Source organism: Thalassovita aquimarina (genome assembly GCF_018219815.1).
GTDB classification, from domain to species: Bacteria; Pseudomonadota; Alphaproteobacteria; order Rhodobacterales; family Rhodobacteraceae; genus Thalassobius; species Thalassobius aquimarinus.
This window is the reverse complement of the sequence record NZ_JADMKU010000024.1, coordinates 1-55,593: the sequence shown is the minus strand read 5'-3', so window position 1 is coordinate 55,593 and position 55,593 is coordinate 1. Positions and strand designations below refer to the sequence as shown.

Here is a 55,593-nt window from a genome sequence, read left to right as displayed (position 1 = left end):
ACGGTGAGTGCCCTGACGCTGGTCGGGGCGTTTTTCTTTGATGCGGTTTCCCTTTTGGGGCGCGTCAATGCTGACCGTACTTTCGAGGAGGAAATTCTTTCTCATGTCACCTCGGTTTACATTTCAAACAACGAAATCAGGCGGTTGGAAATCCGAATGTTGGCGGGCCGGCTCAACGCAGAACCGGCCGACATGGAATCGGACCGGCAAGAAATCGATGCATTGTTCAAGGATTCCGAGGAAGAACTGAAGCACGCGGTTGCCGAGATTGACAGCGATGAGCGACGGTCGGCAATCGCGGAAGGGCTGAGGCAGATCGGCCTGTACAAGAGAATCATCGATATCCAACTGCAAAAGGTCAGCCGGCTGGGGCTGGGCGGGTCGCAGGGCCTTTACGTCGAAATCGGCGCCGCTCGCGCAGCGATTTCCGAGCGATTGAAAGCCGCGTCGCTGACGGCCTACCTGTCGATGCTCGAACGCTGGCCGGGCCCGGAGGATGTGTATACGGGCAATCGCGACGGCTTGAGGGCCGTCGATGCGTCTGAATTCTGGCCCCCGGTCAAGGCGGAGTTGCAGAAATCGGGGCTTGCCGCCAGTCAGATTGCCGAAATCGAGCGCCTGTCGCGCCTTTACTTCTCCCAGCTCGAGGCGTTGGGCGCGGTCAATGCTTCGCTGATGACGTTGCGCCGCAGCTCAGCGAATGTTTATCAGGGTCTTGGAAATCTGTTGGAAGATCTGCGCGGGGATGCCATCATCCGGGTGCAGATTGCCCGCGATGAATATGACCGGATCAGCCGTCGGATGGTGGTGATCATGGCGGTCGCCGTGCTGATGGTGGCGGTCGGATCGATCCTGTCCGGAGTCTTGTTGGGCAAGCGGTTGTCGCGGCAAATCAGGAATATTTCCGATACATCGCGCAAGATGGCCGAAGGAGAGACCGGGATTTCCATTCCCCATCTCGATATGCAGAACGAAATCGGGGATATGGCCCAGGCGTTGAAGGCGTTCAGTGAAACGGCGGAAGAGTTGCGCCGTCTCAATCTGCAGCTAGAGGAAAAGATCGCCGAAAGAACCCGGGAACTTGAAATTCAGACGCGGAGGGCAGAAGAAAGCAGCAAGGCCAAGAGTTCCTTTCTTGCCCACATGAGCCACGAAATCCGGACCCCGATGAACGGCGTGGTCGGCATGGTGGAAATCCTGGCGTCGACAGATCTGGACGATGGTCAGCGCCGGCTGGTTGATACGATCAATGAATCCGCCGATCATTTGCTACGGGTGATCGACGATGTTCTCGATGTTTCGAAGATCGAGGCGGGAAAGCTCGATCTGGAAGAAATGGAAATCGATCTGCTTCAGTTGATCGAACGGTCCATCGAAACCTTCGCAACGACGGCGCGCGCCGCGAATGTGCGGTTGTTGAATTTCTGCGACCCAAGCGTGCCGCAATTCGTGATCGGCGACCCGGTCAGGCTGCGCCAGATCATCCTGAATCTGGTTGGCAACGCGGTCAAATTTTCGAAACGGGAAGACGAGCACGAAGGCGTCGTGGAGGTCTACTCGGACATGGGCGAAGACGGCGTCATCCGCGTGCACGTGGTCGATAACGGCATCGGCATGTCACAGCAGACGATCGATGGGCTGTTCAAGGCCTTCAAGCAGGCCGATCCATCCACCACCCGCCAGTTCGGCGGCACCGGGCTTGGCCTGAGGATCGCCAATCGACTGGTCGAAATGATAGGCGGCCGTATCGAGGTCGCAAGTGTCCTGGGGGAAGGGTCAGAATTCACGGTCAGCTTGCCGCTCAAGCTGGCCAAGGATGGCGCCGGCGGGATCGATCTGACCGGGGTCAGGCTGCTGTCGTTTTTCGAAGCCGCCGGGAAGCTCGGCTCTTTCGAGCAGTACTTCGCCGCGCATGGCGCGAAAGTCGATCCTTTCGAAGAACGTCGCGTATTCCTGTCGGCGGTGAAGCAGGCCGAAGATGACGCCGTCGCCATTCTCGGCTGCCTCAAGGAAAGCGATAGCGGAGAGCTTCTTGCGGATATCCGGGGGCTGGGGCTGGGAACCAAGGTTGTTGTCCTCGATCCCAGTCGGAGCAAGACTAAGGGGATGGTCGCTCCGGGGACCTACTTGACCCACCGCTTCCCGATCCATTTCAGTGACGTTGTGAGCGGCATACGGGCGTTGCGCCACGAGGCGGAGGGCGCCTCGGAACCGTCGGTGGAAACGGTTGAGGCCGAGACGAAAGAACACGCTGCTAGATTGCCTGTCCTGATGTGCGAAGACAATCGGATCAATCAGGATGTCCTGGCCCGCCAGTTGCAGATTTTGGGGTATTCCTACCAGCTTGCGGGGAATGGCAGGGAAGGGTTGGAAAAATGGCGTGCGGACGATTTCGGCCTGATCCTGACCGATTGCCACATGCCTGAAATGGACGGCTATGCGATGACCGCGGCGATTCGGGAAAAGGAAGCCGAAAACGGATCGCAAAGGATGCCAATTATCGCGGTGACGGCGAACGCGTTGAAGGAAGAAGTGTCCACTTGCACCGCCGCTGGCATGGACAGTGTTCTGACCAAGCCGGTCAAGCTCGACGAACTGAAGGCGATCCTCGACGTCTGGTATCTTGGCAATGCGGCGGGCAGCGGCGACGCTCGGGATCAATCCTGATCCGGCTGGGCAGCATCGGCTCTCGTTGCCGGATCCTGTGGCCGGTGTCGTGGCGCGATCGCGGCTTCAGGGCGTGCGGCTTGTGCTCAGGCCCTGTTGTTTCAGGGATCTGAGGACCACGTTGCTTTGCGCGCTGGCGACCGCGGGTAGGCGGAACAGGAACTCTTCGAGAAACCGGTTGTAGGCACTCAGGTCGCGACAGGCGACGAACAGGTGGTAATCCGATTGCCCGGTCGTGGCATAGCAATCGCGCACTTCGTCCTTGCTGCCGATGGCGGTGATGAATTCCTGCAATTTTTCCGGGTCATGGCGTGTCAGGTGAACATGGACGATGGCCTGAAAGCCCAGCCCGATCTTTTCGTCGTCCAGCACCACGCTGTAATTGCGGATCGCGCCGCTGTCTTCCAGCGACCGCACCCGGCGCCAGCAGGACGATGGCGACAACCCCACCTGTTCGGCGAGGTCGGCATTGGAAATGCGGCTGTCGCGCTTCAGCAGGCGCAGGATTTTCTGATCGGTTTCATTGAGCATGGGTTTGGATTTTCAGTTCATGATGATGGCTTGGGCGGAAAAAGTTACCACAAAACCCGGATATTTCCCAGTATATTGACCAAAATTTCCGGCGCTTCTCAGGTAAATCTTCCGAAAAAGAGGATTCCGCCTTGACCGAAAAGCCCCGCTCCTTCGACACCTATCAGCTTTCCGACCGTTATGACCGCTCCAACGGGCGGGTTTTCCTGACCGGCACGCAGGCCCTTGTCCGGGTGCTGTTCGATCAGGCGCGGCGCGACCGCGAAGCGGGCCGCAACACAGCCGGTTTCGTATCCGGCTATCGCGGATCGCCGCTGGGCGGGTTCGATCTGGAAATGTGGCGCAGCCGGGACAAGCTGAAGCAGGACCGGATCGAATTCCTGCCGGCGGTGAACGAAGACCTGGGCGCCACCGCGGTGCTGGGCGCGCAGCAGGCGACGCTCAACCCGAATTGCGATGTCGATGGCGTGTTTTCCATGTGGTACGGCAAGGGGCCGGGGGTGGACCGGTCGGGCGATGCGCTGAAGCACGGCAATGCCTATGGATCGGCTCCGAACGGCGGTGTTCTGGTGGTTGCGGGCGACGATCATGGCTGCGTGTCCTCATCCATGCCGCATCAGTCCGATGTCGCCTTCATGGCGTGGTTCATGCCGACGCTGGCCCCGGCTTCGGTCGCCGAATATCTCAGCTTCGGCGAATACGGTTACGCGTTGTCGCGGTTTTCCGGTACCTGGGTCGGGTTCAAGGCGATTTCCGAAACCGTCGAAAGCGGGGCGTCGGTAGAATTGCAGCCCGACCGCGCGTTTGTGCAGCCTGAATTCACCGCGCCCCCGGGCGGTTTGCATGTGCGCACCGCCGACCTGCCCAGCCCGGAAATCGAAACCCGCCTGGCCCACAAGCTGGCGGCGGTCGAAGCCTTCGTCGAAGCCAACCCGATCGACAAGCGCATCTATGATATCGAAGGCGCCAAGTTCGGTATCGTCACGGCGGGCAAGGCGCATCTGGACCTGATGGAGGCCTTGCGCTTGCTGGGTCTGGACGAAGACAAATGCCGCGCATTGGGCATCGATATCTACAAGGTCGGCATGGTCTGGCCGCTGGCGCGGCGCGATGCGCTGTCCTTCGTGCGCGGCAAGAGCGAAGTGCTGGTGGTCGAGGAAAAGCGCGGCATCATCGAAAGCCAGTTCAAGGAATATTTCTATGATTGGCCCGGCGACAAGCCGGAGAAGATGGTCGGCAAGCACCGCGCGGCAGGCGATCCACTGATCCCCTGGACCGGCGAATTGAGCCCGCTGAAACTAGTCGGTTTCGTGGCCGAGCGGCTGGACCGGTTGTTCCCCGGTGAAGGCTTCGCCGAAAAGGCCCGCGCGCTGACAAAAACCAAACCGCCGGTGCTGCAGGTGCCGGGCGCCGTCCGCACGCCCTATTTCTGCTCGGGCTGTCCGCACAACACCTCGACCAAGGTGCCCGAGGGCAGCATCGCCGCTTCCGGCATCGGCTGTCACGTGATGGCCAGCTGGATGGACCGCAACACGGTCGGTTACGCCCAGATGGGCGGCGAGGGCGTGCCCTGGGTGGCGGCTTCGAAATTCAACGGCAACGGCCACATCTTCCAGAACCTCGGCGAGGGCACCTGGTACCATTCCGGGTCGCTGGCGATCCGGCAGGCGGTCGCGGCGGGCACCAATATCACCTACAAGATCCTGTTCAACGACGCGGTGGCGATGACCGGCGGGCAGCCGGTCGACGGGCCGGTTTCGGTGCAGGGCATCGCCCAGACCTGCCGCGCCGAGGGGGTAGAGAGGATCGCGCTGGCCTCGGACTATATCGGCAAGTTCGACCAGGCCGATTTCCCGCCCGGCACCACCTTCCATCCGCGCGAAGACATGGACCGGCTGCAGCGCGAACTGCGCGACATCAAGGGCGTCAGCGTCCTGATCTATGAACAGACCTGCGCCACCGAAAAGCGCCGCCGCCGCAAGCGCGGCACGATGGAGGACCCCAAGCGGTTCGCCTTCATCAATGATCTGGTCTGCGAAGGCTGCGGCGATTGTTCGGTGGAAAGCAACTGCCTGAGCGTGGAACCGAAGGAAACCGAGTTTGGCCGCAAGCGCAAAATCAACCTGTCGAGCTGCAACAAGGATTTTTCCTGCCTGAACGGATTCTGTCCCAGCTTCGTCACGCTGGAAGGCGCCGAACGGCGCAAGCGCAAGCCGGTTGACCTGGACATCAAGGGGCACCTGCAATCTCTGCCGGGGCCGGAGCAGCCCGATCTTGCCGCACCGTTTGACCTGTTGGTCGCGGGTGTCGGCGGCACCGGTGTCGTGACGGTGGGCGCTCTGATCACCATGGCCGCACATCTGGAGGGCAAGGGCGCCAGCGTTCTGGACTTCACCGGCTTCGCACAGAAGTTCGGCACCGTGGTCGGCTATGTCCGGCTGGCCGACAAGCCCGAGGCGATCAATCAGGTGCGGATCGAGGAAGGGTCGGCAGACGCCCTGATCGGCTGCGATTCCGTCGTGGCCTCTTCCCCGAAGGCGTCAGTGCATTACCGGCAGGGCACCAAGGTGGTTCTGAACCTTGCCGAAATGCCCACCGGTGATCTGGTGCTGCGCCGCGACGCCGATCTGAAGGTCGATGAACGCGAACAACTGGTACGCGCCACCGTGGGCAATGAAAACGTATTGTCGCTGGATGCCAACCGGCTGTCCGAACAGCTGATGGGCGACAGCGCCTTTGCCAACATCATCTTGTTGGGCGCGGCCTGGCAGCAGGGCATGGTGCCGGTGTCGGAACTAGCGATGAAACAGGCGATCCTGTTGAACGGGGTGGCGGTGGAAAAGAACGCGCTGGCCTTCGATCTGGGCCGGATCTGGGCGGCAGATCCCGAACTCCTGACGCCGATGCTGCAGCCGGAGGAGGCGCCGGCGCAGGATCTGGAGACGGTGATCGAACGGCGCGCCGCCTTCCTGGTGGACTATCAGGATCAGGCCTACGCACAGCGTTACCGTAACCGGATCAAGGCGTTCCGCGCGGCATTGCCCGCAGACGCGCCGGAAGAGCTGACCGTTCAGGCGGCGCAATCGCTGTTCAAGCTGATGGCCTACAAGGACGAATACGAAGTGGCCCGGCTGATGACGGCGCCGGAATTCAGCGCGCAACTGGCCGAGCAGTTCGAAGGCGATTACAAGGTTAATTACCACCTCGCACCGCCGTTCCTGCCGGCGGCCAAGGATGCCCGCGGTCGTCCGGTGAAGCGCAGCTTCGGTTCCTGGATGACGCCGGTGTTGAAAACCATGGCCCGGATGAAGCGCCTGCGCGGCACCTCTTTCGATCCCTTCGGGCGCACCCGCGACCGCAAGCTGGACCGCGAATTGCTGGCTTGGTTCGAGGATGTGTTGGAACGTGCCCCCGCCGCATATGACGACGAAACGCAGGACCGGTTGATGCAGGTTCTCGCCGCCCCGATGGAAATCCGTGGCTACGGCCCGGTAAGGGACAAGGTAGCCGCCGAAATGAAGCAACTGGTGGCGCAAAGCGGGATCGTCTGATGGCGGACGCGGGATTGCCCGCGCCCGAACCCGGTCACGCCGCGCGGCCGACCATGCCGAACAGGTCGCGCGGATCGTCCGGATCGGCCAGCATGTCCAGCTGATCGAAGAATTCCGTGCCTTGGATACGGTCATGGATGAAGCGCAGGGCGCTGAAATCCTCGATCGCGAAGCCGACGCTGTCGAAAAGCGTGATCTGGCGCGGATCGCTCCGTCCCGCCGTTTCCCCGCGCATCACCTGCCACAGTTCGGTCACCGGGTGGTCGGGGTCGAGTTGTTGTATCTCGCCCTCAATCCGGGTCTGGGGCGGGTACTCCACGAAGATGTCCGAGCGCAGCAGGATATCGCGGTGCAGTTCCGTCTTGCCCGGACAATCGCCGCCGATGGCGTTGATATGCACCCCGCTGCCGACCATGTTGTCGGTCAGGATGGTGGCGTATTGCTTGTCGGCGGTGCAGGTGGTGATGATCTGTGCACCCTCGATGGCCTCTTCCCCGGATTTGCAGGCCATCACGGTCAACCCGGTGCCCGCCAGGTTGCGCATGGCCTTTCCCATCGCCGCCGGGTCGATATCATAAAGCCGTACCGTGTCGATGCCGCAGATCGCCTTGAAGGCCAGCGCCTGGAATTCGCACTGCGCCCCGTTGCCGATCATCGCCATCACTCGCGCGCCCTTGGGGGCGAGGTATTTCCCGACGAGTGCCGAGGTCGCGGCGGTGCGCAGCGCGGTCAGCACGGTCATTTCCGTCAGCAGCAGGGGATAACCGTTGGCGACGCTCGACAACACGCCGAAGGCGGTGACGGTCTGAAACCCTTCCTTCATGTTCTTCGGGTGGCCGTTGACGTATTTGAAACCGTAGTTTTCCGCATCCGCCGTCGGCATCAGTTCGATCACCCCGTCGGTGGAATGCGACGCCACCCGCGGAGTCTTGTCGAATTCGGGCCAGCGCTTGAAGTCATCCTCGATATAGCCAGCGAGGTCGCGCAGCATCGTTTCGATGCCGGTCGAATTGACCAGCGCCATCATGTTGGCGACGGAAACGAAAGGGACAAGCGCCTTGTCGGACGGTTGGGTCATGCGAAGCTCCGTGTCATGCGGTCCAGAACGCGGCGGCCGCACAGGCTGGCGGCCAGATCGGTCATCAACAGGGCCGTGCGCCCGCGTTCATCGAGAAAGGGATTGAGTTCTACCAGGTCGAGCGACCCGACCAGCCCGCTGTCATGCAGCATTTCCATGATCAGGTGGGCTTCGCGGAATGTCGCGCCGCCGGGCACGGTTGTACCCACGGCGGGCGCGATTGCGGGGTCGAGGAAATCGACGTCGAGGCTGACATGTAACTGCCCGTTGGCGGCGGCAACGCGGTTCAGGAAGGCGCTGAGCGGCGCGGCGACACCGTTTTCGTCGATGGCGCGCATGTCATGCACGGTGATGCCCAGGTCCTTGATAAGAACCTTTTCGGCAGGATCGACCGAGCGGATGCCCATCATGCAGATATTGAGCGGATCGACCGCAGCCGCCAGCGGCGGAAGCGCGTCGAACCCGGGTTGCCCGGTCAGATAGGCGATCGGCGTGCCGTGCAGGTTGCCGCTTGTCGTGCTGTCGAGTGTGTGCAGGTCGGGATGGGCATCGAGCCACAGAAGGAACAGCGGGCGATCCTTTTCGGCGGCGGCGCGAGCAACGCCGCTGACGGTGCCAGCGGCCATCGAATGATCGCCGCCCATGAAAATCGGCAAATCGCAGCTTGTGGCGGCTTCATAGGCTGCCTGCGACAATACGCTGGTCCAGCCTGCCATTTCTGCCAGGTTGCGGATTGCGCCATTGCCGTGCGGGATGGGCGACGTGTCGGGCAGGGCGGTATCGCCCTTGTCGGTGACAGCCCAGCCCAATTCGCGCAGGGTGCCGGGCAGGCCGGCCGTACGGAACGCCGCCGGGCCCATCAGGCAGCCGGGTTGCGAGGCGCCGGTTTGGACCGGCGCGCCGATGATGTGACAGGTCTTGGGCATTGGAAATCCTGGAAATGTGGTCTTTGCCCAAGCGTGCCGATCCTGACGTCAGAATTGAGCGGCAAAAATGATCAATTTGTCGGTTCAATTGATCAATCTGATCGCGTAACTTGCAGATTGAGAATTCCCCGAGGAAAACCGATGCCTGAACTTTCCACTACCGACCGCCGGCTCGTCGCCGCCCTGAAGGATAATGCGCGCGCCTCTATTACGGAACTGTCTCATGTCGTCGGGGTATCGCGCACCACGGTGAAGAACCGGCTTGATGCCTTGGTGGCCGAGAGACGGATTCTCAAGTTTACCATCGAAACCGATGCCGACTACCGCGACCAGGTCCGCGCGATCACCATGATCGAATTGCAGGGCAGCATGTCGCGCATGGTGATCCGGGCCTTGCGCAAGATTCCCGAGGTTTCCTCGGTCTATTCCACCAACGGAGCCTGGGACCTGGTGGTGGAGATTCGGGCCGAGAACCTGCCGCAATTCGATCGAGTGTTGCGTGAAATCCGCGAGGTCAAGGGCGTGCTGAACAGTGAAACCAGCCTGCTTCTGAACAGCGTGACCGACTGACGGCGCCTTCGGGCACGGTTCTTGCTGCAGGTCCGGGAGGTCGGGTGAAATCGCCCGGTTGTGGCTTCGCTGCACTAGAAAACCCTTAGCGGCTGGTTTACCAAGATCGAACGCTGGGGGCGCCAATCTTGGGATGATCGCATGATCCGTTTCTTCACTGCCGCTGCCCTCGGGTTGCTTTTCCTGACGTCTCAGGCCGATGCGGGCGAGCGCGTGCGCTTGGGCTATGGGCGCCTGATCAACAACGATTTTATCGGCGATACCCAGGATCGCTGGCGGACCGGGTCCATCGCTTCCAGCCGCATCTACGGGTCGGGATGGGATGGCGCCTTGCCCGACCGGTTCGGGGATTTGCTTGAATTCCGGATCAACGGTGAAATCATCGCCCCCGACAACCTGGTTAATCCGGCTGCGGGCGATCGGCCTTTCGCCGGTAGCCTGTCTTTCGGCATGCATACCCATTACCAGCACAGCAAAACCGAGATTTCGATGGGGCTGGATATGGTGATGACCGGCCCGATGACGGGGCTCGGCGATTTTCAGAGCGCGCTGCACGATGGGCTGGGGATCGAAGAGGCTTCGGACACCGCTTTGGCGGGGCAGATCGGTAACGGCGTGTACCCGACCTTCGTGATGGAACTGGGGCGTGAGTATGCGCTCGGGCGGGCGGCGTTCAGGCCCTTCCTCGAAACCCGGATCGGGGTGGAAACCATGCTGCGCGCCGGGGCGGACATTACCATCGGTCAAATCGGTGGCGGTGAACTTCTGGTGCGCGACCCGGCCAGCGGGCAGCGCTATCGCACGATGCAGAAGTCGCCCGCCGGCTACAGTTTCGTGGTCGGCGCCGACATCGCTCATGTAACGGATTCGGCCTATCTGCCCGCCAGCCGGGGATATGCGCTGACCGATAGCCGTCAGCGGGTGCGTGCCGGAATGCATTGGCTGGGCGAAAACAGCAGCGGGTTCTACGGCCTGACTTGGCTCGGCGAAGAATTCGAAGGACAGGGCGAAGGTCAGGTCGTCGGGTCCATTAGGTTGAACCTAAACTTTTGATATGCCCGCCGAGGTTGCTGACCCATGAAAAAAGACGTCTGTGCGGCAATTTTTCCTGATTTTTGAGACCCTTGTGGGCTTTGCATGACTGATGGGCGTTGATATACTTTAGTTTATAAAAAGTAAGAAGGCAGGTATCAGGCATGGGAACGGGCTTTAGCGGCACGTTCGTCATTTCCTGGTCACAAACAAAAGCAGACGGCATAGAAGCCGCCCCGGTGCATGCGCTGACTGTTGGGACGTCCTGGTCCTGGCATGGCGATGCGGTGCGGGTGGACGGGCCGACGGAAATACTACGTTTGGACCAGGCTGACGGAGAGGCCAATCTCCGCCGCAGGGCAGCGCGCATGGTGCGCCGTTTGGTGGGGGCAGCGAAACAGAACACGACCGACCTTGGTGCTGTCGAGGTCGATGATCTGTTGATGGACAGCAATATCGTCGTTACCGACGGTTCCCGGACATTCACATTGACGGTGATCGAAGTGGGCGGTGGGGCACCGCCGCTGTTGATGTTCCTGGGGGAAATCCCGCCGGCGAACCGGGAATTGTGGGTGGTGCATCACACTTTGGACGCGATGCAATCCAATCACATGGGCGCCGGCAGCGGCGGGGTGATCTGTTTCACGCCGGGCACCCGGATCGAAACGCCGGACGGGCCGAGGCTGGTCGAGGACCTGCGCGAAGGCGACCGGGTGCAGACCAAGGACAACGGGGCGGAGGAAATCCTCTGGATCGGCAGCCGCCGGATGACCGGGGCTCGGCTTTTCGCGATGCCGAAGCTGCGCCCGATCCGGATCCGCGCGGGTGCCTTGGGCGTGCAGCGCCCGGACGAGGAATTGCTGGTTTCGCCCAGTCACCGCATGCTGGTGCGTGGTCAGGTGGCGCGGGCCCTGTTCAACACGCCTGAGGTTCTGGTGTCGGCCAGGGATCTGGTCGATGGCGATCGTGTCATTGTCGATACGCAGCTGCGCGAAGTGACCTATATCCATCTGCTTCTGGCTAGCCACCAGGTGTTGTGGGCCAACGGGGTGGAAACCGAAAGCTTCCATCCCTCCAACGCGGCGCTGACGACGCTGAAGGATACCGACCGGATGCGGCTGTTGTCGCGCTACCCGGAACTGGAAATGGATCCGCATTCCTATGGCGGATACGCGCGGCGCAACCTGAGCCAGTCGGAAGCGGCGATCCTGATGTACGAGGCGGCCTGAGGGACGTGGCCCGGAACAAGGCGTTTTGCGCTGCCGGGCCACAAGAGCCCGATATCCTTGTTTCCTCCGCTTGACTCTCCCCCAATCCCTTATATAAGCGCGGCTTCATTGGTGTTGGTGGACCCCGCAAGGGGAAACCTGTCATGGGGAAACCCAAGAGGACAACGCCCTTCATAGCCGCCCATCGGGGCGACGCCCTTAAGAAGGAGATCAGCCGTGACCAAACGCACGTCTGCCAAGTACAAAATCGACCGCCGGATGGGTGAAAACATCTGGGGTCGTCCGAAATCCCCCGTCAACCGTCGTGAATACGGCCCCGGCCAGCACGGTCAGCGCCGCAAGGGCAAGCTGTCCGACTTCGGCACTCAGCTGCGCGCAAAGCAGAAGCTGAAGGGCTACTACGGCGATCTGACCGAAAAGCAGTTCCGTCGCATCTACGGCGAAGCCGAACGTGTCAAAGGCGATACCGGTGAAAACCTGATTGGCCTGCTGGAGCGCCGCCTGGACGCCGTCGTCTACCGCGCCAAGTTCGTGCCGACCGTCTTTGCCGCGCGTCAGTTCGTGAACCACGGCCACGTTCTGGTCAACGGTATGCGCGTCAACATCCCGTCCTACCGCGTCAAGGAAGGCGACGTGATCGAGGTGCGTGAGAAGTCGAAGCAGATGGCCGTCCTGCTGGAAGCCGTTCAGCTGCCCGAACGCGACGTTCCGGATTACATCGAAGCCGACCATTCGAAGATGACCGCCACCTTCGTGCGCACCCCGGGCCTGGGCGACGTTCCCTACCCGGTGATGATGGAACCGAACCTGGTCGTCGAATTCTACGCGAAGAACTAAGGGTTCTTCGCCGGAATACCCAAGTTTCGGAAGACCCGCCGCACGATGCCTCGTGCGGCGGGTTTTTCTTTGTCTGCCGGTTGGGAAAGGGCAGGCATGGCACTTCGGCAACTGCGTCCCAGTGGTCATCGACCCGGGCCAGTTCGCGCTTTCCCTGCCCAAAGCGGCTTTGCTATGGAAAGCCGAAGGAGAAACGAACATGACCAAGATCACGCCCCAACCCGGCATCATGGAAATCGCCCTTTACGTTGGCGGTACGGCCCATGTCGAAGGTGTGTCCGATGTTGTGAAGCTCAGCTCGAACGAAAACCCGTTCGGCCCCAGCCCTGCAGCTTCCGAGGCCGCCCGCCGTGCGACCTACGAGCTGCATCGTTATCCCGCGACGGATCATGCCGGGCTGCGCGCCGCGATCGGCGAGATCCACGATATCGATCCCGATCAGGTGATCTGCGGCGTCGGATCGGACGAGGTGCTGCAATTCATTGCCCAGTCCTATGCCGGGCCGGGCGACGAGGTGATCTATACCGAACACGGGTTTTCCATGTACCCGATCCTGGCCCATGCCTGCGGCGCGACGCCGGTGAAGGTGGCGGAAAAGGACCGGGTGGTGGATGTCGACGCGATCCTGGCCGCCTGCAATGACAAGACCCGGATCGTGTTCATCGCCAACCCGGCCAACCCGACCGGCACGATGATCGATCTGGACGAATGTGCGCGGCTTGCCAACGGGTTGCCCGAGGGCGCGCTGCTGGTGCTCGACGGGGCCTATGCCGAATTCGAGCAGGGCTATGATGGTGGTGCGTCTCTGGTCGCAAGCCGGTGCAACGTGATCATGACGCGCACCTTTTCCAAGATCCACGGGCTTGGCGGTCTGCGGATCGGTTGGGGCTATGCGCCCCGCGACATCATCGACGTGCTGAACCGGGTGCGACAGCCCTTCAACCTGTCCACCGTCCAGTTGGCCGCCGCTGAGGCGGCGGTTCGCGACACCGGCTACACCGAAAAATGCCGGGCGGAAAACGAAAGGCTGCGGGGCTGGCTGGCTGAGGCGCTGGCGCGGCATGGCGTCAAGACGGACGTGTCGCACACCAATTTCATTCTGGCGCGCTTCGCCGACGCGGCCGAAGCGGATGCCTGCGATGCCTATCTGAAATCCCAAGGTCTGATCGTGCGCAAGGTGGGCGGCTACGGATTGCCCAATTGCCTGCGCATCACCGTTGGCGACGAACCGGCCTGTCGCCGCGTTGCCCATGCCGTGGGCCAGTTCAGGGAGGGCGCGGAATGACCAAGGTCTATGACCGCGTGGCGCTGATCGGGCTGGGGCTTATTGCCAGTTCGATGTTCTGGGCGATCAAACGCGCAGGCGTCGCCGGCGAGGTGACGGGCTTCGCCCGTTCGCAGGAAACCCGCGACACCGCGCGCCGTATCGGGCTGTGCGACCGGGTCTGCGACAGCGCCATCGAGGCGGTTGAGGAAGCCGATCTGGTGGTGCTTTGCGTTCCCGTCGGCGCGATGGGCGCGGTGACCGCCGAAATCGCGCCGCATCTGAAACAGGGGGCCACCGTCAGCGACGTCGGTTCGGTCAAGAGATCGGTGATCGAGGCGGTACGCCCACAAATCCCCGAAGGCGTGAATTTCGTCGGTGCCCACCCAATGGCAGGCACCGAACATTCCGGCCCGGAATCGGGCTTTGCCACGCTGTTCGACAACCGTTGGTGCCTGATCGTGCCCGATGGCGCTTCGGAAGAAGCGACTGAACGGCTGGAACGATTCTGGCAGGCCCTGGGGGCCAATTGCGAACGGATGGAGGTCGAACATCACGATCTGGTCTGCGCCGTGGTCAGCCACATCCCGCACCTCATCGCTTACACGATGGTGGGGGTGGCAGACGACCTGAGCCGGGTGTCCGATCAGGAGGTGATCAAGTATTCCGCCGCCGGTTTCCGCGATTTCACCCGGATCGCGGCCTCCGACCCGACCATGTGGCGTGACGTGTTCCTGACCAACAAGGAAGCGACGCTGGAAATCCTCGGCCGTTTCACCGAGGAACTGTTCGCGCTGCAACGGGCGATCCGCACCGGCGACGGCGATGAATTGTTCGATTATTTTACCCGCACCCGCGCGATCCGTCGTGGTATCATCGAGGCGGGGCAAGATACCGAAGCCCCGGATTTCGGCAGGGTGAAGGCGACAGAATGAAGAAGATCATGGCGTTCCTTATCGGCGTGGCATCGGCCCAAGCGGTCCATGCCAACGCGCCGGGAACGTCATTGCGCCCGGTGGCTCGGGGCGATCTGGCGCAGGCGATCATTCAGGATGTTACCCCGCGCGTGCTGGGGGTGCGTTCGCAGGCCGACACGCCGGAGCGCAAGGGCGTGTTGCGATTGCTGCGGCCCAGGACGCGATCCGACAGCGGCTTCAGCGCCGCGATCCAGTCCCGCAAGGATCGCCGTCGCGGCACGGTTTGCAACGACCGCGAACTGGTCGGGGAACCGGTCGGATACGTGCCCGGCAAGATGACCGGCTGCGGCGTGCAGGAAGCGATACGGCTGCGCGCGGTGTCCGGCGTGGCGCTCAGCAGGCCGGCGACGATGGACTGCGGAACGGCCAAGGCCTTGAAAACATGGGTTGAAAAAGGAATGAAGCCCGCCGTCGGTCGGCGCGGCGGCGGCGTGGCGGAAATGCGGATTCTTGCCGGCTATTCCTGCCGCACCCGCAACAGCCGCAACGGCGCGCGGATTTCCGAGCACGGCAAGGGCCGCGCCATCGATATCGGTGGGTTCGTCCTGAAGAACGGCAAGGAAATCTCGGTTCTGAAGAACTGGGGCAAGCGCAGGGAAGGCCGGATTCTGCGCAAGATGCACAAATCCGCCTGCGGCCCGTTCGGTACGGTTCTTGGCCCCGAAAGCGATCGTTACCACCGCGATCATTTTCATTTCGATACCGCACGCTATCGCAGTGGATCGTATTGCCGGTAGGCCAAATGCCGGGCCGAGCGGCATTTGCGCGGCACCCTCGGCCGCGTTGCGGTTTTCGATCCCTGTTGCGTGCCCCTCAGCGCAGGCGCAGCACCGGCGCCTCGCCGATCGGAACCGGTCCGAGGAAGACGAGGTCGCGGCGGAAATCCAACGGAATGTCGAGCGTCTTGGGATTGCCCGCCATGCCGGCGATCAGGTTCAATCCGCCGGCCAGCTGATCGGCGAAGCCCCGCGATATCGCTTCGGACGCCACCGCCATATCCAGCATCTCGCGCCAGTTGCGCGCCTTGACGGTCAGGCGGCCCTTGGGACGGCCCTCTTCGTCGACCTGCAGTTCGCCGGCCAGAGCCAGTTCCAGGTCGCCCCATTTCGCCTCGGCCAGTTTGACGTCGATCCGGCGCGGTTGCGGGCGGCTATCCTCGATGGCGCTCAGATCCCAGGGACGGTCGAACCCGATCTGCACATCGGCGCTGAAGGCCGACAGGGTGTGCGGCAGCCCGCCGCTGCGATCCACCATTTTGCGGAACCGCGACGATGGGGCCAGGTCGTCGGCGGCCAGCGCGATCCGGTAAAGGGCGGTTTCGCCCTCTTGCTTTTGCGCGGCCATGTGCAGCGCGGTCATCGTGGTGGCGTCGTGCCCGCGCCGCGCGATCTGCAGCGTATCGGCGACAAGATTGGCGCGGCTCAGCGTCAGGTTCGAATGAGGTTCGGTGATCAGGCTGGCCTGCATCTTGGCGCTGCTCACGTCGAACTTGTCGCCCGGCGTGGCGATCAGTTGCTGATCGGGCCAGATCGCAATGACATGGTTGGGTTTGTAGCTGAGCCTGAACACCTGGAAAAACGGTGCCTGCCATGCCCAGCCGGTTTCCGGATCGGCCAGCGCCAGGTCGGTAAAGGTGGTGTCGAACCGGTTGGGAAATCCGTGCAGCGCGAGGTCGGAATAGTCGGCGGACCATCCGTCGGCCCGGCGGGCATCGAACCAGTCGGAATATCCCGATTTGACCCCTTGCGCCCCGATCACCCAGTACCCGGCCCAAAGCCCGGCAGCGACCAGGATGGCAATCAACAACCGTTTCACGCGCGCACCCCTTTTCCTTTCGCACCGACTGGTGTTTACAAGGGACAAGGTGAAAGGACCAGCGGCATGACGATGTGGGTTTTCGGATACGGTTCATTGCTTTGGAACCCGGGGTTCGATCCGGTCGAAAGCGTGTTGGCGCAGCTCCCCGGTTATCACCGAAGCTTCTGCATGTGGTCGATCCATCATCGCGGCACCGAGGAAAACCCGGGGCTGGTTCTGGCGCTGGATGAGGTGGAACAGGTGCAATGCAACGGGCTGGCCTTGGCCGTGCATTCGGATCAGGAAAGCCGCGTTCTGGACGCATTGCGAGAACGCGAACTGGTCAGTTCGGCGTATTTGGAAAAGCAACTGCAGGTGACCCTGGCGGATGGCAGGCGGGTCGAAGCCGTGACCTATGTCATCGATCCCTGCCATGTGCAGTATTGCGGCGGCATGGACCTTGAGGATCAGGCGCGGGTGATCGCGGGCGCCCATGGCGGGCGAGGTTCGAATGCCGAATATCTGTACAATACCGCGGCCCATCTGCACGAGCTGGGAATCCGCGATCCGGAATTGGACTGGCTGGCCGAGCGCGTGCGCGGAATTCGCGCATAAGTCCTTGGCTTCAAGGCCTTTCCGAACTAAGGTTCGGGCAACCAAAACAGTGTCAGGATCTGTCCGAATGGTACAGACGGACCGCGAGGCCGAGCCGCAATTTTCACCACCTGTCCGCCAGATTCTGCTGATGCTTCTGGTGCTCGCGTTGAGCGGGTTCGTGGTGGTTTTGGCCCTGCCGCGGATATTGCCGGTTTTCGAAGCCAATCCCTATCTCAACGGGTTCATCCTGTTCGTCTTCGCGATCGGGGTGGTCGCCTGTTTCTGGCAGGTGGTGCAGCTGTTCAGCTCGGTCCGCTGGATCGAGAATTTCGTTTCCGGCGGCACCGAACAGGAATACCTGCGCGCACCGCGCTTGCTGGCGCCGCTGGCCACCCTGTTGCGCAGCCGCAACGTGCAGATGCAGATCAGTTCCTCTTCGACCCAGTCGATCCTGGAATCGGTCGCCACCCGGGTCGACGAGGCCCGTGAAATCACCCGCTATATCGTCAATCTGCTGATTTTCCTCGGCCTTCTGGGGACGTTTTACGGCCTGGCGACCACGGTTCCCGCGCTGGTCGACACGATCCGCGGCCTGGCCCCGGCCGAGGGCGAAAGCGGGGTGGAAACCTTCGCGCGGCTGATGAGCGGGCTCGATGCGCAGCTGAGCGGCATGGGCGTGGCTTTCGGATCGTCCCTGCTGGGGCTTGCCGGGTCGTTGGTGGTGGGGTTGCTGGAACTGTTGGCCGGTCATGGCCAGAACCGGTTCTACCGCGAACTGGAAGAATGGTTGTCCTCGATCACCCGGTTGGCGTTTTCCTCGGGCGAAGGCGAGGGCAGCGGCGAATTTTCCGCCGCGACGCAGATCCTCGATCACATGCTGGAACAGATGAACCGGATGCGGCAGCTGTTCGAACATTCCGAGGCGGGCCGCGCAGAGGTCGATAACAAGCTGAGCAGCCTGGCCGTTTCCATCGAACGGCTGACCGACCGCCTGGCCGGCAACCGGCCGGTGAACGATGCGCTGGAACGGGTCGCCGAGGGGCAGGAGCGGCTGGTCGAGGTTCTCAGCGAACGCGAAGCCGGTGAAGGGGTGGATGCGGAAAGCCGGATGCGGCTGCGCTCGATCGATGTGCAGTTGCTGCGCATCCTCGAAGAAATCAGCGCCGGGCGGCAGGAAACCATGGCCGAACTGCGGATGGATATCGCCGCGCTGTCCCGGCTGGTGGCGCAGGGCCGCATCGCCGACGCCGATCATCCCCACCTGCGCAGCGCCCGGACCAAGGACAAGGAGGGCTGAACATGGCCCTTTCGCGCCGCACGGGGCAGCGTTTCCAGAACTCGATCTGGCCCGGTTTCGTGGATGCGATGACCGGCCTGTTGCTGGTGCTGATGTTCGTGCTGACCATCTTCATGGTGGTGCAGTTCGTGCTGCGCGAAACGATCTCGGGACAGGAAAGCGAACTCGACGCCCTGTCGGCCGAGGTGGCGGCGCTGGCAGATGCCCTTGGTCTGGAAAGGCGGCGCAGCGCGGAGCTGACCGAACGGGTGGGCGAACTGGACGCGACGCTTGCCGCGGCGCGACAAGAAGCGGATGCGCGCGAGGCGCTGATCGCGTCCCTGACCGTGGAACGGGACAAAACGGCAGCGGCGCTGGAGGCGGCCAACCTGAAGATCACCGATTTCGAGGCGCAGGTCGCCGCGCTTCTGTCGCAGCGCGATGAGGCGTTGGGCAACGTCGCGTCGCTGGAACGGGAACGCGCCGACCTGATCGACGAACGCGAGGCGCTGAACCTGGCGCTGGCGCAGGCGCGCGACGAAGTCGATGCCGGGGCCGAAGCCGCCCGTCTGGCCGCTGCGAAACGCGAAGCCCTTGAGGCATTGATCGCTGACCTTCAGGCCCGCAATGCTGAGGCCGAGGCCGCCACTACCGGTCTGGCCGCGCGGGTGGGCGAGCTGGAAAACGCGCTGAGCGAAGAGGAAAAGGCGCGGCTGGCCGAAGCCGCCGCGGCCGCGGCCCTGCGCGAGAAGCTGCAAAACGCCGATGCGGAGCTGACCGCGATGACGCTGGCGCTGGAAGAACAGCGCCGCAAGGCCGAGGAAACGCTGACGCTTCTGGCCGCCGCCGATGTGGCCAGCAAGGATCTGACCGCCAAGCTAGCGGTGGCGTTGGCGCAGGTGGAGGACGGTTCGCAGGTAATCGCCGATCTGCGTACGAAACTGAGCGAGGCCGAGGCGGCGCTGGCCGCGGACAAGACATCCCTGCAAGAACGTCTGGCCAAGGCCCTGGCTGCCAAACTGGCCGCAGAACAGGCGGCGGACGAAAACCTGAGCGAGGCCGAGCGGCAGGCGGCACTGGCGGCGGCAGCAAACAAGGCCCTGTCGCAGGAAAAGGCCATATCGACCGAGGCACAGCGCCAGCAGGCTTTGCTGAACCAGCAGATCGCGGCGCTCAGGACCCAATTGGGCAGCCTTCAGGCCCTGCTGGATGACTACAAGCAGCGCGACGCGGTCGCCAAGGTGCGGATCGAAAACCTCGGGTCGGACCTGAACGCCGCGCTGGCCCGCGCGGCGGCCGAGGAACGCAAGCGGCGGCAGCTGGAAGAGGCCGAAAGGCTGCGGTTGGAAGAGGAAAAACGGCGGCTGGAGGCCGAAAAGAAAGACCTCGAGAATTACCGCAGCGAATTCTTCGGCCGGATGCGGCAATTGCTGAGCGAACGCGAAGGGGTGCGGATCGTCGGTGATCGTTTCGTGTTCTCATCCGAGGTCCTGTTCGCTTCGGGCAGCGCGGACCTGTCCGGGGAAGGGGCGGCGCAGATTGCCAACGTGGCGTCGATCCTGCGCGATATCTCGGGCGATATCCCGAAGGAAATCGATTGGATCATCCGGGTCGACGGGCATACCGACGACCGGCCGATCTGGCCGGGAGCGGAATTCGCCGACAACTGGGAACTCAGCCAGGCGCGGGCGCTGTCGGTGGTGCGGTTCATGGTTGAAAACCTTGGTATCCCGCCTGAACGGTTGAGCGCCAACGGATTCGGCCAGTATCAGCCCGTCAATCCCGCCGACACGGACGAGGCCCGTGCACAGAACCGCCGGATCGAACTGAAGCTGACCGAACGGTAGGTAAGAAGGGGCACCCCTTAACTCGGGCGCGGCGCGCATATCAGATCGCCCGCTCCCTTGTCCGGGAGCCACCCTTCGCGCGTTATGTCCAATGCTTGAAGAAGAATGCCGAGCGGTTGTGCGACGACGTCATTCCACCGTTACATGGGCAAAGCGATGCGCGATCACCTCGCCATCGCGAGTCAGCAGCACCTCGCCCGTATAATCGCCCTTCGGCCAGCCCCCGGCGGGGGCCTTGCGGCCAATGGCGCGCATGATGGCGCGTTGCGGTTCGTCGAGCGGGATTTGCTTGCGGAACACTTCACCCTGCGGCCCTGTCGCCCAGAGCGTCAGGACATCGCCGGGTGCCGCATCGCCCGCCAGCGTGTAGACGACCAGTGGGTTGTCGGGATTGGCACCGTCGAGCCGCACAGCGCCGGAACGCACCGACTGCATCGACGGCACCCCGTCGGCAAAGCCTGCGGTCAGTAACCCGGCGCGATGATATTCCGACGGGTCGGCCCAGAGCGTTGCAGTCGGATCGCCGCAGCTTTCGCCTGCTTCCGCATCGAAGGGGTCGACGATTTGGCCGTCCTTGATGACCTGGAAATGCAGATGCGGATGGTTGGTCTGCCCCGACAGCCCGACCAGACCCAGCGGATCGCCCGGTTGCAGAACGTCGCCCGGCTTGACCGAGCTCGATCCGAGCTTCATGTGGCAATAGAGCGTCTGCCAACCGTCCCCGTGGGTCATCAGCACCGCGTTGCCGCAGGCGTTTTTCGGCGTGACCCCGCGCATGAGACGGTCGTCGGGCATGCTGTCGCGGATGCGCTCGACCCGGCCGAAGGCGGCGGCGCGGACGGTGACGCCGGTGTCGATTTCGTCGAAAGACAGCAGCGCGATATCGGTGCCCTTGTGCGCGTCGCGGGTTTTGATGCCGCAGGCGAAATCGCGGATCTCGCCCTTGTCCGGGTCGTGATCGACGTAATCCTCGATATAGCAAGTCTCGCCCAGGCTGCAGTCGACCGGCCACTGAAAAAGCGGCGCCCCCGCAGCGGATGTCGCTGCGAGGGCGAGAGCCAGAATAATCGGGCCGGTTTGCATCGATCAGTCAGCGGTCAGCAGCGGCGGCTTGTCCCCAGACAGGCGTCGCTGTCCCGGACCTTCGATACGCAGTTCGATCTCGCCGTTCTTGACGCCGACCTTGACCACGCCGCCCTTGGCCAGCTTGCCGAACAGCAATTCCTCGGCCAGCGGCTTCTTGATGTGTTCCTGGATCACGCGGCCCAGCGGGCGCGCGCCCATCTTGTCGTCGTAGCCCTTGTCGGCCAGCCACTCGGCGGCGGGCTTGGTCAGTTCGATATGCACGTTGCGGTCCATCAACTGGGCCTCGAGTTGCAGCACGAACTTTTCGACGATCTGCAGGATCACGTCCTTCGGCAGCGGCGCGAAGCTGATCACCGCGTCCAGGCGGTTGCGGAATTCCGGCGTGAAGGTGCGTTCGATCGCTGCGGTGTCTTCGCCCTCGCGGCGGTCACGGCCGAAACCGATGGCAGCCTTGGCCTGTTCCGCGGCGCCCGCGTTCGAGGTCATGATCAGGATCACGTTGCGGAAATCCACCGTGCGGCCGTTATGGTCGGTCAGCTTGCCGTGGTCCATCACCTGCAACAGGATGTTGTAGACATCCGGGTGCGCCTTTTCGATCTCGTCCAGCAGCAGCACGCAATGCGGGTGCTGGTCGACACCGTCGGTCAGCATGCCGCCCTGGTCGAACCCGACATAGCCCGGGGGCGCACCGATCAGGCGGGAAACGGCATGCTTTTCCATATATTCCGACATGTCGAAGCGCAGCAGTTCCACGCCCAGCTGATCGGCCAGCTGCTTGGCGACCTCGGTCTTGCCGACACCGGTGGGGCCGGCGAACAGGTAGTTGCCGATCGGCTTTTCCGGTTCGCGCAGCCCGGCGCGGGCCAGCTTGATCGCGCTCGACAGCGCTTCGATGGCGGTATCCTGACCAAAGACGACGCGCTTGAGCGATTTTTCCAGATCCTTGAGAACCTCGGCATCGTCTTTCGACACGTTCTTCGGCGGGATGCGGGCGATCTTGGCGACCACCGCTTCGATTTCCTTCACGCCGATGGTCTTGCGGCGCTTGGATTCCACAACGAGGTGCTGCGCGGCGCCGGCTTCGTCGATCACATCGATCGCCTTGTCGGGCAGCTTGCGGTCGTTGATGTAACGCGCCGCGAGTTCCACCGCCGCCTTGATCGCGTCATTGGTGAACTTGATGCCGTGGTGGTCCTCGAAATAGGGCTTCAGGCCCTTCAGGATCTTCACCGAATCTTCCACCGACGGTTCGTTCACGTCGATCTTCTGGAATCGGCGCGACAGTGCGCGGTCCTTTTCGAAATGCTGGCGGAATTCCTTGTAGGTGGTCGATCCCATGCAGCGCAGCTTGCCGCCCTGCAAAGCGGGCTTCAACAGGTTCGACGCGTCCATCGCGCCGCCCGAAGTAGCACCGGCGCCGATTACGGTGTGAATCTCGTCGATGAACAGCACCGCGTCGGGATGTTCTTCCAGTTCGGTCATCACCGCTTTCAGCCGTTCCTCGAAATCGCCGCGATAGCGGGTGCCGGCCAGAAGCGCGCCCATGTCGAGCGAATAGATGGTGGTGTGGGCCAGAACCTCGGGCGTTTCGCCGGCAACGATCTTGCGTGCCAGCCCTTCCGCGATCGCGGTCTTGCCGACGCCCGGGTCGCCCACCAGCAGCGGGTTGTTCTTTCGGCGGCGGCACAGCACTTGGATGCAGCGTTCAACCTCGTGGGTGCGGCCGATCAGCGGATCGATATCACCCTGCTGCGATTTTACGTTCAGGTTGACGCAATACTTGCCGAGCGCCGATTCCTTGGGGTCGATGGTTTCCGCGCTGCTGCCCTGGGTGCTTTCCTCTTCGGCGGAATCCGCGCCGGTAAGCGGCCGGGTTTCGCCATAGGACGGATCCTTGGCCACGCCATGGGCAATGAAGTTCACCGCGTCATAGCGGGTCATGTCCTGTTCCTGTAGGAAATAGGCGGCGTTCGATTCGCGTTCGGCGAAGATCGCCACCAGCACGTTGGCGCCGGTCACCTCGGTACGGCCCGAGCTTTGAACGTGGATCGCGGCGCGCTGGATCACCCGCTGAAACGCGGCGGTGGGCACCGCCTCGGACCCGTCGATTTCGGTGACCAGGTTGGACAGGTCGTCGTCGACGAATTCGATCAAGGTGCCGCGCAACTCCTCGGTGTCCACCGAACAGGCCTTGAGAACGCGCAGCGCATCGGGCTCGTCGATCAGGGCGAGCAGGAGGTGTTCCAGCGTTGCGAATTCGTGTTTGCGGGCATTGGCCAGCGCCAACGCCGCGTGAATTGCCTGTTCCAGCGTATTCGAGAATGAAGGCACGGCAGTGCTCCTTCCTTAGTTGGGCCGAAAACTTCGAAGCCTGTAACCTACAACGTCAGTTCGACCATCACCTGTTAGGTTCAAGGTTCGGTCGATATGGCGGTGGCTTCAAGTGTTTTCTGCCGGTGTAACCTCACAAATCATTCATTTGCCGATCCGCTGGGCGTGCGTTCAGAAGTTATCCTTGCGCTTCCTGATCTCGGCGAAGACTGAAGAAGGTTGTGCATCGATCATGCCAATCGCAGCCTTCACGCCGGGATCATTGCAGCGCAGGAAAGGGTTGGTCGCCAGTTCTTCCGATAACAGGCTGGGTACCGTTGCCTTGCCTTCTGCGCGAGCTTTCTGGACCTGCTCTGTACGAAAGATAAGCGCGGGATTGTCGGGATCAATGGTCAGCGCGAATTTCCCGTTCGATTGGGTGTATTCGTGACCCGAACAGATCAGCGTGTCGGCGGGCAGGGCGGCCAGTTTCGACAGGCTGTCGAACATCTGATCCGGGGTGCCTTCGAACAACCGGCCGCAGCCCAGGGCCATCAGGCTGTCGGCGGTGAAAGCCAGTTTGCTGTCGGGGAAATAGAAGGCGATATGGCCGACCGTGTGGCCCGACACGTCGATCACCTGCATCGCTTCGCCGCCGATCCGCAGAGTGTCACCCTCGGCCACCGCGATATCGAGCGGCGGCAGGCGGTGGGCGTCGGTTTCGGCCCCGATCACTTTCGCGGGATGATCCGTCAGCAGGTTGGCCACCCCGTCGATGTGGTCCCAGTGATGGTGGGTCAGCAGGATGTGGCTGAGCGTCCAGCCCCGTTCCTTCAGCGCGGCGGAAATCGGTCCGGCGTCGGGCACGTCGACCGCTGCGGTTTCGCCGCTTTCATCGTCATGCACCAGATAGGCATAGTTGTCCTTGAGACAGGGAATGGTGACGAGCTCAAGGGGCATGGCGTTTCCTCCTTCGACTGCTATTCTGTCCCCACAGTGGCGGATCGAGGGACCGGCTGCAATGCATCTTGATGTTCAGGACCTGCGCAATTTCTACTATCGCAGCACGTTGGGGCGTGCGGCGCAGAAAGCCGTGCGCGACCAGGCGTTGAAGATATGGCCCGAGGCGCATGGCCAGACCGTCGTGGGATTCGGCTTCGCGGTGCCGTTGCTGCGCCCCTATCTCAGCGAAGCGCGGCGGGTGACGGCGTTGATGCCCGGCCCGCAGGGAGTGATGCCTTGGCCCGCGGGGATGCCGAACCTGTCGGTGCTTTGCGAGGAGGTGTCCTGGCCGATCGAGACCGGGCATGTCGACAAGCTGGTGTTGATGCACGGGCTGGAAACCAGCGAACAGCCTTCGGCCTTGCTCGAGGAATGTTTCCGCGTGCTGGGGCCGGGGGGTAAGGCGCTGTTCATCGTGCCCAACCGCGCCGGGCTCTGGTCGCGCAGCGATGCCACGCCGTTCGGTTACGGCCGCCCCTACACGCTGGGCCAGCTGGAAACCCAGCTCAAGCGGCATCACTTCATGCCCGAACGCAACGAAACCGCGCTTTATCAGCCGCCCTCGCCGCGCCGGTTCTGGCGCAAGACCGGCGAGATGATGGAACGGATGGGGCATTCCTTTTCGATGGTGGTCTCGGGCGGGGTGATCATGGTGGAGGTGTCCAAGCGCGTCCACGCCCCCAACGGGCCGGGGCTGCGCGAGGCGGTGAAGAAGCCGCTGTCGATCCTGTCGCCCAGCCCGGCGACGAAACCGAAACCGGTTTGACCATGCCGCAACCCTGTTTCGGGGCGGTGCAAATCGGGGCACCGGTGGGTTCAAATCACCCCGATTCCGGGCGACTTTGCGTACGATAGCGATAACGGTTCATGCCGGATGTGCCGCCATCGCGGGCAGGGAATCGAAAAAGCTGTGGAAAAGTGGCGGTTTTTTTACACCACAAATCACGTGCAAACCGTCGCACCTTGGTTAAGTGTATGAAAACGCGCTGTATTCTTTTGTATACAAGGTTTTCATAGTATGTTGCTAGGTAGGGAATGCTCTGCTACACCCACGCCGATTTCGATACTTTGACGCAGGTCAATGATCCAAACGCCCCCGGGGCGGGCCAAATGGCCCGAGACGGGGCCATAAAAGTCGGAAGGGTGGACGTGTCCGAACCAGCTTCGATCTCCTCAGGCATTGCCGCGCGCTATGCCACCGCCATCTTCGAGATCGCGAAAGAGACCAACTCTCTCGCGAAAATCGAACCCAATGTCATCGATCTTGCCTCTGCGCTGAACGAAAGCGCAGATCTGCGGGCGCTGATCAGCTCTCCGCTGGTGTCGCGTGATGATCAGGAAAAGGCCATCGCAGCGCTGGCCGTAAAGATGGGCGTCGAACCCGTCTTGAAAGACGGCCTGTCGCTGATGGCGCAGAAACGCCGTCTGTTCGTTCTGCCGCAGCTGCTGGATCAGCTGTCTGCGCTGATCGCCGAAGACAAGGGCGAAGTGACCGCCGAAGTCACCAGCGCCAAGGCGCTGACCAAGACCCAGGCGGACAAACTGGCGAAAACCCTGGCCGCTCGTGTCGGGAAAGATGTTAAAATCAATGCGACCGTTGATGAGGATCTCATCGGCGGTCTTGTCGTTAAAGTGGGCTCGAAGATGATCGACACCTCGATCCGCTCCAAGCTCAACTCCCTCCAGAATGCAATGAAAGAGGTCGGATAAATGGGTATCCAAGCTGCAGAGATTTCTGCGATCCTGAAGGACCAGATCAAGAACTTCGGTCAGGAAGCCGAAGTTGCTGAGGTTGGTCGCGTGCTCTCCGTCGGTGACGGTATTGCCCGCGTCTACGGCCTCGACAACATCCAGGCTGGTGAAATGGTCGAATTCCCCGGTGGTATCCGCGGGATGGCCCTGAACCTGGAAAGCGACAACGTCGGTGTCGTGATCTTCGGGTCCGACCGTGACATCAAGGAAGGCGACACTGTTAAGCGGACCAACGCCATCGTGGACGTCCCCGCCGGCGACGCCCTGCTGGGCCGCGTCGTTGACGGTCTGGGCAACCCGCTGGACGGCAAGGGCCCGATCGCCGCTTCCGAGCGCCGCATCGCCGACCAGAAAGCCCCGGGCATCATCCCGCGTAAATCGGTTCACGAACCGATGGCAACCGGCCTGAAGTCGGTTGACGCAATGATCCCGATCGGCCGCGGCCAGCGCGAACTGATCATTGGTGACCGTCAGACCGGCAAGACCGCCGTTGCTCTGGACGCGATCCTGAACCAGAAATCCTACAACGACGCCGCCGGCGACGATGAGAGCAAGAAGCTGTACTGCATTTACGTCGCAGTCGGTCAGAAACGTTCGACCGTTGCCCAGCTGGTGAAGAAGCTGGAAGAAACCGGCGCGATCGACTACTCGATCGTCGTTGCCGCGACCGCTTCCGACCCCGCGCCGATGCAGTTCCTGGCACCCTACGCCGCAACCGCGATGGCGGAATATTTCCGCGATAACGGCAAGCACGCGCTGATCATCTATGATGACCTGTCGAAGCAGGCTGTGGCCTATCGTCAGATGTCGCTGCTGCTGCGCCGTCCGCCGGGGCGTGAAGCGTATCCGGGCGACGTTTTCTACCTGCACTCGCGTCTGCTGGAACGTTCGGCAAAGCTGAACGAAGATCACGGCGCCGGTTCGCTGACCGCGCTGCCGATCATCGAAACCCAGGGCGGCGACGTTTCGGCGTTTATTCCGACCAACGTGATCTCGATCACCGACGGCCAGATCTTCCTGGAAACCGAACTGTTCTATCAGGGTATCCGGCCTGCTGTGAACACCGGTCTTTCGGTGTCGCGTGTTGGTTCGTCGGCCCAGACCAAGGCGATGTCCTCGGTTGCCGGTCCGGTGAAGCTGTCGCTGGCTCAGTATCGCGAAATGGCGGCCTTCGCCCAGTTCGGTTCCGACCTCGACGCTTCGACCCAGCAGCTGCTGGCCCGTGGCGCGCGTCTGACCGAGCTGATGAAGCAGCCGCAGTATTCGCCGCTGACCAACGCTGAAATCGTCTGCATGATCTTTGCCGGCACCAACGGTTACCTCGACAAGATCGACGTGAGCGACGTTGCACGCTTTGAAGCTGGCCTGCTGGCGCACCTGCGCGGCAAGAACGCCGATCTGCTGGACGACATCACCAACAATGACCGTAAGGTCAAAGGTGAGCTGGCCGACAAAGTTAAAGCCGCGCTGGACGATTTCGCAGCTGACTTCGCATAAGGGAGATTAGGCAATGCCGAGTCTCAAGGACCTAAAAAACAGGATCGAGAGTGTGAAGAACACTCGAAAGATCACCAAGGCCATGCAGATGGTTGCCGCGGCGAAACTTCGCCGCGCGCAGGACGCTGCAGAAGCCTCGCGCCCTTACACAGAACGGTTCAATGCCGTTCTGGCCGGGCTGGCGGCCTCGGTCGGTTCCTCTGACAGCGCGCCCAAGCTGCTGTCGGGTACCGGTTCCGACCAGGTGCAGCTTCTGGTGGTCATGACCGCAGAGCGTGGCCTCTGCGGCGGCTTCAACAGCTCGATCGCAAAACTGGCACGCGCCAAGGCCGAAGAGCTGATCGCTCAAGGCAAGACGGTCAAGATCCTGACCGTCGGCAAAAAAGGCCGTGAACAGCTGAAACGTGACCTGGGCGAACTTTTCATCGGCCATGTCGATCTGTCCGAGGTGAAAAACGTCGGCTACGTCAATGCACAAGACATCGCGCGTGATCTTCTGAACCGCTTCGATGACGGTGAATTCGACGTGGCAACGATCTTCTACAACCGCTTCCAGTCGGTGATCTCACAGATCCCGACCGCTCAGCAGATCATTCCTGCCTCTTTCGAGGCGCAGGAAGATGCAGGGGACACCACCCTGTATGATTATGAGCCCGACGAAGAGGCCATCCTGGCCGACCTGCTGCCGCGTGGCGTGGCAACGCAGATCTTCGCAGCCCTGCTGGAAAACGGTGCGTCCGAACAAGGTGCGCGGATGTCCGCAATGGACAACGCGACCCGGAACGCGGGCGAGATGATCGACAAACTGACGATCGAGTTCAACCGCTCGCGTCAGGCCGTGATCACCAGCGAACTTATCGAAATTATCTCGGGCGCTGAAGCGCTCTAAGAGAACGGAGACGAAACAATGGCTAACGCAAAAGGCAAAATCACCCAGGTGATCGGCGCCGTTGTGGACGTGCAGTTCGAAGACGAACTGCCGGCAATTCTCAACGCACTGACCACCGAAAACAACGGCAAGTCCCTGATCCTGGAAGTTGCCCAGCACCTCGGTGAAAACACCGTCCGTACCATCGCGATGGACGCGACCGAAGGTCTGGTCCGCGGTCAGGAAGTTCTGGACACCGACGGCCCGATCTCGGTGCCGGTCGGTAACGCGACCCTGGGTCGTATCCTGAACGTGGTCGGCGAACCCGTCGACGAAAAAGGCCCGGTCAACGCGACCGAAACCCGTTCCATTCACCAGCCCGCCCCGGAATTCGACGAACAGTCGACCGAGTCGGAAGTCCTGGTCACCGGCATCAAGGTGATCGACCTGCTGGCGCCTTACGCCAAGGGTGGTAAAATCGGTCTGTTCGGCGGTGCCGGCGTGGGTAAGACCGTTCTGATCATGGAACTGATCAACAACATCGCAAAAGTGCACTCGGGTTTCTCGGTGTTCGCGGGTGTTGGTGAACGGACCCGTGAAGGGAACGACCTGTACCACGAAATGATCGAATCCAACGTGATCAAGCCCGACAATCTGGAAGAATCGCAGGTTGCGCTGGTTTATGGTCAGATGAACGAACCTCCGGGGGCGCGTGCACGTGTTGCTCTGACCGGCCTGACGCTGGCAGAACAGTTCCGCGACCAGTCCGGTACCGACGTTCTGTTCTTCGTCGACAACATCTTCCGCTTCACTCAGGCGGGTTCCGAGGTGTCGGCGCTTCTGGGCCGTATTCCTTCGGCTGTGGGTTACCAGCCGACCCTGGCAACCGACATGGGCGCGATGCAGGAACGCATCACCTCGACCAAGAACGGTTCGATCACCTCGATCCAGGCCGTGTACGTGCCTGCGGATGACCTTACCGACCCTGCACCGGCAACTACCTTTGCCCACCTGGATGCAACCACCGTTCTGAACCGTGCGATTTCGGAACTGGGTATCTACCCGGCCGTTGACCCGCTCGACAGCTCGTCGCGTCTGATGGACCCGTCGGTGGTCGGCGAAGAGCACTATCAGGTGGCGCGTGACGTGCAGGGTATCCTGCAGCGTTACAAGTCGCTGCAGGACATCATCGCGATCCTCGGCATGGACGAACTGTCGGAAGAAGATAAACTGACTGTTGCCCGCGCCCGTAAGATCCAGCGTTTCCTGTCGCAGCCCTTCGACGTTGCGAAGGTCTTCACCGGTTCGGACGGCGTCCAGGTTCCGCTGGAAGACACCATCTCGTCGTTCAAGGCGGTTGTGGCCGGCGAATACGACCACCTGCCCGAAGCGGCCTTCTACATGGTTGGCGGCATCGACGAAGTGATCGCAAAAGCCGAAAAAATGGCTGCTGAAGCAGCCTAAGGAGGCCCTTAATGGCTGAGACAGTGCAATTCGATTTGGTCAGCCCCGAACGGAGCCTTGCTTCGTTCGCGGTTGAGCAGGTCCAGATCCCGGGTGCGGATGGCGACATGACGGCGATGGCCGGTCATGCCCCGACCATCACCACCCTGCGCCCCGGCGTGCTGCATGTCAGCGGTCCGGAAGGTGAGGTCGAATATGTCGTGACCGGCGGTTTCGCCGAGATCAGCGCCGATTCGATCTCGGTTCTGGCCGAGCGCGCCATCCCGCGTGCAGACGTCACGCAGGAAGACATCGACGGCATGGTTCAGGCCGCTGCCGATGCGCTGAACAAGGCGAAGGAAGTCTTCCACAACGAACCCGGTCCGGTCGACGATGCCGCCAAACTGCTGGCGGACATGGTTGCGATGGGCACCCATATCGGGCTGAATCCGAACCAGGCCAATCTCTGATCGGTACGGTTCTGACAGGAATGCGAAAAGGCCCCTCTCGAGGGGCCTTTTTCATGTCTAATGGTTGACCACGGCGGATGTCGCGGGGCAGTTTTTCAGCCATGAAGAAATTGAAATCGAATTTGATTGGCATTGATCAGGGCGACGTGGCCCTGTTTTCCGATTTCGAAAACGGCGGCGACATGTGGACCGGCGAAGGCAACCGCGAGCGCCGCACCAAGGTCGTATTCAGTGAAAAATTCAAATCCGCCCCTGCGGTAACCTGTTCTGTGTCGCTGTGGGATGTGGATTATTCCACCAACGTCCGCGCCGACCTGACCGCGCAGAACATCACGACAAGCGATTTCGAAATCGTTTTCAGCACCTGGGACAACACAAGGATCGCGCGTATCCGGGTGTCATGGATGGCCATTGGCGAGCTCAGCGACGAAGACGAATGGGATATCCCATGAAAAAGGGCGCCCTCGGGGCGCCCTTTGCCGCTCTAGACGGTCGCGATCAGCTCTTGAACTGACCTTCGTAGATCGGATCCAGAGTTTCGGTTTCGAACAGCGACGATACGCTGGTGCCGTTCCAGATGTTCAGGATCGCCTGTGCGAACATCGGCGCGGTCGGCAGGATGCGGATATTCGGCGTGTTCAGAACCGCCTGGGTCGGCTGGATCGAATCGGTGATCACGAGCGACTTCATCACCGAATTGGTGATCCGTTCGACCGCCGGGCCGGATAGAACGCCGTGCGAGATATAGGCGTGTACTTCGCTGGCGCCGTGCTCCATCAGGATCTCGGCCCCCTTGCACAGCGTTCCGGCGGTGTCGCACATGTCATCGACGATGATGCACTTCTTGCCTTCGACATTGCCGATCACGGTCATTTCGGCAACTTCGCCGGGCTTTTCGCGGCGCTTGTCGACGATCGACAGCGGTGCGTTGATCCGCTTGGCCAGTTCGCGGGCGCGGGCCACGCCGCCGACATCGGGCGATACGACCATCACGTCTTCCAGAGACCCGGCGAACTGCTGCTTGATGTCCAGCGCGAAGATCGGCGAGGCATAGAGGTTGTCTACCGGGATATCGAAGAAACCCTGGATCTGGGTTGCGTGCAGGTCCAGCGTCAGGACCCGTTCGATCCCCGCCTCGACCAGCATGTTGGCGACCAGCTTGGCGCTGATCGGCGTGCGCGCCTTGGTGCGGCGGTCCTGGCGGGCATATCCGAAATAGGGGATCACGGCGGTGATCCGCGACGCCGAGGAGCGGCGCAGCGCATCGGACATGATCAACAGTTCCATCAGGTTGTCATTCGCTGGGTTGGACGTCGGCTGAATGATGAACATGTCCTCGCCGCGGACGTTTTCGTACACTTCGACGAAGATTTCCTGATCGTTGAACCGTTCGACACGGGCATCGACAAGACCGATCGATTTTCCCCGATGCATCGACATCCGGCGCGCGATGTTTTGCGCCAGCGGCTTGTTCGCATTGCCGGCGATGAGTTTAGGTTCTTTAAGGTTGGGCATGTCGACGGTTCCCCAGGTTGGTCGAGATGACAGAATCGTGTCGTTGACACCGCTTACCATCTCACTACGTTCAGGCAAACCTATGCCGAGGGAGAGAAGGACGAAGATGGCACATATTGACTATTATTTTTCGATGCTGTCGCCATATGCTTATCTGGTAGGTGACCGGTTGGATCAAAGCGCCAAGCGTCACGGCGCCACCGTGACCTACAAACCCTTCGATATCATCGCCGCCTTTCCCCGCACCGGCGGGGCGCCTTTGCCCGAACGGCACCCTTCCCGGATCGCATACCGGGCGCAGGAACTGCCGCGGCAGGCGCGCAAGCTGGGGATGGAACTGAACATGAAACCGGCCTTCTGGCCGACCAACGCCGCGCCGTCCTCCTACGCGATCATCGCGGCGCAGAAGGCGGGCGGCGGCGATGTGGCGGCGCTGGTGCATGCGTTGCTGAAAGCCTGTTGGGTCGAGGAAAAGGACATCGCCGACGACGCGGTGATCAAGGCCTGCCTGGAAAACGCCGGTTTCGATCCGTCGCTCGCTGACAGCGGCTTGCTCAGCGGGGCGGAAACCTATGCCGCCAACCTCGAACAGGCCGTGTCCGAGGGCGTGTTCGGTTCGCCCTTCTTCGTTGTCGATAGCGGTCAGAAATTCTGGGGTCAGGATCGGCTCGACGATCTCGAACTGCATCTCGCTGGCAAGCTCTGAGCGATGCCGCAGGGAGTGAAGGGCGGGTTCCCGACCTATTGGACAGAATTCGGCTCCGGCCCGCGCGAGGCGCTGCTGATCCATTGCAGCCTGGGCCATTCGGGGGCCTGGGCGGGGATGGCGGCGCATCTAGGCGATATCCTGCACATGACCGCCTTCGACATTCCCGGCCACGGCAGAAGCGGTCAATGGGACCAGCGCGCGCCCCTGCAGCGGGTCGCCACCGACATGGCGGCGGATTTCATCGATCGGCCAATAGACCTGATCGGGCAATCCTTCGGGGCGACCGTGGCGCTGCGGCTTGCAACGGAAAACTCCGGACTGGTGCGATCCCTGGTTCTGATCGAACCGGTGTTCCTGGCGGTTGCTTTTGCCGATGACCCGGACAGCCGGCAACGGCATGACCGCGATCTGGCGGACTATGACCGGGCGATCAAGGCCGGCGACATGATGGCTGCGGCCAAGGGGTATTCCGATGTCTGGGGGGATGGCCGCCCCTGGGACAGCCTGCCGGCGTCCCTGCGCCTGTCGATGGCGGAACGGATTGGCGTGGTCGAACAGGTCGCGCCGGAGGTGGTCGAGGATTCGGCCGGGCTGCTGCGACGCGGCGCGATCGAGGCGCTGGAAATGCCGACGCTCTTGATCGAGGGCGAAAACACGCTCGAATACATCCACCTTATCGTCGCCGGCCTGCACCGGCGCATCGGGAACAGTCGCTGCGAAACGGTCGAAGGGGCAGGGCACATGGCCCCGATCACCCATTCCGGTCGCGTGGCGGAATTGATCCGGTCATTCCTCGATGCCGAAGCGGCTGTGGATCAGCCCTTGGCAGCGGCGAGGAACTGATCAACGCCCTCGGCCCCGATCGACCAGTCGCAGACGAAACGGCCCAGCAGCGGTTCGTTGGGATCGTCACCCTCAAGGTCGCCGTCCATGAGGTAATAATAGGCCCCGGCGTCGAAGACGCGCTGATGCAGCGCGCGCGGCATCTTGGCGAAGATCATGTTGGCCTGCGGTTCGGCGATGAATTCCACCCCCGGCAATTCCCGCATGCCGGCCGCCAGCCGGTCACAGTTGTCGTTCGCCTGCCGCGCGGTTTGCAGCCACAGGTCGCCAGTCAGGTATCCCAGCATCTGCGCCGACAGGTAGCGGTGCTTGGAAAACAGGTGCCCGGCCCGCTTGCGGCGCAGTTCGAATTCCCGGGCGTGCTTCGGATCGAAGAAGATCACCGCCTCGACGCCCATGCAGCCGTTCTTGGTGCCGCCGAAGCTGACCGCGTCGACACCGGCCTTCCAGGTCATTTCGGCGGGCGTGCAACCGAGCGCGACCAGCGCATTGGCAAAGCGTGCCCCGTCCAGATGCACCGGCAGGTCGAATTCCTTGGCAACAGAGCATAGCGCCTCGATCTCGGCCAGGCTATAGACGTGCCCCAGTTCGGTCACCTGGGTGATCGACACCGGCCCGCGCTGCGGGTTATGGACGCTGCCGCCCTTGCTCTTGATCGTGGCGCGCAGCTGCTCCGGCGTCATCTTGTCGGCCTCGCCCACCAGCGTCAGCTTGGCGCCGCCTGTGTAGAACTCGGGCGCGTTGCATTCGTCTTCCTCGATATGGGCGAGCGGGGTGCAGAAAATCGTGTCCCAGGGCTGGCACAGCGTGGCCAGCGCCAGCGAATTGGCCACCGTGCCCGTCGCCACAAGGTAAACCGCCGCATCGGGCGCCTCGAACACGTCGCGGATCATCTCGCGCACGCGGTCCATTTCCGCATCAGCGCCATAGCCGCTGCGATACCCTTCGTTCGCCTTGGTCACCGCTTCAAGAATCTGCGGATGGGTCGGGCCACCATTGTCAGAGGCAAAGAACATCAGGTCGGCTCCTCGATAATATATTCTTCCCAGTCTTCCTCGGGCACTTCGTATTCCGGCACCGTGCGGCCGCGCATCGACACGCCCGCCAGGTGCACGCTTTCCGGATCGCCGCTGACCAGCGGGTGCCAGTCCTTCAGCTTGTGCCCGTTCCACAGCAATTTATAGGCACAGGTTTCCGGCATCCAATAGAGGTTTTCCCCCATGTTCTGCGGTTTCAGAACGATGCATTCGGGCACGAATTGGTGGCGGATCGGGTATTGCGAACAGCGGCAGGTTTCGTCGTCCAGCAAGCGGCAGGCGATGTTGGTCAGCGCCACTTCGCCGGTTTCGTCATCTTCCAGCTTGTTCAGGCAGCATTTGCCGCAGCCGTCGCACAGGGCTTCCCATTCGTCATGGGTCATCTTTTCCAGCGGCACGTTTTCCCAGAACCGTTTGCGCAGTTTCGGCTGGGTCATAGCGCGGCCAGGATGGCGCGCGCCTTGGCGCAGTCGGCGTTCATCTGGTCGATCAGTGCCTCGAGGCTGTCGAACTTTTCCTCTGGGCGCAGGTAATCGACCAGGCCGATGGACAGGTCGGCGCCGTAAAGGTCGCCCTTGAAATCGAACAGGTAGGTTTCGAGGTTGGGGCGGTTTTCCCCGAACATCGGGCGGACACCCATCGAGGCGGCGCCGTGATAGCGCCCCTTGTGCGGGCCATCCAGGATTTCGACCAGCACCGCGTAGACGCCGAATTTCGGCGGATGAATGCCGTCGATCGACATGTTGGCGGTGGGGAAGCCCAATTCGCGGCCGCGCTGGTCGCCGCCGATCACCTCGCCCTCGATCCGGTGCCAATGGCCCAGCATAGCGGCGGCGTCGCGCGGGCGCCCTTCGCTCAGCGCGTTGCGGATCGCGGTCGACGACACTTCGATCCCGTCGCCCGTCAGCAGTTCGGCGATGGTGACGCCGAAGCCCAGCTCCGCGCCGAAGCGTTTCAGGTCCTCGACATCGCCGGCCCGGCCCTTGCCGAAGCAGAAATCGGCGCCCACGACCACGTGTTTCAGCCCCAGCCCGTCATGGATCACCTTCACCGCGAATTCTTCCGGTGTCAGGGACGACAGGATGGCGTTGAAATTCAGTTCATAGAGCTTTTCGACGCCCAACTTTTCCAGCCGGTGCGCGCGTGCTTCGGGCCCCATGAGACGGAAGGCGGGGGCTTTGGGGGCGAAGAATTCGCGCGGATGCGGTTCGAACGTCATCACGCCAAGCGGCGCGCCGATCTTTTCGCCTTCGCGCCGGGCGATTTCGATCACCGATTGATGGCCCAGATGGACACCGTCGAAATTGCCGATCGCGGCGGAGGCGCCGCGATCTTCGTCGGTGACATAGCTGTAATCCCGGATGATATGCATGGCGCAGGGTTAGCCCCGCGCGCAGGCAGGCGCAAGCCTTCTTGCGGGCGGGGCCGTTGCGGGCCGGTGGATTAGTCGAACTTGCGCGACGGGGCCAGCACCGTGGCTTCGCCCATCAGCACCTTCTTGCCGTCGACAAGGCAGCGGCAATCCAGCTTGACCCGGCGTTTGGGAAAGTCGATGTCGATCACCTCGACCTCGGCCGTGACCATGTCGCCGGGGCGCACGGGGGCGAGGAATTTCAACGTCTGACCCATGTAGATCGTGCCGTGGCCGGGAAGCTGTTCGCCGATCACCGCCGAAATCAACCCGGCTGTCAGCATGCCGTGGGCGATGCGGCCGCTGAAGATCGTGTCCTGCGCATAATCGTCGTCCAGATGCACCGGATTGTGGTCGGTCGATACCTTGGCGAACATCTCGATATCTTCATCGGTGACGACTTTGCGCAGATGGCGCGTCATCCCCATTTCGATGTCTTCGATGCAGATCGTTCCGCGTGGCAGGTTGTCCAACATCCGACCCTCCGATTCTCTTTGCGAGCAACAAATTGCCGCCCCGAGGGGCGATTTCGCAACTTTATTACTTTGCAGGCGCAGAAAATCAAGCCCTTTTTCACTCAGCGGAGCTGACCGATCGTATAGTTCGGAGCCGATTTTTCCCTGCTCAGGTAGGCTTCTAACGCTTGCGCATCGGGTTGGTGCGTCGTTTTGGTGTCCTCGCGCGCCAGGCCGCCGGAAATGAACAGGGAATCGATATCCTCGCCCATCGCGCCCTGGATGTCGGTATGCACCCCGTCGCCGATGGCCAGAATGGCGCTGTCACCGATATCGGGATTCAGCGCGGCCAGACGCCGGCGCGCCAGATCATAGATCGGCGGGTGCGGTTTGCCGAAATAAAGGCTTTCACCGCCCATCTGCGTGTAAAGCCGCGCCAATGCCCCGGCGCACCATTCGCGGACCTCGCCACGGTCGACCACGATATCGGGATTGGCGCACAGCAGCTTCAGCCCCTTGGTCTTGGCATAGAGGAAATCGGCCCGGTTCACGTCCGGGTCGGCCATGGGATCGTTCGGGCCGCAGCAGACGATCCCCTCGGCCTCGGTCAGTGGTACCCGGGTGATGTCGACCGGGTTTTCCAGGATATGCAGCGGTTCGAAGAACTCCGCGTCGCGCTGCCATTCGCCCATGAAATAGACCTTATGCCCGACGGCGCCCTCGAACATCGCCGCGCGGGCGCTGTCGCCGCTGGTGGCGATCGTGTCATAGGCATCTTCCGGCACGCCGAAGATTTTCAACTGTTCGACCACGCCCAGACGGGGTTTCGGCGAATTGGTCACCAGAACCACGATGCCGCCTTTCTTGCGATAGGCCTGAAGCGCCGCGACCGCTTCGGGATATGCGGTGACGCCATTGTGGATGCAGCCCCAAAGATCGACAAACAGCGCGTCGTAGCGGTCGGAAACTTCGGAAAGGGCGGAAATGATCTGTGTCATGGGTCGGGCCTGTTATCTGGGTCACCTTGCGGGCGAAGATATGACAGGGGTGCCCGAGCGGCGCCACCCGTAAACTTGGAATTTTACGAGGGACGGATGGAGATATTCGAGATTCATCGGTCAAGCTCGCCGAGTTGTACAAGGACCTGCATTGCGACGGCTGCGGCACGGCGTTGATCGCCGAACCTGAAGAGGTCTGGGCCAAGGCCGGCTGTGGCTATTTCTGCGCCGATTGCCTGGCCAGTGGCGTACATCTGACCCATCCGGCCTGCGACATCGCGCGCCGAGGGTGAGGGGCGGGCGATCAGAGGCGGCGAAAGCGGCGTCTCGCGCCGTGCGGTGCCGTGTGAAGCTGTCTGGCGCGACGCTCTGCCGCCTGCCCGTGGCGGTAAATCGCCTAGGCAGAAGGCGGAAAGCTGCTGTTTTTCGCCTAAGGACGGCATCTTCTTGAGGTATATGATCAAAATAAAAGTTGAATCCTGTATTTGTCTTTTCGGCGTGAAGGCGCAGCAGTAACGAATGTACGTGAAAGGTAAGTCGATATGAAAAAGACGGCTCTGGGTATCTTGATTGCTTTAGGTGTGGCGACGCCGTTGATGGCTTCGCACGCGAACCCCTGGGCCGACGACGATGATATCGTGAATGCGCAATATCATGATGAAAATCAGGAGCAGAGCATCGACACCCTTGGCGAGGACGAGCAGCTGGGCCTGATGGTGCAGGACGTGAACAGCCAAGCCGGTGGCGGCCTCGGCGGGGCCGAGCCGGAGGACGGAACCGGCTACAAGGGCGGGGACGCCAACGGAAACGGACAGGGCGGCCGCGACTGATCCCCCTGTCTGCCAAAGAAAAACACCCGCGGAGATGTCCGCGGGTGTTGTCGTTTTGACGCTCGGGCCTGTGATCAGACCTTGAGGTTCGGAATGATCTGCTTTTTGCGGCTCATGACGCCCGGCAGGACGACGGTGTCGCCGTCCACGGTGGCACCGAAGCTCTTCTCGGCCACGGTTTTGACCAGGTCGTTCGGGACCAGCAGGGTGGCTTCTTCATTCAGGATGTCCACGGCGAACAGCAGGACTTGATCGACGCCGTCTTCCTTGGCGACTTCTTCGAAGGACGCCATCAGGCTGTCCTTGCGGTCCAGCACCAGCTTGGGCGCGGTGGTTTCCAGAACCGAAACGCGGAACTTGGTGCCGTCGACTTCGTATGCCTTCGAATCCATCCGGATCAGTTCGGCATCCGAAAAGGCCGAGATGTCGGATTTCGCTTCGAACATTTCCGACGCGTAGGCGGCGATGTCGATGCCCAGATCGGCGGCCAGTTTTTCGGCCGCTTCACGGTCGTGGTCGGTGGTCGTGGGCGAGCGGAATTCCAGTGTGTCCGACAGGATGCAGCTCAGCGCCGCGCCCTTGATCGCTTCGGGCATCTTGGCGGCGTCGTCGCCCATCAGGTCGACCATGATGGTGGCGGTGCAGGCCAGCGGCCGGATGGTGATGTCGATCGGACCCTTGGTTTCCAGCCCGCCGACCAGCTTGTGGTGGTCGATGATCGCCTGCACGTCGGCATCGTTGATCGCCTCGGGCAGTTCGGCGGGGTTGTTGGTGTCGACGATGACGACCGGCGCGCCGGCTTCGACGCCGGAAATGATTTCCGGCTTGTCCAGGTTCCAGCGCTTCAGAACGAAGGCGGCTTCGGTGTTGGGTTCGCCCAGCAGCTTCGGGGTGGCGGCGACACCTTTCACCTCGTTCAGGTACCAGGCCCAGATAATGGGCGATCCGGTGGAATCGGTATCGGGGGATTTGTGGCCGAAAACCTGGATGGTCATGTCAGAGATTCCTTCATATGCGCGAAAAGGTCTGTTTTGCGCGCCTTATAGAAGGGCTTTGAGCGAATGTCACCCGCCTGCGCGGCCGGTGCGACCTTTGTGCCGCACTGCAGCATTTCGATCTGTCTTAGCCTTCCGACAGCGGCAGCCGGGTGATTGTGAAACCGTGCCGTTCCAGCAATGCCAGCACACCGTTTTCGCCCGGCAGGTGCAGCGCCCCGATGGCCACGAAAGAATCCGTTTGGGCCAGTTCAACCGACAGGGTTTCAGCCCATCCATGGTTCCGGCCGACGATCAGCTTTTCCATCATTTCGTTCAGAAGCGACACGATCTTGTCTCGGTCTTCCGGTTTTGCACCGTAATGGTTGATGGCTTTCGCCGACAGATACTCCCACCCGAGCTGCGTTTGCCCCCGGAAATAGTGGTCGGTCAGGTCGCTGCCGCCCGATATCGCATCGGTCAGCTCGAATTGCAGGCTCCATTTCAGCTCTTCGACCTGCTTTTCCAGCGGATCGCCGGCAAGGAGGCGAAAGACGGCTTTGACATCGTCCAATGACCGTATCGTCAGGTTCCGTTCCTGCGCGGCGATTTCGACCATGCGATCGAGGCCTTTCTTCTTTTGCTTGAGGTCACGGATCGCGCAGGTGGGTATGGCAAGGTTCATGCCCAGGAACCAGGGCCGGTATTTCGCCGCTACGAAGCCCGGTATGCCGCGTGACTTGAGTTGTGGTTGCAGTCGCTTCCAGCTGTCTTCCCCAAGCAGGTCGATCAGGCTGGGGCCTTCGGTCAGCAGGATCAGATCGGGATTGGCGGTCAGATATCTTTGGAATTCCGCTTCCTGTTCGCCGGTCGCTTCAAGGAAAACCTGATCGGCCCGGTCCAGCAGCGGATTCAGGCGGGCAAGCGTGTCCGCATGGCGCGGATCGTAAAGGTGCATCGTGCCAATGATATGGGAGGTGACGCCGTTCTTCTCGACCTGCCACAGGATACCTTCGGGGAAGGGCACGCGGTCAGCGCGCTGCTGCAACGCGCGCTGCTGTTCGCCCGGCAGCGACCAGAACCCGGATTCGCCATCGCAGGCGGCATGAAGCGGGTATGCAAACAGGGTCAAGGTAATGATAAGCCAAAGCCGCAGCACTTGAATTCTCCTTTGCTTTCGAAGGAGGGTAGCAGAATGCGAAACCCCGACAAGGGTGCCGGGCGGCAAGGGTTCGCTTTTGGGTTGCCCCGCCTGCCATGAACCGTTGGAGCGAACCGTTGCGCACTGCGCGAAAATCGAGCGAAACCGAACTCTACACCCCGGTGAAGACGTTTTTCGAAGCCCTCGGATACGAGGTGAAGGCGGAAATCGGCGCCGTGGACGTGGTGGCCATGCGGGACGGCGAAGCGCCGGTCATCATCGAACTGAAGACGGGGTTTTCGCTGACCCTGCTGCAACAGGCGGTGGCGCGTCAGAAGGTCACCGATCAGGTCTATGTCGCGGTGCCGCGCTGGAAGGGACGGGCCGGCTGGCGGGCGTTCAAGGGCAATCTGGCGCTTTGCAAGCGGCTGGGTCTGGGGGTGATTTCGGTCCGGCTGGACGCGGGCGAGGTGCAGGTGCATCACGATCCCGCCCCGTTCCAGCCGCGCAAGGTGAAGAAGCGGCAGGCAACCCTGATGGCCGAATTCGAACGGCGCGAAGGCGATCCCAACAAGGGCGGCGCGGTGCGCCGGGGGCTGGTGACGTCCTACCGGCAGGAGGCGCTGCGCTGCGCCGCCTACCTGGCCGAACACGGCGCATCGAAAGGCGCCGTGGTGGCGCGCGAGGCCGGGGTGAAACGGGCGACACGGGTGATGTCGGACAATCACTATGGCTGGTTCGAGAGGGTGGAAAAGGGCGTGTATGACCTGACGGATGCGGGCCGGGAGGCACTGAACCCTTCGCTTTGAAGGCGGCGTGTCGGCCCCCGTCCCCTCTGGCCAAAAAGCTTCGTCCAATTTTCATATACCGGCTGTTGACTCACCCCTGCCATCTTCCTAACTATGCGCCGTTAGCACTCGACAAGGGTGAGTGCTAACGGCTCTGCTTCATGAGAAGGGAGCCCGGGAGAAACACTGAGCCAAGGAGACTCAGAGATGGCATTTACTCCGCTTCATGACCGCGTGCTGGTTCGCCGCGTTGAAGGCGACGAGAAAACCGCAGGTGGGCTGATCATCCCCGACAGCGCCAAGGAAAAGCCGGCGGAAGGCCTGGTTGTCGCAGTCGGCGCAGGCGCCAAGGACGACGATGGCGATCGCATCGCAATGGACGTCAAGGAAGGCGACAAGATCCTGTTCGGCAAATGGTCCGGCACCGAAATCACCGTTGACGGTGAAGAGATGCTGATCATGAAAGAATCCGACATCATGGGCATCCTGTCCTGATCGTCGCGCAACAGTTTTAAGTAACAGGAGCAAACGATATGTCTGCTAAGGACGTCAAATTCGATACCGATGCCCGCAACCGCATGCTGGCCGGCGTGAACGTGCTGGCCGATGCCGTCAAGGTGACCCTGGGCCCGAAAGGCCGCAACGTGGTCCTCGACAAGAGCTTCGGCGCCCCCCGCATCACCAAGGACGGTGTGTCTGTCGCCAAGGAAATCGAACTGGAAGACAAGTTCGAAAACATGGGCGCGCAGATGGTCAAGGAAGTGGCCAGCCGCACCAATGACGAAGCCGGTGACGGTACCACCACCGCGACCGTTCTGGCTCAGGCCATCGTGAAAGAAGGCCTCAAGCAGGTTGCTGCCGGCCTGAACCCGATGGACCTGAAGCGCGGCATCGATCTGGCCACCGACAGGGTTGTCGCGTCGATCAAGGAAATGGCCCGCGAAGTCAAAGACTCGGCCGAGGTTGCCCAGGTTGGCACCATTTCGGCCAACGGTGAAGCCGAGATCGGCCAGCAGATCGCGGACGCGATGCAGAAGGTCGGCAACGAAGGCGTTATCACCGTCGAGGAAAACAAGGGTCTGGAAACCGAGACCGTTGTCGTCGAAGGCATGCAGTTCGACCGCGGCTACCTGTCGCCCTACTTCGTGACCAACCCCGACAAGATGATTGCAGATCTGGAAGACTGCATGATCCTGCTGCACGAGAAGAAACTGTCGTCGCTGCAGCCGATGGTTCCGCTGCTGGAATCGGTGATTCAGTCGCAAAAGCCGCTGCTGATCATCGCCGAGGACGTTGAAGGCGAAGCGCTGGCGACCCTGGTCGTCAACAAGCTGCGCGGCGGTCTGAAAATCGCAGCCGTCAAGGCACCGGGCTTCGGCGATCGCCGCAAGGCCATGCTGCAGGACATCGCAATCCTGACCGGCGGTCAGGTGATCAGCGAAGACCTGGGCATGAAGCTGGAATCGGTGACCATGGACATGCTGGGTTCGGCCAAGAAAGTCACCATCACCAAAGACGAAACGACTGTCGTCGACGGCGCTGGCGAAAAGGCCGAGATCGAAGCACGGGTCGCCCAGATCCGCACCCAGATCGAAGAAACCTCTTCGGACTACGACCGTGAGAAGCTGCAGGAACGCGTGGCCAAGCTGGCCGGCGGTGTTGCCGTGATCAAGGTTGGCGGCATGACCGAAGTGGAAGTTAAAGAGCGCAAAGACCGTGTCGACGATGCTCTGAACGCGACCCGCGCTGCCGTTCAGGAAGGCGTGATCGTCGGTGGCGGTGTTGCCCTGGTTCAGGCCGGCAAGTCGCTGGACGGCCTGGAAGGCGCCAACTCCGACCAGAACGCCGGTATCGCCATCGTGCGCCGCGCGCTGGAAGCACCGCTGCGCCAGATCGCGGAAAACGCTGGCGTCGACGGCGCTGTCGTGGCCGGCAAGGTTCGCGAATCGGACGACAGCTCGTTCGGCTTCAACGCTCAGACCGAAGAATATGGCGACATGTTCTCCTTCGGCGTGATCGACCCGGCGAAAGTGACCCGGACCGCTCTGGAAGACGCGTCCTCGGTTGCTGGCCTGCTGATCACCACCGAAGCGATGGTCGCGGACAAGCCGTCGAAAGACGGCGGTGGCGCACCGGCGATGCCCGACATGGGCGGCATGGGCGGCATGATGTAAGTCACGCCTTCCATCTCGGAAGACATTGGGGCAGCCTTCGGGCTGCCCCTTTTCGTAGGAGGAGAACAAGATGGTAGCCCAGGGCGATTTCCACCGGGAACTGCGCAAAGGCGAAGAGGCGAAGGTCGACCGATTGCTGCAACGTGCCTTCGGCGGGCAGGACGAGGTCAGGCTGGTGCACAAGCTGCGCAAGTCAAAGGCGATGGCGGGCGAAATGGTGGTGCCCGTCGGGGATGACATCATCGGGTATTATGCTTTGTCCTGGATCCGGGCGCCGAAAAACTGGCTGTGCCTGGCGCCGGTCGCCGTCGATCCCGATTGGCAGGGGCAAGGGCAGGGCAAGCGGATGATGGGATTGCTGAGCGAATGGGCGCGCCTGACCGGCACTTATGTCGTCGTTCTGGGCGAAGTGGCTTTCTACGAGAAGGGGGGCTTCAGCCAGTCCCGCGCTGCTAACCTGCAAAGCCCATTCCCGATTGAATACACGCTGATCGCGGGCCCCGGCAACGATGCCCCGTCGCAGGAGCTTCGCTATCCCGCCGCGTTCGACGGTTTGTGAGTTGAGCGGACGCCGGTCGCTGGATACGTTACTATCGACGCGCAGCGGGAGAGGACGCCATGAGCAAGCTGATCGAAGGGCCGGATGGCAGGCCGCGCTGCAAGTGGTGCGGCGACGTGCCGGAATTCTACCCCTACCACGACGATGAATGGGGCTATCCGGTGGGCGACGATGTCCGGCTGTTCGAAAAGCTGTGCCTGGAAAGTTTCCAGTCGGGGTTGAGCTGGCGCACCATTCTGGCCAAGAGGGAAAACTTCCGCCGCGCCTTCGACGGTTTCGATTTCAACAAGATGGCCGGATACGATGACAGCGACGTGGAGCGGTTGTTGCAGGACGCGGGTATCGTCCGTCATCGCGGCAAGATCGAGGCGGTGATCAACAATGCCCGCCGGGCGCAGGAGCTGGTCGCCGAAGAAGGTTCGATCGCGCGGTTCGTGTGGGGATATGAACCCGATCCGTCGGAGCTTGGGGAGCCGCAAACGCAGTCAACCTCGCCCGCCTCCGCCGCCCTGTCCAAGGACCTGAAAAAACGCGGTTGGAAATTCGTCGGCCCGACCACGGTTTATGCATTCATGCAGGCGATGGGGCTGATCAACGACCACGCCGAGGGATGCGCGATGCGGGCCAAGGCGGCCGCCGCACGCAAAGCGTTCGAGAAGCCGCTCTGATGCGGTTGTTCGGGATCACCGTGCTGACCATGATCGCCTTCGCGGCGAATTCCGTGCTGAACCGGATGGGATTGGTTCAGGCGGGGCTGGACCCGGTGCTGTTCGGAACCGTCCGGCTGGCGGCCGGTGCCGCGATGCTGGCGGTCCTGTCCTTCGCCCTGCACGGCGGGGTGCCGCTTGGCGGGCGGGGACGGCTGATCGGGGTGCTGTCGCTGACCCTCTATGTCTTCGGATTCTCGCTTGCCTATACGGCGCTCGATGCGGGAATCGGCGCGCTGGTCCTGTTCGGCATGGTGCAGGTCACGATGTTCGCGGGCGCGCTTTGGCTGGGCGAACGGGTACCGGTGATACGCTGGGCTGGGGCGGCGGTGGCCTTTGCCGGGCTTGTCTGGTTGCTCTGGCCCGGTGGCGGTGTTGCTCTGCCGCCCTTGCAGGCCGGGATGATGGTGTTGGCCGGGATCGGTTGGGGCATTTATTCGCTGAACGGTCGCGGGGCCGGGGACGCTTTGCAGGCGACCGCGGCGAATTTCGTGCTGGCCGTGCCAATCGCTTTGCTGTTGTCCCTCGCAATCGGTGTCGGGGGCGCCAACGCGGCGGGGATCCTGTTGGCGATCCTGTCGGGGGCGGTGACCTCCGGGCTGGGCTATGCGCTTTGGTACACGATCCTGCCCGCGCTTGGCGCAACAAGGGCGGCGGTGGCGCAGCTGACGGTGCCGGTGATCGCGATCGCGGGCGGGGTTCTGTTCCTCGGCGAAGTGCCGTCTTTGGGCTTCCTGCTGGCGGCGGCGGTGGTGCTGGCGGGCGTGGCCCTGTCCAGCCTGGCACGGTGACATCCAAGGCAACCGGTGCATCCGCCAAGTTTCAGCAGCCCCGGTGACCGGGGGGCAGATATTAACCATCTTTTTGAATTTTCTTGGCCGGAAATGGCGCGTCGCCTTAGGGTTGATTTGCTTGCAGTTAATCCTGCGTTAAAATTGATTAATCTTCAGGAGAAATCTTATGCGTTTTCCGCTGGTTCCTTGTGTCTTGGCGAGTTTGTCTGGTTTGATCGCTGCCCCCGCACAGGCAGGACCCGATCCCTATATCGGGGATATCATCATGGTGGGGCAAAATTTCTGTCCGCGCGGCTGGCTGGAAGCCAATGGCGATCTTCTGGCGATTTCCTCGAACACGGCACTTTTTTCGCTATTGGGGACCATATATGGCGGTGACGGACAAACGACCTTCGCCCTGCCGGATCTGCGCGGCCGTGTCCCCCTCGGCATGGGGCGAGGGCCTGGCCAGCCAGCATTCATTCAGGGTGAGAAGGTCGGGGTCGGTCAGACCACGTTGACCACGCTGCAGTTGCCGTCGCACAACCACACCGCAAGCAGCACGGCCACGTCTGAAATGCATGCGACCACGGCGACGGTGAATGCTGCCACGCCGCAAGGAAACAAGCTGGGCGAATTTGCCAGTGGCAATACCTACAATTCCGGCGGGGCGCTGGACTCTACGCTGGAAGCCGGGGTGGTGACCACGCAGGTCACCACAACGATCGGCAATACCGGGGGCAGCCAGTCGGTGTCGCTGTATCAGCCGTCGCTGTCGATGAAGTTCTGCATTGCCACCGTGGGAGTATATCCCCCTCGTCCGTGACCCTGAGGTCGCCAAGCCGCATGGGCATGGTGCCGCGCAATAAGAAAAGGCCCGCCGTTTGGCGGGCCTTTTGTATTCGCTTTGAAACGGGGATCAGCCCAGTTTCTCGGTCAGTTCCGGCACCGCTTCGAACAGGTCGGCGACGAGGCCGAAATCGGCGACCTGGAAGATCGGCGCCTCTTCGTCCTTGTTGATCGCGACGATGATCTTGGAATCCTTCATCCCGGCAAGGTGCTGGATCGCACCCGAGATGCCGACGGCGACGTAGAGTTCCGGCGCCACGACCTTGCCGGTCTGGCCCACCTGCCAGTCGTTCGGGGCGAAGCCCGAATCGACCGCGGCGCGCGATGCGCCGACGGCGGCGCCCAGCTTGTCGGCCAGCGCTTCGATGATCTTGAAGTCTTCTTCCGAGCCAACGCCGCGGCCACCCGATACGACGATGCCGGCCGAGGTCAGTTCCGGACGATCGCTTGCGGCGACCTTGTCCTCGACCCATTCCGACAGGCCTTCGGAGGCGCCCACGGTGGCGGTTTCGACCGAAGCCACGCCGCCTTCACCAGCCGCGTCGAACGACGAGGTGCGGAAGGTGATGACCTTCTTGCCGTCCTTCGATTTCACCGTCTGGATCGCGTTGCCGGCATAGACCGGGCGTTCGAACGTGTCGCCGTCGACGACGCCGGACACGTCCGAGATCACCATCACGTCCAAGAGCGCCGCAACGCGCGGCATGATGTTCTTGGCGTCGGTGGTCGCGGGCGCGACGATGTGGTCGTAATCACCCGCCAGAGACGCGATCAGCGCCGCGGTGGGTTCGGCCAGGCGATGCCCCAGCGACGCGTCCTCGGCGACCAGAACCTTGGCGACGCCATCGATCTTGGCGGCTTCGGCACCGGCATCGGCGGCCGATGCGCCTACGCAAAGCGCGGTCACGTCGCCCAGAGCCTTGGCGGCGGTGACGGCCTTGGCGGTTGCGTCCAGCGCCAGCGCGCCGTCGGTGACTTCAGCAAGCAGGAGAACAGCCATTACACGACTCCCTTTTCTTTCAGTTTCGCGACCAGCTCGTCGACCGAACCGACGATCTCGCCGGCCTGACGTGCCTCGGGCTCGGTGGTCTTGACGATTTCCAGGCGCGGGCTGACATCGACGCCGTAATCGGCGGCAGTCTTTTCATCCAGCGGCTTCTTCTTCGCCTTCATGATGTTGGGCAGCGATGCATAGCGCGGCTCGTTCAGGCGCAGGTCGGCGGTGACGATCGTGGGCATCTTGACCTTGATGGTCTGCAGACCGCCATCGACTTCGCGGGTGACAACGGCGGTGTCGCCGTCGATGTCCACTTCCGATGCGAAGGTCGCCTGCGACCAGCCCAGCAGAGCCGACAGCATCTGGCCGGTGGCGTTCATGTCGTTGTCGATCGCCTGTTTGCCGGCGATGACCAGCCCGGGCTGTTCTTCGTCGATCACACCCTTGAGGATCTTGGCGACGGCCAGCGGTTCGATGTCCGTGTGCACGTCATCGGCGGCAACCACCAGGATGGCGCGGTCTGCGCCCATGGCCAGCGCGGTGCGCAGGGTTTCCTGCGCCTGCTTGACGCCGATCGAAACGACGACGACCTCTTCGGCCTTGCCGGCTTCTTTCAGGCGGATCGCCTCTTCGACGGCAATCTCGTCGAACGGGTTCATCGACATTTTGACATTGGCAAGATCGACACCGCTGCCATCCGCCTTAACACGGACTTTCACGTTATAGTCGATCACACGTTTGACAGGTACAAGCACCTTCATTTGCGCGGTCTCCCTTCAGGTGTTTAAGGGAGAGCGAAACGACTCCCCCGAATACTATCGGCCCTTTGTTATATTCTTGCGCAGCTGTGAAACAGGGCAAAATCGTCACGTTAGCGCCAACCGACGTCGCGTTTTTCGGTTTCCGGGCGGGTGTACAGAAAAAAATCGGGCACGGGGAAGAGAAATGGCGACGCTGTCAGTCTATCCGATATAAAGAAAAGACCATGGTCTTTATTCTGCCTTCGCCCGAAATCGTCGACATGACCGAATTGACCATCGTTGGTCTGGGGGGCGAATATTGTCTCGAAACCCGGGACGAGATTCCAAGGCTCTGGTGGCAGTTGCAATCGGAACGCCACCCGATCCAGCAGGGGGTCAGGGCGACGACCTATGGTGTTTTCCAAAACGTTTCCGCCGATGCGCCGTTTGCCTACTATGGCCGTTTCTTTTATCTCGCGGGCGTCGCTGCCGGGAAGGACGAAGTGGTGCGTCGCCCGTATTACTCGGCGGTACTGAAAGGCGGGCGCTATGCCGTGTTCCGCTTCACCGGGTCCTATTCGGAAATGACACGGGCATTCGACACCGTGATGCTGCGCTGGCTACCGGAAAGCGAATGGAAGCTGGACAGCCGGGAGGTTTTCGAACGCTACCCGTCCTACAGGATTGGCGACAAGGATCTGCCGATGTTCGAAGTCTGGCTGCCGGTGTCGGAAAAGGCGTGAGCGGGGCCGGCGCGGCGGCTTAGCGGTTGGCGCCGGGCACCCACAGAATATCCGACCGGCCGTGATCGTTGGCCAGTCGCGCGGCAACGAAGAACCAGTCGGACAACCGGTTGAGGTATTTCACCGCCGCAGGGTTGACCTCTTCCACGCTGGCCAGTTCCACCGACAGCCGCTCGGCTCGGCGCGCCACGGTGCGGCACAGGTGCAGATGCGCCGACAGCGGCGATCCGCCCGGCAGGATGAAGCTGCGCAGCGGTTCGAGGTTCTTGTTCATCACGTCGATTTCGGATTCCAGCCGCGCGACCTGGCTGTCGACCATGCGCAGGGGCGGGTATTCGGCGTCGGCATCCTTGTCCATTTCCGGGCGGCACAGGTCGGCGCCGAGGTCAAAGAGGTCATTTTGCATCCGGCCGAGCGCCGCGTCGATGTCGCCATCCGCGTGCAGCCGCGCCAGGCCCAGCGTGGCGTTCAGTTCGTCCACCGTGCCATAGGCGGCCACACGGGGGGAATGTTTTGGCACGCGGCTGCCGTCGCCGAGCGCGGTGTCGCCCTTGTCGCCGGTGCGGGTGTAAATCTTGTTCAGAACAACCATCGTGTCAGCCTCCGCGCCGCAGCCAGACAAAAAGCAGGACCAGCACGACCGCCACGAATTGCGCCGCGATTCGCAGGCGCATGATCTTGTTGGCGTGTTTGCGGTTGAATTCGCCACCCTTGGCGAAGCCGCCGATCCCGATCATCAGGATCACCACCACGCCGAGACAGGCCGCGGCGACAACATAGAAAAGCGGATCGTCCTTCATCTGGCTTGGTCCTTCCTTTTGCCTGTTCCTGATGTAGAGGCATGAGCGGCAAAAGCGAACCGTTTATTTGGTCGCGGGGCCGCTCGGCGTGAAGGCCGGCCTTGCGGTGGCCGCCGGTTTCGGGCGTCGCCCGTTATCCCTTGGCCAGGATCCAGTCCAGCGCGCGGGTGGGCAGAACGCGCCGCAGCCCTCCCATCAGATAAGTCGGCGTTGTCACGTAGTAGCGCGGCCGCGGATTGTCGCTTTCCAGGATTCGGATCAGCTTGGCGGTGACCGCAGAGGCGGGCAATTCGAAGAAGTCCTTCTTGCCGCCGTCGTTATACAGCCGCTTGAGCAGCGTATCGCGATACTGCTCGGCGCGCGGGCTGTTTTCCCAGTCGATCCATTTCTCGAAATGCGCGATCGAGTTCCTGCGGATCTTCGACGTGACCGGCCCCGGTTCGATCAGCACCACCTTGATGCCGGTGCCACGCATTTCAATCCGCAGCGTGTCGGTCAACCCCTCAAGCGCGAACTTGGTTGCGTTGTAGGCGGCCCGCCACGGCGCCGCGACCAGCCCGAGGATCGAGGAACAATTGACGATATGGCCATGCCCCTGTGCCCGCATCACCGGGATCACCCGGCGAGTCAGGTCGTGCACGCCGAAGAGGTTGACCTCGAAAATCTCGCGCAGCGCGCCGCGCGGCAGGTCCTCGGCCGCGCCGGGGCTGGCGAAGGCGCCGTTGTTGTAAAGTGCGTCCAGCGTGCCGCCGGTAGCCTCCAGCACCTGCGCCAGCGCCGCTTCGATGCTGGCCTCGTCGGCATAATCCAGTCGAACCGTTTCCAGCCCCTCGGCCGCCAACCGGTTGCAATCCTCCTGTTTCCGGCAGGACGCGAAGACCCGCCAGCCATGCGCTTTCAGCCCATGCGCCGCGTCATAGCCGATGCCGGAAGAACAGCCCGTGATCAGAATGGATTTCGCCACAATTCCCGCCTCGATATCCTTGCCCGCCGATTGCCCACAAGAGCTAGGCGATTTGCCCTGCCGGTGCAAATGCTGCTGAACCGGTCACGGTTCAGTCCCCCCGCCTGTGCCGGCGGCGCCACGCGCATTTCTCGGGTGCATTTCCGCGCGTCCTGCTCTTGTCGTGTCTTTGCGGCAAGGGTACACAGCATCTATGAGTGATCTGATCGAAGACCCCAACATGGACCCGCAGGAAGTGTCCGAACCGTTGCGCCGTGCCATCGGCGAACGTTACCTGACCTATGCGCTGAGCACGATCATGCACCGGGCGCTGCCCGATGCGCGCGACGGGCTGAAGCCGGTGCACCGGCGCATTCTCTATGCGATGCGCGAATTGCGGCTGTCTTCGTCGGGGGGATTCCGCAAATCGGCGAAGATTTCCGGCGACGTGATGGGCAATTACCACCCGCATGGCGACGCCGCGATCTATGACGCGATGGCGCGTCTGGCGCAGGATTTCAACGTCCGTTACCCGCTGGTCGACGGTCAGGGCAACTTCGGTAATATCGACGGCGACAACCCGGCTGCCAGCCGATACACCGAAGCCCGGATGACCGCCGCCGCCGAGGCGCTGCTGGAGGGGCTGAACGAAAACGCCGTCGATTTCCGCGAAAACTACGATGGCACGCTCAGCGAACCGGTGGTGTTGCCGGCGGCCTTCCCGAACCTGCTGGCCAATGGATCGTCCGGGATCGCGGTGGGCATGGCCACGAATATCCCGCCGCACAATATAGAGGAACTGATCGGTGCCTGCCTGCACCTGATCAAGACGCCCGATGCGCGCGATGAGACGCTGCTGAACTACGTGCCCGGCCCCGATTTCCCCACCGGCGGGGTGATCGTCGAGCCGCGCGAAAACATCGCCCGGGCCTATCGTACCGGGCGCGGGTCGTTCCGGCTGCGCGCCAAGTGGGAGGTCGAGGATCTGGGCCGCGGCACCTGGCAGGTGGTGATCACCGAGATCCCCTATCAGGTGCAGAAATCCAAGTTGATCGAAAAGATCGCCGAGCTGATCCAGACCAAGAAGGTTCCGATTCTCGCCGATGTGCGCGACGAATCGGCCGATGATATCCGGCTGATCCTCGAACCGCGGTCGAAGAATGTCGATCCGCAGGTGCTGATGAACATGATGTTCCGCAGCTCGGACCTGGAAATCAAGTTCTCGCTGAACATGAACGTTCTGATCGACGGCGTGACGCCGAAGGTCTGTTCGCTCAAGGAAGTGCTGCGCGCCTTCCTCGATCACCGCCGCGACGTGCTGCAGCGCCGCTCGAAGCACCGGCTGGACAAGATCGACCACCGGCTGGAAGTGCTGGAAGGCCTGATTATCGCCTTCCTCAACCTCGACCGGGTGATCGACATCATCCGCTATGACGATGCGCCGAAAGACGCGCTGATGGCGGAAAACTGGGGCCTGAAACGGGCCCGCGCGACTTCCGAGGCCGATTACGTGTCGCCGCTGCCCAGCTCCGGCGAGGGCGAGTTGAGCGAGGTTCAGGCCGAGGCGATCCTCAACATGCGTCTGCGCAGCCTGCGCCGTCTGGAGGAAATCGAGCTCAACCGCGAACGCGACGCGCTGCTGGAAGAGCGCGAGGGCCTTTTGGCGCTCCTGGACAGCGAAGACCTGCAATGGGCGAAGATCAGCGAGGAACTGAAGGAAACCCGCAAGCAGTTCGGCCGCGGCTATCCCGGCGGGGCGCGCCGCAGCCAGTTCGCCGAGGCTGCCGAGGTGGAAGAGGTGCCGCTGGAAGCGATGATCGACCGCGAACCTATCACCGTGGTCTGTTCGCAGATGGGCTGGATCCGCGCGATGACCGGCCATATCGACCTGAACCGCGAGCTGAAGTTCAAGGACGGCGACGGGCCGCGCTTCATCTTCCACGCCGAAACCACCGACAAGCTGCTGGTCTTTGCTTCCAACGGGCGCTTCTACACGATCCAGGCCGCCAACCTGCCCGGCGGGCGCGGCATGGGCGAACCGCTGCGGCTGATAGTCGATCTGCCCAACGAGGCCGAGATCATCGACCTGTTCATCCACAAGCCGGGCCGCAAGCTGCTGGTCGCCTCCTCCGAAGGCAACGGGTTCATGGTGACCGAAGATGACGTGCTGGCCCAGACCCGGACCGGCAAGCAGGTGCTGAACGTCAAGGATGAGGTGAAGGCGCAGATCGTGCGCCCGGTGGAGGGCGATCACGTTGCGATCGTAAGCCAGAACGGCAAGTTCCTGGTCTTCCCGGTTGCCGAGTTGCCCGAAATGACCCGGGGCAAGGGCGTGCGGCTGCAGAAATACAACATGGCGCGCGGCCGCCAGGGCACGCTGGAACTCGATGGCGGGCTCAGCGATATCACAACCTTCACCTGGGACGAGGGGCTGAGCTGGGAAATGGGCGGCGGCAAGACGCGGCACGAACCCGACATGTCCGATTGGCTGGGCAAGCGGGCGGGCGTCGGCAAGAAGCCGCCCTACGGCTTCCCGCGCAGCTTCAAGTTCAAGTAGGCGCAATCGAATTGTGCGCGCCCTTGGCGCGCGCATGTTTGTCTCGTCTCCGGCCTGCGGCCTCCGCCTCGGGGCTGCCCCCGGCGGGGATATCTGAAAAAAGGAGAAGCCATGGGGCGCCCCCTGTTTCTTCTTTTCGTAAATATCCCGGGGGAGACGCCCGCAGGGCGGCGGGGGCAGCGCCCCCTAGGCCGGTTCCGCCTGCAGCCAGACCCCGCCTTCGGGGCGCAGGGTGATGATCATCACCGGTTCCGGATCGCGCCCCGGCACGGGGGTGAAACGGAACCGCGCCAGCAGGGTGGACAGGATGATCACCGCTTCCTGCAGCGCGAAACTGGCCCCGATGCAGATGCGCGGTCCGTCGCCGAAGGGCAGGTAGCTGTAGCGTCGGATCGCCTTGCGGTCGGCGAAGCGTTCCGGGCGGAACGCGTCGGGGTCGTCCCAGTGCAGATGGCTGCGATGCAGCGCGTAGATCGGCAGGATTACCGTATCGCCCGGCCGGATTTCGCGGTCTGCCAATCTGTCGGATTTCAGCGCGGTGCGCGACACCATCCCGGCGGGCGGGTAAAGCCGCAGCGCCTCGTCGATGATCATCCGGATGAAGGGAAGGTCGGCCAGATCATCGGCCGTGGCCGCTCGGCTGCCCAGCACCGATTGCGCCTCGGTCCGGGCCCTGTCCTGCACCTGCTGGTCGAAGGCGACGAGGTAGAGCGCCCAGCCCAGAGTCAGCGCCGTGGTTTCGTGCCCGGCCACGATGAAGGTCAACAGGTTGTCGCGCAATTCGCCGGTCGTCATCCGGCGTCCGGTTTCCGGGTCTTCGCCCTGCAGCAACAGGTCGAGAAGGTCGGGCACCCCGTCATGGCCGTCGCGGCGGCGCGCCTCGATGCTGGCATCGGCGAAGGCTTTCATCTCGTTCAGGTGGCGGCCCGACATCATCCGTGCCGGGCGCGGCACCCAGTCGGGCAGGCCGAGGATGTCGAACAGGGACACGCGGCCGGCCGCCGCGATGTAGCCATCTATGGCGCGGTGAACCGCGTCGCGGTCGAAGCCGCCGCTGCCGGAAAAGGTGACGTCGCTGATCACGTCGAAGGTTGCGCGCACCATTTCATCGGCCATGTTGATGGCTTTGGGGCCGTTCCGGGCCACTCGCGTCGCCGCGCGTTCCGCCGCCGCGGTCATGATCGGGGCCAAGTTGGTCACGTTGCGGTGGGAAAAGGCTGGCGCGGCCGCGCGCCGTTGCCAGCGCCAATGCGCCCCTTCGGCGACGAACAGGGATTCGCCGATCGCCGGCCGCAGCAGGTTCTTGGTGACCATCGATTTCGGGTAATCGTCCAGCCGGTCCAGCAGGACCCGCCGAATCGCGTCCGGGTCCATCACCATGTGCCAGCGCTTGCCGGTCTTGCCGCTGACCATCGGTTGCCTTGTGGCGATGTCGGGAATGATCGACAGCACGTTGCGGCGTGCGGCGTTGAGGCTTTTCAAGATGCCCCAGGGTTCGCGCACCAGCGGGACGTGAACCGGGATCGGCGGGGTCTGATGCATGTCGGGCCTCCTGTGGAGTTCATTATAGGCGGCGGAAGCCCGGCGGCAAACCGGCCGCGCGGATTGCAAGGCGGGCCGGGCCGGTCTATGCCAGGGGCACGCTGAACAAGGAGTTGCCCATGCTGTCCCGTTTCGCTGCGCTGATCGCGCTGGTGTTCGTCACCGCCTGCACCAATGCCAACGATCTGGACGAGGCGCCGGTCGGGCTGGGGGATTTCAGGCTGGGACACGATATCGTCGTTGCCCCCAACGCGGTGAAAGGACCGCTGTCGCGGGAGGCCAGCGCCGAGGAGTGGCAGGCGGCGCTGACCGCGGCGATCGGGGAACGGTTCGGACGGTACGAGGGCGACCGGCTGTATCACTTCGCCACATCGGTCGAAGGCTATGTTCTGGCGCAGCCCGGCATTCCGGTGGTGGCGTCGCCGAAATCGGTGCTGATCATAAATTTCACCGTCTGGGACGATGCCAAGGGTGTGAAGCTGAACGAAACGCCGGAACAGCTCACCGTCCTTGAAACGCTGTCGGGGGCGACCGTCCTGGGGTCGGGCCTGACCCAGTCGAAAGAGGTGCAGATGCGGAATCTCAGCCGTAATACGGCCAAGGTGATTCAGAATTTCCTGGTGAAAAAGCACGAAGAGGAGGGCTGGTTTGCCCCGCAGCTGGCGGTGGAGGGCTGAAACCCGGCCGAAACCGCTAAGAAATATGGCGCTTTGCGGGGGCTTGGCCGCAACGCGACGCTTGATTTTCCTTTCCAAAACCAATAAACGGCCCGCGATGATTTAACCGGGCCAGACGGGCCCCCAAACCACGAGGCGCCTTTTAAGATGGCAAAGGAAAAGTTTGAGCGTAGTAAACCTCACGTCAACATCGGCACGATCGGCCACGTTGACCACGGCAAGAC

55 protein-coding genes and 1 pseudogene (1 of these 56 only partly in view) are annotated in these 55,593 nt (G+C 62.2%); 34 read left to right on the top strand and 22 right to left on the bottom strand.

The window, feature by feature from the left end; genetic code table 11:
- Positions 1-105, bottom strand: the 5' portion of a protein-coding gene (locus IT775_RS21515) for a hypothetical protein (protein WP_281414382.1). The gene continues 27 nt to the left of window position 1, outside the view; only the first 105 of its 132 coding nucleotides appear in the window; its start codon is at positions 103-105; the stop codon falls past the left edge of the window.
- 51 nt (positions 106-156) lie between these two features.
- On the opposite strand from IT775_RS21515, the gene IT775_RS19050 reads away from it, so the two are divergent.
- Positions 157-2,667, top strand: coding sequence for an ATP-binding protein (locus tag IT775_RS19050; protein WP_212702831.1), 2,511 nt, complete (start codon positions 157-159; stop codon positions 2,665-2,667).
- A 66-nt stretch (positions 2,668-2,733) separates the two neighbouring features.
- Here IT775_RS19050 and IT775_RS19045 read toward each other — a convergent pair whose 3' ends face one another.
- Positions 2,734-3,198, bottom strand: a complete 465-nt coding sequence (locus IT775_RS19045) for an Lrp/AsnC family transcriptional regulator (RefSeq protein WP_212702830.1) — start codon at positions 3,196-3,198, stop codon at positions 2,734-2,736.
- A gap of 131 nt (positions 3,199-3,329) precedes the next feature.
- Between IT775_RS19045 and IT775_RS19040 the strand changes: the two genes are divergently transcribed.
- A complete protein-coding gene (locus IT775_RS19040; RefSeq protein WP_212702829.1) occupies positions 3,330-6,749 on the top strand; it encodes an indolepyruvate ferredoxin oxidoreductase family protein in 3,420 nt (1,139 codons plus the stop codon).
- A 34-nt stretch (positions 6,750-6,783) separates the two neighbouring features.
- Here the strand turns inward: IT775_RS19040 and IT775_RS19035 are convergent, their stop codons facing one another.
- Together IT775_RS19035 and rocF are read right to left on the bottom strand one after the other, a co-directional pair.
- Positions 6,784-7,827 carry an ornithine cyclodeaminase gene (locus IT775_RS19035; protein WP_212702828.1) on the bottom strand — a complete coding sequence of 348 codons (1,044 nt, stop codon included), beginning with the start codon at positions 7,825-7,827 and terminating at the stop codon, positions 6,784-6,786.
- Positions 7,824-8,753, bottom strand: coding sequence for an arginase (gene rocF, locus IT775_RS19030; protein ID WP_212702827.1), 930 nt, complete (start codon positions 8,751-8,753; stop codon positions 7,824-7,826). The genes IT775_RS19035 and rocF overlap by 4 nt, the downstream gene beginning before the upstream one ends.
- A gap of 141 nt (positions 8,754-8,894) precedes the next feature.
- Here rocF and IT775_RS19025 point away from each other — a divergent pair, with 141 nt between their 5' ends.
- The 7 genes from IT775_RS19025 to IT775_RS18995 all read left to right on the top strand — a co-directional run bounded on the left by IT775_RS19025 (position 8,895) and on the right by IT775_RS18995 (position 15,399).
- A complete protein-coding gene (locus IT775_RS19025; protein ID WP_212702826.1) occupies positions 8,895-9,323 on the top strand; it encodes an Lrp/AsnC family transcriptional regulator in 429 nt (142 codons plus the stop codon).
- A 141-nt stretch (positions 9,324-9,464) separates the two neighbouring features.
- A complete protein-coding gene (locus IT775_RS19020; RefSeq protein ID WP_212702825.1) occupies positions 9,465-10,376 on the top strand; it encodes a lipid A-modifier LpxR family protein in 912 nt (303 codons plus the stop codon).
- Between the two features lie 143 nt (positions 10,377-10,519).
- Positions 10,520-11,584, top strand: coding sequence for a Hint domain-containing protein (locus IT775_RS19015; RefSeq protein WP_212702824.1), 1,065 nt, complete (start codon positions 10,520-10,522; stop codon positions 11,582-11,584).
- A 216-nt stretch (positions 11,585-11,800) separates the two neighbouring features.
- A complete protein-coding gene (rpsD, locus tag IT775_RS19010) occupies positions 11,801-12,421 on the top strand; it encodes a 30S ribosomal protein S4 (RefSeq protein ID WP_212702823.1) in 621 nt (206 codons plus the stop codon).
- Positions 12,422-12,620: 199 nt separating this feature from the next.
- Positions 12,621-13,706, top strand: a complete 1,086-nt coding sequence (hisC, locus tag IT775_RS19005) for a histidinol-phosphate transaminase (protein ID WP_212702822.1) — start codon at positions 12,621-12,623, stop codon at positions 13,704-13,706.
- Positions 13,703-14,620, top strand: coding sequence for a prephenate/arogenate dehydrogenase family protein (locus IT775_RS19000; protein WP_212702821.1), 918 nt, complete (start codon positions 13,703-13,705; stop codon positions 14,618-14,620). Before hisC ends, IT775_RS19000 begins: the two co-directional genes overlap by 4 nt.
- A complete protein-coding gene (locus IT775_RS18995; RefSeq protein ID WP_212702820.1) occupies positions 14,617-15,399 on the top strand; it encodes an extensin-like domain-containing protein in 783 nt (260 codons plus the stop codon). Before IT775_RS19000 ends, IT775_RS18995 begins: the two co-directional genes overlap by 4 nt.
- A gap of 76 nt (positions 15,400-15,475) precedes the next feature.
- On the opposite strand, the gene IT775_RS18990 is transcribed toward IT775_RS18995, so the two are convergent.
- Positions 15,476-16,477 carry a DUF2125 domain-containing protein gene (locus tag IT775_RS18990; RefSeq protein WP_343231166.1) on the bottom strand — a complete coding sequence of 334 codons (1,002 nt, stop codon included), beginning with the start codon at positions 16,475-16,477 and terminating at the stop codon, positions 15,476-15,478.
- Positions 16,478-16,543: 66 nt separating this feature from the next.
- Between IT775_RS18990 and IT775_RS18985 the strand changes: the two genes are divergently transcribed.
- From IT775_RS18985 to IT775_RS18975, 3 genes are all read left to right on the top strand, one after another.
- Entirely contained in the window at positions 16,544-17,074 is a 531-nt protein-coding gene (locus IT775_RS18985) for a gamma-glutamylcyclotransferase (protein WP_212702819.1), read from the top strand.
- A gap of 67 nt (positions 17,075-17,141) precedes the next feature.
- Positions 17,142-18,353 (top strand): biopolymer transporter ExbB, encoded by a 1,212-nt coding sequence (locus IT775_RS18980; RefSeq protein WP_212702818.1) that lies wholly within the window; start codon positions 17,142-17,144, stop codon positions 18,351-18,353.
- 2 nt (positions 18,354-18,355) lie between these two features.
- The gene (locus IT775_RS18975; RefSeq protein ID WP_212702817.1) at positions 18,356-20,179 is read left to right on the top strand and encodes a peptidoglycan -binding protein; all 1,824 of its coding nucleotides are present in this window, start codon (positions 18,356-18,358) and stop codon (positions 20,177-20,179) included.
- 129 nt (positions 20,180-20,308) lie between these two features.
- Here IT775_RS18975 and IT775_RS18970 read toward each other — a convergent pair whose 3' ends face one another.
- The 3 genes from IT775_RS18970 to gloB all read right to left on the bottom strand — a co-directional run bounded on the left by IT775_RS18970 (position 20,309) and on the right by gloB (position 24,535).
- Positions 20,309-21,262 (bottom strand): M23 family metallopeptidase, encoded by a 954-nt coding sequence (locus tag IT775_RS18970; RefSeq protein WP_212702816.1) that lies wholly within the window; start codon positions 21,260-21,262, stop codon positions 20,309-20,311.
- A 3-nt stretch (positions 21,263-21,265) separates the two neighbouring features.
- Positions 21,266-23,596, bottom strand: coding sequence for an ATP-dependent Clp protease ATP-binding subunit ClpA (clpA, locus tag IT775_RS18965; protein WP_212702815.1), 2,331 nt, complete (start codon positions 23,594-23,596; stop codon positions 21,266-21,268).
- A gap of 171 nt (positions 23,597-23,767) precedes the next feature.
- Positions 23,768-24,535 (bottom strand): hydroxyacylglutathione hydrolase, encoded by a 768-nt coding sequence (gene gloB, locus IT775_RS18960; protein ID WP_212702814.1) that lies wholly within the window; start codon positions 24,533-24,535, stop codon positions 23,768-23,770.
- A 61-nt stretch (positions 24,536-24,596) separates the two neighbouring features.
- Here gloB and IT775_RS18955 point away from each other — a divergent pair, with 61 nt between their 5' ends.
- The 7 genes from IT775_RS18955 (at position 24,597) to IT775_RS18925 (ending at position 31,059) form a co-directional block, all read left to right on the top strand.
- The gene (locus IT775_RS18955) at positions 24,597-25,343 is read left to right on the top strand and encodes a class I SAM-dependent methyltransferase (RefSeq protein ID WP_212702813.1); all 747 of its coding nucleotides are present in this window, start codon (positions 24,597-24,599) and stop codon (positions 25,341-25,343) included.
- A gap of 383 nt (positions 25,344-25,726) precedes the next feature.
- Positions 25,727-26,287, top strand: a complete 561-nt coding sequence (locus tag IT775_RS18950; RefSeq protein WP_212702837.1) for a F0F1 ATP synthase subunit delta — start codon at positions 25,727-25,729, stop codon at positions 26,285-26,287.
- Positions 26,288-27,826, top strand: a complete 1,539-nt coding sequence (atpA, locus tag IT775_RS18945) for a F0F1 ATP synthase subunit alpha (protein WP_212702812.1) — start codon at positions 26,288-26,290, stop codon at positions 27,824-27,826. It begins immediately after the preceding gene.
- A gap of 13 nt (positions 27,827-27,839) precedes the next feature.
- On the top strand, positions 27,840-28,715 hold the full coding sequence (locus IT775_RS18940) for a F0F1 ATP synthase subunit gamma (protein WP_212702811.1): 876 nt from the start codon (positions 27,840-27,842) through the stop codon (positions 28,713-28,715).
- 18 nt (positions 28,716-28,733) lie between these two features.
- Entirely contained in the window at positions 28,734-30,158 is a 1,425-nt protein-coding gene (gene atpD, locus IT775_RS18935) for a F0F1 ATP synthase subunit beta (RefSeq protein ID WP_212702810.1), read from the top strand.
- An 11-nt stretch (positions 30,159-30,169) separates the two neighbouring features.
- Positions 30,170-30,607 (top strand): F0F1 ATP synthase subunit epsilon, encoded by a 438-nt coding sequence (locus IT775_RS18930; RefSeq protein ID WP_212702809.1) that lies wholly within the window; start codon positions 30,170-30,172, stop codon positions 30,605-30,607.
- 101 nt (positions 30,608-30,708) lie between these two features.
- The gene (locus IT775_RS18925; protein WP_212702808.1) at positions 30,709-31,059 is read left to right on the top strand and encodes an H-type lectin domain-containing protein; all 351 of its coding nucleotides are present in this window, start codon (positions 30,709-30,711) and stop codon (positions 31,057-31,059) included.
- Positions 31,060-31,105: 46 nt separating this feature from the next.
- Here the strand turns inward: IT775_RS18925 and IT775_RS18920 are convergent, their stop codons facing one another.
- Positions 31,106-32,122 carry a ribose-phosphate pyrophosphokinase gene (locus tag IT775_RS18920; RefSeq protein WP_212702807.1) on the bottom strand — a complete coding sequence of 339 codons (1,017 nt, stop codon included), beginning with the start codon at positions 32,120-32,122 and terminating at the stop codon, positions 31,106-31,108.
- A 106-nt stretch (positions 32,123-32,228) separates the two neighbouring features.
- Here IT775_RS18920 and IT775_RS18915 point away from each other — a divergent pair, with 106 nt between their 5' ends.
- Both IT775_RS18915 and IT775_RS18910 read left to right on the top strand, forming a co-directional pair.
- A complete protein-coding gene (locus IT775_RS18915) occupies positions 32,229-32,828 on the top strand; it encodes a 2-hydroxychromene-2-carboxylate isomerase (RefSeq protein ID WP_212702806.1) in 600 nt (199 codons plus the stop codon).
- A gap of 3 nt (positions 32,829-32,831) precedes the next feature.
- Positions 32,832-33,674, top strand: a complete 843-nt coding sequence (locus IT775_RS18910) for an alpha/beta fold hydrolase (RefSeq protein WP_212702805.1) — start codon at positions 32,832-32,834, stop codon at positions 33,672-33,674.
- On the opposite strand, the gene IT775_RS18905 is transcribed toward IT775_RS18910, so the two are convergent.
- The 5 genes from IT775_RS18905 to IT775_RS18885 form a co-directional block, all read right to left on the bottom strand.
- Positions 33,647-34,690 (bottom strand): threonine aldolase family protein, encoded by a 1,044-nt coding sequence (locus tag IT775_RS18905; protein WP_212702804.1) that lies wholly within the window; start codon positions 34,688-34,690, stop codon positions 33,647-33,649. The genes IT775_RS18910 and IT775_RS18905 overlap by 28 nt on opposite strands.
- The gene (locus IT775_RS18900; protein ID WP_212702803.1) at positions 34,690-35,148 is read right to left on the bottom strand and encodes a YcgN family cysteine cluster protein; all 459 of its coding nucleotides are present in this window, start codon (positions 35,146-35,148) and stop codon (positions 34,690-34,692) included. The genes IT775_RS18905 and IT775_RS18900 overlap by 1 nt, the downstream gene beginning before the upstream one ends.
- Positions 35,145-36,083, bottom strand: a complete 939-nt coding sequence (locus IT775_RS18895) for a bifunctional riboflavin kinase/FAD synthetase (RefSeq protein WP_212702802.1) — start codon at positions 36,081-36,083, stop codon at positions 35,145-35,147. Before IT775_RS18895 ends, IT775_RS18900 begins: the two co-directional genes overlap by 4 nt.
- Positions 36,084-36,154: 71 nt before the next feature.
- Positions 36,155-36,598 (bottom strand): MaoC family dehydratase, encoded by a 444-nt coding sequence (locus IT775_RS18890; RefSeq protein WP_212702801.1) that lies wholly within the window; start codon positions 36,596-36,598, stop codon positions 36,155-36,157.
- 101 nt (positions 36,599-36,699) lie between these two features.
- Positions 36,700-37,575: a TIGR01459 family HAD-type hydrolase gene (locus tag IT775_RS18885; protein ID WP_212702800.1), complete on the bottom strand. Its 876-nt coding sequence runs from the start codon at positions 37,573-37,575 to the stop codon at positions 36,700-36,702.
- Between the two features lie 134 nt (positions 37,576-37,709).
- On the opposite strand from IT775_RS18885, the gene IT775_RS18880 reads away from it, so the two are divergent.
- On the top strand, positions 37,710-37,868 hold the full coding sequence (locus IT775_RS18880) for a hypothetical protein (RefSeq protein WP_212702799.1): 159 nt from the start codon (positions 37,710-37,712) through the stop codon (positions 37,866-37,868).
- A 249-nt stretch (positions 37,869-38,117) separates the two neighbouring features.
- Entirely contained in the window at positions 38,118-38,405 is a 288-nt protein-coding gene (locus tag IT775_RS18875; RefSeq protein ID WP_212702798.1) for a hypothetical protein, read from the top strand.
- A gap of 74 nt (positions 38,406-38,479) precedes the next feature.
- Here IT775_RS18875 and IT775_RS18870 read toward each other — a convergent pair whose 3' ends face one another.
- Positions 38,480-39,400, bottom strand: coding sequence for a manganese-dependent inorganic pyrophosphatase (locus IT775_RS18870; protein WP_212702797.1), 921 nt, complete (start codon positions 39,398-39,400; stop codon positions 38,480-38,482).
- Between the two features lie 127 nt (positions 39,401-39,527).
- Positions 39,528-40,538 carry a TraB/GumN family protein gene (locus tag IT775_RS18865; protein WP_212702796.1) on the bottom strand — a complete coding sequence of 337 codons (1,011 nt, stop codon included), beginning with the start codon at positions 40,536-40,538 and terminating at the stop codon, positions 39,528-39,530.
- Positions 40,539-40,636: 98 nt separating this feature from the next.
- Between IT775_RS18865 and IT775_RS18860 the strand changes: the two genes are divergently transcribed.
- The 7 genes from IT775_RS18860 to IT775_RS18830 all read left to right on the top strand — a co-directional run bounded on the left by IT775_RS18860 (position 40,637) and on the right by IT775_RS18830 (position 46,347).
- Positions 40,637-41,329 carry a DUF2161 domain-containing phosphodiesterase gene (locus tag IT775_RS18860; protein WP_212702795.1) on the top strand — a complete coding sequence of 231 codons (693 nt, stop codon included), beginning with the start codon at positions 40,637-40,639 and terminating at the stop codon, positions 41,327-41,329.
- A gap of 186 nt (positions 41,330-41,515) precedes the next feature.
- Positions 41,516-41,803, top strand: coding sequence for a co-chaperone GroES (locus IT775_RS18855; RefSeq protein WP_212702794.1), 288 nt, complete (start codon positions 41,516-41,518; stop codon positions 41,801-41,803).
- A 38-nt stretch (positions 41,804-41,841) separates the two neighbouring features.
- The gene (gene groL / locus IT775_RS18850) at positions 41,842-43,482 is read left to right on the top strand and encodes a chaperonin GroEL (protein WP_212702793.1); all 1,641 of its coding nucleotides are present in this window, start codon (positions 41,842-41,844) and stop codon (positions 43,480-43,482) included.
- Positions 43,483-43,552: 70 nt separating this feature from the next.
- Positions 43,553-44,041, top strand: a complete 489-nt coding sequence (locus IT775_RS18845) for a GNAT family N-acetyltransferase (RefSeq protein ID WP_212702792.1) — start codon at positions 43,553-43,555, stop codon at positions 44,039-44,041.
- Positions 44,042-44,100: 59 nt separating this feature from the next.
- On the top strand, positions 44,101-44,709 hold the full coding sequence (locus IT775_RS18840; protein WP_212702791.1) for a DNA-3-methyladenine glycosylase I: 609 nt from the start codon (positions 44,101-44,103) through the stop codon (positions 44,707-44,709).
- Positions 44,709-45,539, top strand: a complete 831-nt coding sequence (locus IT775_RS18835; RefSeq protein ID WP_212702790.1) for a DMT family transporter — start codon at positions 44,709-44,711, stop codon at positions 45,537-45,539. Before IT775_RS18840 ends, IT775_RS18835 begins: the two co-directional genes overlap by 1 nt.
- A gap of 169 nt (positions 45,540-45,708) precedes the next feature.
- Positions 45,709-46,347: a phage tail protein gene (locus tag IT775_RS18830; RefSeq protein ID WP_212702789.1), complete on the top strand. Its 639-nt coding sequence runs from the start codon at positions 45,709-45,711 to the stop codon at positions 46,345-46,347.
- Positions 46,348-46,440: 93 nt separating this feature from the next.
- On the opposite strand, the gene IT775_RS18825 is transcribed toward IT775_RS18830, so the two are convergent.
- Together IT775_RS18825 and IT775_RS18820 are read right to left on the bottom strand one after the other, a co-directional pair.
- Positions 46,441-47,370 carry an electron transfer flavoprotein subunit alpha/FixB family protein gene (locus IT775_RS18825; RefSeq protein ID WP_212702788.1) on the bottom strand — a complete coding sequence of 310 codons (930 nt, stop codon included), beginning with the start codon at positions 47,368-47,370 and terminating at the stop codon, positions 46,441-46,443.
- A complete protein-coding gene (locus IT775_RS18820) occupies positions 47,370-48,128 on the bottom strand; it encodes an electron transfer flavoprotein subunit beta/FixA family protein (RefSeq protein WP_212702787.1) in 759 nt (252 codons plus the stop codon). Before IT775_RS18820 ends, IT775_RS18825 begins: the two co-directional genes overlap by 1 nt.
- 224 nt (positions 48,129-48,352) lie before the next feature.
- Between IT775_RS18820 and IT775_RS18815 the strand changes: the two genes are divergently transcribed.
- Positions 48,353-48,850 (top strand): GyrI-like domain-containing protein, encoded by a 498-nt coding sequence (locus IT775_RS18815; protein WP_212702786.1) that lies wholly within the window; start codon positions 48,353-48,355, stop codon positions 48,848-48,850.
- Positions 48,851-48,869: 19 nt separating this feature from the next.
- Here IT775_RS18815 and IT775_RS18810 read toward each other — a convergent pair whose 3' ends face one another.
- From IT775_RS18810 to IT775_RS18800, 3 genes are all read right to left on the bottom strand, one after another.
- Entirely contained in the window at positions 48,870-49,442 is a 573-nt protein-coding gene (locus tag IT775_RS18810) for a cob(I)yrinic acid a,c-diamide adenosyltransferase (protein WP_212702785.1), read from the bottom strand.
- A gap of 4 nt (positions 49,443-49,446) precedes the next feature.
- Entirely contained in the window at positions 49,447-49,650 is a 204-nt protein-coding gene (locus IT775_RS18805; protein ID WP_212702784.1) for a twin transmembrane helix small protein, read from the bottom strand.
- Between the two features lie 133 nt (positions 49,651-49,783).
- Positions 49,784-50,617, bottom strand: a complete 834-nt coding sequence (locus IT775_RS18800) for an SDR family NAD(P)-dependent oxidoreductase (protein WP_212702836.1) — start codon at positions 50,615-50,617, stop codon at positions 49,784-49,786.
- A gap of 190 nt (positions 50,618-50,807) precedes the next feature.
- Between IT775_RS18800 and IT775_RS18795 the strand changes: the two genes are divergently transcribed.
- On the top strand, positions 50,808-53,150 hold the full coding sequence (locus IT775_RS18795; RefSeq protein ID WP_212702783.1) for a DNA topoisomerase IV subunit A: 2,343 nt from the start codon (positions 50,808-50,810) through the stop codon (positions 53,148-53,150).
- 186 nt (positions 53,151-53,336) lie between these two features.
- Here IT775_RS18795 and IT775_RS18790 read toward each other — a convergent pair whose 3' ends face one another.
- On the bottom strand, positions 53,337-54,692 hold the full coding sequence (locus tag IT775_RS18790; RefSeq protein ID WP_212702782.1) for a cytochrome P450: 1,356 nt from the start codon (positions 54,690-54,692) through the stop codon (positions 53,337-53,339).
- Positions 54,693-54,811: 119 nt separating this feature from the next.
- Between IT775_RS18790 and IT775_RS18785 the strand changes: the two genes are divergently transcribed.
- Both IT775_RS18785 and IT775_RS21695 read left to right on the top strand, forming a co-directional pair.
- Positions 54,812-55,369: a hypothetical protein gene (locus tag IT775_RS18785; RefSeq protein WP_212702781.1), complete on the top strand. Its 558-nt coding sequence runs from the start codon at positions 54,812-54,814 to the stop codon at positions 55,367-55,369.
- Between the two features lie 147 nt (positions 55,370-55,516).
- A pseudogene (locus IT775_RS21695) lies at positions 55,517-55,593 on the top strand (GTP-binding protein); the annotation flags it as partial.

What these genes read in the sequence shown, in the direction of transcription:
- IT775_RS18855 (WP_212702794.1), top strand. Translation starts at nt 41,516, where the DNA reads ATGGCATTTACTCCGCTTCATGACCGCGTGCTGGTTCGCCGCGTTGAA.
- groL (WP_212702793.1), top strand. Translation starts at nt 41,842, where the DNA reads ATGTCTGCTAAGGACGTCAAATTCGATACCGATGCCCGCAACCGCATG.
- IT775_RS18815 (WP_212702786.1), top strand. Translation starts at nt 48,353, where the DNA reads ATGGTCTTTATTCTGCCTTCGCCCGAAATCGTCGACATGACCGAATTG.
- IT775_RS18920 (WP_212702807.1), bottom strand. Translation starts at nt 32,122, where the DNA reads ATGCCCAACCTTAAAGAACCTAAACTCATCGCCGGCAATGCGAACAAG.
- IT775_RS19035 (WP_212702828.1), bottom strand. Translation starts at nt 7,827, where the DNA reads ATGACCCAACCGTCCGACAAGGCGCTTGTCCCTTTCGTTTCCGTCGCC.
- IT775_RS18785 (WP_212702781.1), top strand. Translation starts at nt 54,812, where the DNA reads ATGCTGTCCCGTTTCGCTGCGCTGATCGCGCTGGTGTTCGTCACCGCC.
- IT775_RS18860 (WP_212702795.1), top strand. Translation starts at nt 40,637, where the DNA reads ATGAACCGTTGGAGCGAACCGTTGCGCACTGCGCGAAAATCGAGCGAA.
- IT775_RS18925 (WP_212702808.1), top strand. Translation starts at nt 30,709, where the DNA reads ATGAAGAAATTGAAATCGAATTTGATTGGCATTGATCAGGGCGACGTG.
- IT775_RS18830 (WP_212702789.1), top strand. Translation starts at nt 45,709, where the DNA reads ATGCGTTTTCCGCTGGTTCCTTGTGTCTTGGCGAGTTTGTCTGGTTTG.
- IT775_RS18875 (WP_212702798.1), top strand. Translation starts at nt 38,118, where the DNA reads ATGAAAAAGACGGCTCTGGGTATCTTGATTGCTTTAGGTGTGGCGACG.
- IT775_RS18885 (WP_212702800.1), bottom strand. Translation starts at nt 37,575, where the DNA reads ATGACACAGATCATTTCCGCCCTTTCCGAAGTTTCCGACCGCTACGAC.
- IT775_RS18890 (WP_212702801.1), bottom strand. Translation starts at nt 36,598, where the DNA reads ATGTTGGACAACCTGCCACGCGGAACGATCTGCATCGAAGACATCGAA.
- IT775_RS19050 (WP_212702831.1), top strand. Translation starts at nt 157, where the DNA reads ATGTTGGCGGGCCGGCTCAACGCAGAACCGGCCGACATGGAATCGGAC.
- IT775_RS18985 (WP_212702819.1), top strand. Translation starts at nt 16,544, where the DNA reads ATGACGATGTGGGTTTTCGGATACGGTTCATTGCTTTGGAACCCGGGG.
- IT775_RS18835 (WP_212702790.1), top strand. Translation starts at nt 44,709, where the DNA reads ATGCGGTTGTTCGGGATCACCGTGCTGACCATGATCGCCTTCGCGGCG.
- IT775_RS18810 (WP_212702785.1), bottom strand. Translation starts at nt 49,442, where the DNA reads ATGGTTGTTCTGAACAAGATTTACACCCGCACCGGCGACAAGGGCGAC.
- gloB (WP_212702814.1), bottom strand. Translation starts at nt 24,535, where the DNA reads ATGCCCCTTGAGCTCGTCACCATTCCCTGTCTCAAGGACAACTATGCC.
- IT775_RS18795 (WP_212702783.1), top strand. Translation starts at nt 50,808, where the DNA reads ATGAGTGATCTGATCGAAGACCCCAACATGGACCCGCAGGAAGTGTCC.
- IT775_RS18980 (WP_212702818.1), top strand. Translation starts at nt 17,142, where the DNA reads ATGGTACAGACGGACCGCGAGGCCGAGCCGCAATTTTCACCACCTGTC.
- IT775_RS18845 (WP_212702792.1), top strand. Translation starts at nt 43,553, where the DNA reads ATGGTAGCCCAGGGCGATTTCCACCGGGAACTGCGCAAAGGCGAAGAG.
- IT775_RS18820 (WP_212702787.1), bottom strand. Translation starts at nt 48,128, where the DNA reads ATGAAGGTGCTTGTACCTGTCAAACGTGTGATCGACTATAACGTGAAA.
- IT775_RS18910 (WP_212702805.1), top strand. Translation starts at nt 32,832, where the DNA reads ATGCCGCAGGGAGTGAAGGGCGGGTTCCCGACCTATTGGACAGAATTC.
- atpD (WP_212702810.1), top strand. Translation starts at nt 28,734, where the DNA reads ATGGCTAACGCAAAAGGCAAAATCACCCAGGTGATCGGCGCCGTTGTG.
- IT775_RS18870 (WP_212702797.1), bottom strand. Translation starts at nt 39,400, where the DNA reads ATGACCATCCAGGTTTTCGGCCACAAATCCCCCGATACCGATTCCACC.
- IT775_RS18840 (WP_212702791.1), top strand. Translation starts at nt 44,101, where the DNA reads ATGAGCAAGCTGATCGAAGGGCCGGATGGCAGGCCGCGCTGCAAGTGG.
- IT775_RS18805 (WP_212702784.1), bottom strand. Translation starts at nt 49,650, where the DNA reads ATGAAGGACGATCCGCTTTTCTATGTTGTCGCCGCGGCCTGTCTCGGC.
- IT775_RS18970 (WP_212702816.1), bottom strand. Translation starts at nt 21,262, where the DNA reads ATGCAAACCGGCCCGATTATTCTGGCTCTCGCCCTCGCAGCGACATCC.
- IT775_RS18955 (WP_212702813.1), top strand. Translation starts at nt 24,597, where the DNA reads ATGCATCTTGATGTTCAGGACCTGCGCAATTTCTACTATCGCAGCACG.
- IT775_RS19025 (WP_212702826.1), top strand. Translation starts at nt 8,895, where the DNA reads ATGCCTGAACTTTCCACTACCGACCGCCGGCTCGTCGCCGCCCTGAAG.
- IT775_RS18915 (WP_212702806.1), top strand. Translation starts at nt 32,229, where the DNA reads ATGGCACATATTGACTATTATTTTTCGATGCTGTCGCCATATGCTTAT.
- hisC (WP_212702822.1), top strand. Translation starts at nt 12,621, where the DNA reads ATGACCAAGATCACGCCCCAACCCGGCATCATGGAAATCGCCCTTTAC.
- IT775_RS19045 (WP_212702830.1), bottom strand. Translation starts at nt 3,198, where the DNA reads ATGCTCAATGAAACCGATCAGAAAATCCTGCGCCTGCTGAAGCGCGAC.
- atpA (WP_212702812.1), top strand. Translation starts at nt 26,288, where the DNA reads ATGGGTATCCAAGCTGCAGAGATTTCTGCGATCCTGAAGGACCAGATC.
- IT775_RS19000 (WP_212702821.1), top strand. Translation starts at nt 13,703, where the DNA reads ATGACCAAGGTCTATGACCGCGTGGCGCTGATCGGGCTGGGGCTTATT.
- IT775_RS18905 (WP_212702804.1), bottom strand. Translation starts at nt 34,690, where the DNA reads ATGTTCTTTGCCTCTGACAATGGTGGCCCGACCCATCCGCAGATTCTT.
- IT775_RS18975 (WP_212702817.1), top strand. Translation starts at nt 18,356, where the DNA reads ATGGCCCTTTCGCGCCGCACGGGGCAGCGTTTCCAGAACTCGATCTGG.
- IT775_RS19015 (WP_212702824.1), top strand. Translation starts at nt 10,520, where the DNA reads ATGGGAACGGGCTTTAGCGGCACGTTCGTCATTTCCTGGTCACAAACA.
- IT775_RS19020 (WP_212702825.1), top strand. Translation starts at nt 9,465, where the DNA reads ATGATCCGTTTCTTCACTGCCGCTGCCCTCGGGTTGCTTTTCCTGACG.
- IT775_RS18900 (WP_212702803.1), bottom strand. Translation starts at nt 35,148, where the DNA reads ATGACCCAGCCGAAACTGCGCAAACGGTTCTGGGAAAACGTGCCGCTG.
- IT775_RS18825 (WP_212702788.1), bottom strand. Translation starts at nt 47,370, where the DNA reads ATGGCTGTTCTCCTGCTTGCTGAAGTCACCGACGGCGCGCTGGCGCTG.
- IT775_RS18790 (WP_212702782.1), bottom strand. Translation starts at nt 54,692, where the DNA reads ATGCATCAGACCCCGCCGATCCCGGTTCACGTCCCGCTGGTGCGCGAA.
- IT775_RS18940 (WP_212702811.1), top strand. Translation starts at nt 27,840, where the DNA reads ATGCCGAGTCTCAAGGACCTAAAAAACAGGATCGAGAGTGTGAAGAAC.
- IT775_RS18895 (WP_212702802.1), bottom strand. Translation starts at nt 36,083, where the DNA reads ATGCATATCATCCGGGATTACAGCTATGTCACCGACGAAGATCGCGGC.
- IT775_RS18930 (WP_212702809.1), top strand. Translation starts at nt 30,170, where the DNA reads ATGGCTGAGACAGTGCAATTCGATTTGGTCAGCCCCGAACGGAGCCTT.
- IT775_RS18995 (WP_212702820.1), top strand. Translation starts at nt 14,617, where the DNA reads ATGAAGAAGATCATGGCGTTCCTTATCGGCGTGGCATCGGCCCAAGCG.
- rocF (WP_212702827.1), bottom strand. Translation starts at nt 8,753, where the DNA reads ATGCCCAAGACCTGTCACATCATCGGCGCGCCGGTCCAAACCGGCGCC.